Genomic DNA, 56,064 nt, shown 5'->3' on the forward strand with positions numbered 1-56,064 from the left:
ATCGACCGGGCTGATGCAGTCAAACGTCTCGCCGGAGGAGGCTGCGGTGTATTCACCTTGAATGAAGGCACGGCCTTCGATCTTCAAATTCTGGGCGCGTTGCTCCCAGTCAGCACGAGTCAGGGTGGTCATTTGCATGTCCTCCTCTTGTTGAATGTGGGTGTGTCATGGTTGATTAAAGACACAATCTGAAATTTTTCAGGACGGCCGTTACCCTAAACCAGCGGCCCGACAAAACCAATATATTTGACATAAATAGCCGCTACGGTGCCTTTATGTTGATTTTATTAAACAGCTCAGTACGCGCGCCGAGGCACTAACGCACTGCACGCACGTCAAACCTTCAACGCATTCAGGACAAGGGGCCCCTCATGAGCATCGAAAGCATCGTCGACTTCAGTGAAGCCAGCACCGCCGCCGAGCACTATCGCCCTGCACCGGAAAAGGTCTTCAAGGGCGATCCGGCACAAACCCTCTACAACCACTACAACAGCCCCTGCGGACAGATGAGCGCGGGCGTCTGGAATGGCGAGCCCGGGCAGTGGCAGGTGAATTATTCGGAACACGAGTATTGCGAGATTGTGCAGGGTGTTTCAGTCCTGCGCGACGAGCAGGGCAACGCGAAAACCCTGCGCGCAGGCGACCGCTTTGTGATTCCGGCCGGTTTCAAAGGCACCTGGGAGGTGCTGGAAACATGCCGCAAGATTTATGTGGTGTTTGAGGCGGCTCCAGATAAATAAGTACCGCATCACATCGGGTTTTCTGGAGGATTCTGAGCGCGTCCAGTGAGGACATTCACTCAAAAAGGATTTTGAAAATGACCAACGAAGTTATCGCCCAAGCGCTTCAGTACCTTGTAGGCAGCCGCTATGTGCCTACCGTCAAAGCCTATATCAGCGAAATTACCGGTCTTCAGAAGGTGATCGGCCCTGGCGACATCACGACCAACGACCTCAACCCGAACCGTCTGTACGTCAATGTCGACAAGGACGGTCTGGTGGCCGGCTTCAGCTTCGGCTGATCAGGCGACCGTACCTTCGTCGCCCGACAGCAGCTTCACATGCTTGAAACGCCCGGCGCATCGCGTCGGGCGTTTTGCTGCCTGGATACTGCTGGCAGCTACGCCAGGAACGCAGGCACAAAAAAACCCGCCAAGGCGGGTTTTTTTGTAGCCGACAGAATCAATTACTTGATTTTGCCTTCTTTGTAGATCACGTGCTTGCGTACAACCGGATCGAATTTTTTGATTTCGATTTTATCCGGGGTAGTACGTTTGTTCTTGTCGGTGGTGTAGAAATGGCCTGTACCAGCGCTCGACACCAAACGGATCAATTCACGCATGATTTTCTCCCTTAAATTTTGCCGTCGCGACGCAGTTCAGCGAGCACAACTTCAATGCCACGCTTGTCGATGATACGCATGCCTTTAGCAGATACGCGCAGACGAACAAAACGCTTCTCGCCTTCAACCCAGAAGCGGTGATGCTGCAGGTTTGGCAGGAAACGACGACGGGTTTTGTTGTTTGCGTGGGAAATGTTATTCCCAGTCACCGGACCCTTACCGGTAACTTGACATACTCTCGACATGCCTCAGCCCTCTAAAACCACATGCCCAACCCGGCATGGGTTGGCCGCTTAATCTCTCAGTCATTTGGCGCCAGGCGCCGCGTTTCTTTAAGGGTCTTACCGGCTACACCTACAGTGAAGGAACCGGGCCCCTAGAAAAGAGCGCTGCTTTATACCAGAAAGCCTTTGGCACAACAACAGGCAAAGCACTTTGACCCGAATGATCACGCCTCGCGCAGCGGTATGCTCAAGCACTGCGGGGGCACAGGCAAATCGACCGCTCGTCGCGCCGAGACGATTGTTCTGCGCCAGTACATGGTCTAGGGTTAGTCCCTCACCAGACTGCGCCGGCAGATGGGGCCCTTTCTGAACAGGAAATAACGCCATGCGCCTAGCTGCACTCCCATTTCTACTCGTTCCACTCCTGCTTCCCGTCGCTGCCCAGGCATCGAACCTTGTGGTCTGCACCGAAGCCAGCCCCGAGGGCTTCGACGTTGTACAGTACAACTCGCTGACCACCACCAACGCATCGGCCGACGTGCTGATGAACCGCCTTGTGGACTTCGATGCCAAGAGCGGCAAGCTGGTGCCGAGTCTGGCAGAAAGCTGGACCGTGTCCAAAGACGGCCTGACTTACGACTTCAAGCTGCGCGCCGGAGTGAAATTCCACACCACTGACTATTTCAAGCCGACTCGCGAGCTGAGCGCGGATGACGTGCTGTTCAGCTTCCAGCGCATGCTCGACCCGCAGAACCCGTGGCACAAGATCGCCCAGAGCGGTTTTCCGCATGCGCAATCCATGCAGTTGCCCGCGCTGATCAAGAGTATCGAAGCGCCCGATGCACACACCGTGCGCTTTACGCTCAACCATGCGGACTCGACCTTCCTGGCCACGCTGAGCATGGGTTTCGCCTCGATCTATTCAGCCGAATATACCGCGCAGCTGTTGAAGGCGGGCACGCCGGAGAAACTCAACAGCCAGCCGATCGGCACCGGGCCGTTCGTGTTCAAGCGCTTCCAGAAAGACGCCGCGGTGCGCTATGAGGCGTTCGACGATTACTTCGCCGGCAAGTCTGATATCGACACGCTGGTGTATGCCATCACGCCGGACGCCAATGTGCGCCTGCAGAAAATCCGTCAGGACGAATGCCAGATAGCGCTTTCGCCCAAGCCTCTGGATATTCAGGCAGCCAGCAAGGACGACTCGCTCAAGGTCGAGAAGACTGAAGCGTTCATGACCGCGTTTGTTGCGATCAACAGCCAGCACCCGCCGTTCGACAAGCCGGAAGTTCGCCAGGCCATCAACCTGGCGTTCGACAAGGACAATTACCTGAAAGCCGTGTTCGAAGGCACCGCTGAAAAAGCCAATGGTCCTTATCCGCCCAATACCTGGAGTTACGCCAAGGACCTGCCTGGCTATCAGCACGATGTTGCCAAGGCCAAGGCGCTGTTGGCCAAGGCCGGTGTAAAGGAAGGCTTCAAGACCACTATCTGGACGCGACCTTCCGGGAGCCTGCTGAACCCAAACCCGAGCCTGGGCGCTCAATTGTTGCAGGCTGACTTGAAGCAGGTCGGCATTGATGCCGAGATCAAGATCATTGAGTGGGGCGAACTGATTCGCCGCGCCAAGGCTGGCGAGCATGACCTGCTGTTCATGGGCTGGGCAGGCGACAATGGCGACCCGGATAACTTCCTGACCCCGCAGTTCTCGTGTGCAGCCGTGCAGTCGGGCACCAATTTCGCCCGTTATTGCGACAAGACACTGGACAAGCTGATCGCAGACGGTAAATCAGTCAGTGACCAGGCCGAACGCAGCAAGCTGTATCACCAGGCCCAGCAGCAGATTCAACAGCAGGCACTGTGGATCCCCCTCGCCCACCCGACGGCTGCAGCCCTGGTACGCAAGGACGTCACTGGCTATCAGGTCAGCCCGTTCGGCAGGCAGGATTTCTATAAAGTGCAGGTCAAGTAAGTCCCCAGGCTGACCTGAGGCTCTCTGGGTGACGTCGTGCCAATGCCTGCATTGGCACGACCCTCTGAAGATCGGACGCAGAGCGTCCAGAACGGCATTACCACGCAGAGCGTGGGGGCGATAATCCGGGTGCCCGCCCCATCGCGCACATTGCTCTGCGTCAGCTCTTTACATCAACCCGCGTTCCACCATCGACAGTGGCTCACCGTCTCCCACGATCACGTGGTCAAGCACATGAACATCCACCAGCATCAGCGCTTCCTTGAGGCGCTTGGTCAGGTCGATGTCGGAACGGCTGGGCGTGGTGATACCGGAAGGATGGTTGTGGCAGAGGATCAGACTCGCAGCGTTATGCGCCATCGCTCGTTTTACCACCTGGCGCGGGTGCACGTAGGACGCGTTGATCGTCCCGCGAAACAATATCTCGAAGGTCATGACCCGGTGTTTGTTATCGAGAAACAGGCAGCCGAAGACTTCGTGCGGCTCATGCCGCAGGAGGGCCTTGAGATAGCTGCGAACCTGGGTCGGATTTTCCAGCGCTGACTCACGGCGCAAGGACTCGGCCATATGCCGACGCGCCATTTCCATGACCGCCTGCAACTGAGCGAACTTGGCGGGCCCAAGCCCCAGTTGCGAGGTGAATGCCGACAGATCCGCATCCAGTAACGGTCTGAGCCCGTCAAATTGATTCAGCAGATGACGCGCAAGGTCTACGGCGCTTTTTCCAGCCACGCCGGTGCGTAAAAAGATAGCCAGCAACTCGGCGTCGGAAAGGCTTGCCGCCCCCAACTCCAACAAGCGTTCCCGGGGGCGTTCAGCCGCGGGCCAACTGCGAATACTCATAGCACCTCCATGTGATTGGGCACCGCTGTTCCGGTGCGGTCGCTGTGCTATCTTAGCCCATCTTTTTTGCACGACGATCTGGCCTGGGGAGGCGTCATGGCCGTTGTGTGTTCACTTGACCAAAAAGGCAGGTCTATGCAGCGGCTGTATCGAAAACGCATCGTTCTTGGCGTCGGCGGCGGCATCGCGGCCTACAAGGGCGCTGAGCTGGTCCGCCGCCTGCGCGATCAGGGCGCTGAAGTGCGTGTAGTCATGACCCGGGGCGGTGCAGAGTTCATCACCCCGCTGACCATGCAGGCCCTGTCCGGGCACCCGGTGCACCTGGACCTTCTCGACCCGGCCGCCGAGGCCGCGATGGGCCATATCGAACTGGCCAAGTGGGCCGATCTGATCCTCATCGCACCGGCCACCGCCGACCTCATCGCGCGCCTGGCGCAAGGCATCGCCAACGACCTGCTGACCACTATCGTGCTGGCCACCGACGCGACCGTCGCCATTGCCCCGGCGATGAACCAGGCAATGTGGCGTGACGCCTCGGTGCAGGCCAATACCCGTCTGCTCGAAGAGCGCGATTTTCGTGTGTTCGGGCCGGCGTCCGGCAGTCAGGCGTGTGGCGATGTCGGTTTCGGGCGCATGCTGGAGGCCGACGATCTGGCCCAGTGCGCGGCCGACTGCTTCCAGCGCCTGACGCTGACCGGCAAGCATGTGCTGATTACCGCAGGCCCGACCCAGGAAAACATCGACCCGGTGCGCTACATCACCAACCACAGCTCGGGAAAAATGGGCTTTGCTCTGGCCGAAGCGGCTGTGGAGGCCGGCGCTCGCGTCACGTTGATCACCGGGCCGGTCAACCTGCCTACGCCTGATCGCGTCTCGCGCATCGATGTGGTCAGCGCCCGCGACATGCTGGCAGCGTGCGAGGCGGCCATCCCCTGCGACCTGTTCATCGCTTCTGCAGCCGTGGCTGACTACCGTCCGGAAGTCGTTGCCCCGCACAAATTGAAGAAAGATCCTTCGAACGGTGACGGCTTGCTGCTGCAGATGGTGCGCAATCCGGATATTCTGGCGACCATCGCAACCCGCCCTGATCGCCCCTTCAGTGTCGGCTTTGCCGCCGAGACCGAACACCTGCTCGACTACGCTGCCCGCAAGCTCAAGGACAAGAACCTCGACCTGATTGTCGCCAACGATGTCGCCAACCCCAGCATCGGCTTCAACAGCGAGGAAAACGCCTGCAGCGTGATTGACCGGGCGTTGCACGCAACGCTTTTTGCCCAGACCAGCAAGGCCAAGATTGCCCGCCAGCTGGTCACTTTTATCGCCGACCGCATGAATCAGGTTTAACTACGAATGCACGCTCTACAAGCCAAGATCCTCGACCCTCGCATTGGCAACGAATTCCCGCTGCCGGCCTACGCCACTGTCGGCTCGGCTGGCCTGGACCTGCGCGCCATGCTCAAGGAGGACACGGTCCTCGAACCGGGGCAGACCCTGCTGATCCCTACCGGCCTGTCGATTTACATTGGCGATCCGGGCCTTGCTGCGCTGATCCTGCCGCGCTCCGGCCTGGGCCACAAACACGGCATCGTGCTGGGCAATCTGGTGGGCCTGATCGACTCCGATTATCAGGGCGAACTGATGGTCTCCTGCTGGAACCGCGGCCAGGCTGCCTTCAACATCGCCGTCGGCGAGCGCATCGCCCAATTGGTCCTGGTGCCGGTCGTACAGGCGCATTTCGAGCTGGTTGAAGCGTTCGACGAAAGTCAGCGTGGCGCTGGCGGCTTCGGTCATTCCGGCAGTCATTGATCGCCATTCGGCACATAATCCGGGTTCGGGACAAGACTCAGGGAGAGGTCGGTGAAAGGTAGTCAGCACAGCGCTTCACAGCACGCCATACCCGCCGATAACTCGCCTCCGGCTGCGAGTCTCAAAGGGCTCGCGCCTGGCCTGGTGCCTGCCGCCATCGGCCTGCTGATTGCTGCGGCACTGGTCTGGACAGCTCTGGCCACCGGTCCGCAGCAACAGGACCAGCTTGTTCAGGCCTGGGGCGGCAGTCAGGCAGCAGCGGTGGGTCTGGCGCTGCATCAGATCAACGCGGACACCCAGTCGGCGGCCTCCGGCGCAGCACTTGTGCAGACGCTTCAGAGCAATGACGCCGCTGCCCTGCTGGCCGCTCAGGAGCGATTTACCCGTTGGGACGGCCTTGCAGGTGCTCGGCTGTACTCCAAGGGGCTGGCCGATGTGGACACGCAAGGCGCACTGCCCGTCAGTTTCGCCACCCTGGACATGCTCAACAAGGCCGCACAAGGTGAGACTGTCGCCCCGGAGGCGCGCAAGGTCGGCGAGCGCTGGTTGATCTACAGCGCCGCACCGGTGCGTGCCACTGCCACTCAGCCGGTGATGGGTACGTTGCTGCTGGCCTTTGACCTGCAGCGCTTGCTCAATGCCTTGCCGACGCTGCCTGCCGATGCCGGGCAAGTGGTGCTCAGCCAGCAATTCGGCAGCGGGCCTGCTCAGGTTTTCCTGCAGCGCGGTCAGGCCGATGACGGCAAAGCCCAGGCCTTCGATACCGGTTATCCAGGCTGGAAACTCGAGTTCACGCCCGGTCCCGGGCTGAAAACCTCTCCATCCGTGATGCTTCTGCTGCTGGCATTGATTATCGCTGCAGCGGGCGTGCTGCTTGGCTTGCACCGTAATGAACGGGCCCTGCAGAAGCGTATTTGCGCCGACGCACGGCAACTGGATCAGCTGCTCCAAGAACTCTCACGCGGAAAAGCCGTCAAACCCTTCGGTTTGAGCCTCCCGGCCCTTAGTGGTCTGGCTCAGGCACTTGCTCGTGTCTCGCTTCGTAGTCAGCCTCAGGCAGCGCCTGTCCTGGCGGCGGGCGAGCAGCGCGATGCAGATATTGCCAAAGGCAGTGCTTCGTCCACCGTGGCTGCATCACGCACCGACTGGACCGATCCGCTGTTTCAAGATACCGATATCCTTGATATCGACCTTCTCGACGAAAACCAGGACTTCCTGAGATCGGAGCATAACCTCGCTATGAATAGCCCAGCATCCGTGGCACCCAACCTTCCCGAGACTATTTTCCGTGCCTACGACATTCGTGGCGTGGTCGGGGACACCCTCAACGCTGAAACGGCTTACTGGATCGGCCGCGCCATTGGCTCTGAAAGCCTGGCGCAGAACGAACCCAACGTCAGCGTTGGCCGCGACGGTCGCCTTTCCGGCCCTGAACTGGTAGAGCAACTGATTCAAGGTCTGCACGACAGCGGCTGCCACGTCAGCGATGTGGGCCTGGTGCCAACGCCTGCGCTGTATTACGCAGCCAACGTGCTGGCCGGCAAGACCGGCGTCATGCTGACCGGCAGCCACAACCCCAAGGACTACAACGGCTTCAAGATCGTCATCGCCGGCGACACCCTCGCCAACGAGCAGATCCAGGCACTGCACGAGCGCATCAAGACCAACAACCTGACGTCGCAGAAAGGCAGCATCACCAAAGTCGACATCCTTGATCGCTACTTCCAGCAGATCAAGAATGACATCGTCATGGCGCGCAAGCTGAAGGTCGTGGTCGACTGCGGCAATGGCGCGGCAGGCGTGATCGCTCCGCAACTGATCGAAGCGCTGGGCTGTGAAGTGATCTCGCTGTTTGCGGAAGTGGACGGCAACTTCCCCAACCACCACCCGGATCCGGGCAAGCTGGAAAACCTGCAGGACCTGATTGCCAAGGTCAAGGAAACCGGTGCCGACCTGGGCCTGGCCTTCGACGGTGACGGCGACCGTGTCGGTGTCGTGACCAACGCGGGCAACGTGGTGTACCCGGACCGCCTGTTGATGCTGTTCGCGCTGGACGTGCTCAAGCGCAATCCGGGTGCCGACATCATTTTCGACGTGAAATGCACACGCCGCCTGACTCCGCTGATCAGCGAACATGGCGGTCGTCCGGTGATGTGGAAAACCGGTCACTCGCTGATCAAAAAAGAAATGAAGAAAAGCGGTGCGCTGCTGGCAGGCGAAATGAGCGGTCACATCTTCTTCAAGGAACGCTGGTTCGGTTTCGATGATGGCATCTACAGCGCAGCACGCCTGCTGGAGATCCTCAGTCAGGAAAAGGCCAATGCCGAAGACCTGTTCGAGACCTTCCCGAACGATATTTCGACGCCTGAAATCAACATCAAGGTGACGGATGTCACCAAGTTCAGCATCATCAAGGCCCTTGAAACGGATGCGCAGTGGGGCGATGCCAAACTGACCACCATCGACGGTGTCCGTGTGGACTATCCGAAGGGCTGGGGTCTGGTTCGTGCCTCCAATACCACGCCGGTACTGGTGCTGCGTTTTGAAGCCGAAACCGAGGCCGAATTGCAGCGTATCAAGGACGTGTTCCACGCAGAACTCAAGAAAGTTGCGCCGGACCTCGACCTGCCATTTTGATTGTTTTTCCTTTTGACTGGAGCCCTGAATGACCCTCGAACGCGATGCCGCCTCTAATGTAGCCAAGGTCCTTTCCGAAGCGCTGCCTTACATTCGCCGCTTTGTCGGCAAGACGCTGGTTATCAAGTACGGCGGCAACGCCATGGAGAGCGAAGAGCTGAAAACCGGCTTTGCGCGCGACATCGTGTTGATGAAGGCGGTGGGCATCAACCCGGTGGTGGTTCACGGCGGCGGGCCGCAGATCGGTGATCTGCTCAAGCGTCTGTCCATCGAGAGCCACTTCATCGACGGCATGCGGGTTACCGATGCGCAAACCATGGATGTCGTGGAGATGGTACTGGGCGGCCAGGTCAACAAGGACATCGTCAACCTGATCAACCGTCACGGCGGCAGCGCGATCGGCCTGACCGGCAAGGACGCTGAGCTGATTCGTGCGAAGAAGCTCACCGTCACGCGCCAGACGCCGGAAATGACCAAGCCCGAAATCATCGACATCGGTCAGGTCGGTGAAGTGGTCGGGGTCAACACCGGGCTGCTCAACATGCTGGTCAAAGGGGATTTCATTCCGGTCATCGCGCCTATCGGCGTGGGCCCGGACGGCGAGTCGTACAACATCAACGCCGACCTGGTCGCAGGCAAGGTTGCCGAAGCCCTCAAGGCCGAGAAGCTGATTCTGCTGACCAACATCGCCGGCCTGATGAACAAGCAGGGCGAAGTCCTGACCGGCCTGACCACCGAGCAGGTCGACGGCCTGATCGCCGACGGCACCATCTACGGCGGCATGCTGCCGAAGATTCGTTGCGCGCTGGAAGCGGTTCAGGGCGGCGTCAACAGCTCGCACATCATCGACGGTCGAGTGCCCAACGCGGTCTTGCTGGAGATCTTCACCGACAGCGGTGTAGGCACTCAGATCACCAACCGCAAGCGGCACTGATTCAGACGCAACACCCAAAGGCCCCGTGAGCTAACCCTCACGGGGCCTTTTTGTTGGCTGATGATCGAGAACACTATTGTGTCCATGCTCCGCGCTCAACGTTATACACAAGTCTGCTCTTGATTCTCGCAGCAGGCCGTGGGAGCGAGCTTGCTCGCGAAGAGGCCAGTAGACCCCCTGAAAATGGGGCGTCTGAACCCTGCTATTCGTGAGCCATGCGGATCGCCGCCCGGTCACTCTCACGCACTTAGGTCAGAAGCCCGAAAGTCACGTTTCCCGGGCTCTTCAAGACTTATGTATAACGTTGAGTGCTCCGCGCGGGCACGCCGCTCTGGACGCTCTGCGTCCTGTCATTGAGTCAGGCGCTGGACGCGGGCGCGGTCGACGGCGAAGTCTGCTTCGGCCTTTACGCGTGCGGCCTGATACCCGGCGATGTCGGCTTGCAGTTTCTGCTGCTGATCGCGCAAATCGTTCAGTTGATCGACAAGTGCCTGCTGAACCGGTCGTCCTGCGCGCTCAAGGTCGGCGGCCTGGCCTTGCAGACTGCGCTGCTGCGCCGCCAGCCCCTGAATGTTGCCCTGGGCAACGCCAACCAGCGCGTCCAGCTCGGCGAGTTTGCGGGCCTTCATGCGATCCACTTCAGCGACGCTGCTGTACAGGCTCAGCAGTTGTGCATCGGCGGCGGCCTGGCGTTTGTCTGCCTCGGACTGGCGAATCTGCTCGGCCGTTGGCGCAGGCGGTACGACCTGAACCACCCGACCACGACTGTTGAGCACTTCATAGCCTTTGGCAACGTAGTCGGGCGGCACGCCTTGCGTGTCGATCACCGTCACCCCGCGGCTGTCGACGTAGCGATAAAGCCGTGGCTCAGGTGCGTCGGCCGCTTGGGCGAGCATGGGCGCAAGCATGACCACAGCCAGCAAGGCCCGAAAACCGCTCAGCGCGCCTGAAACCGATCGCCAAGACCTGCCGCCGACTGCCATAGGCACGTCCTCAGATTCCGAATTGCGCGCGATAGGCTTCGACAGCAGGCAGATGCTGCTTGAGTTGCGGATCGTCGGCCAGGAACTCGAGCACCTGATTCAGCGACACGATACTCACCACCGGAATCCCGAAGTCACGTTCGACTTCCTGAATTGCCGACAGCTCGCCATTGCCACGCTCCTGGCGATTGAGCGCGATCAGCACGCCCGCAGCTGTCGCGTCCTGGTCCTTGATGATCTGCATGACCTCACGGATCGCAGTGCCCGCAGTGATCACGTCGTCGATGATCAGCACGTTACCGGTCAGCGGGGAACCCACCAGACTGCCGCCTTCGCCGTGCGCCTTGGCTTCCTTGCGGTTGAAACACCACGGCAGATCACGGTCATGATGCTCGGCCAGCGCCACAGCAGTGGCCGATGCGAGCGGAATGCCCTTGTAGGCCGGACCGAAAAGAACGTCGAAGGCAATACCGCTTTCAACCACGGCTGCCGCGTAGAAACGCCCCAGCTGTGCCAGTGCGGAACCGGTGTTGAACAGCCCCGCATTGAAGAAGTAGGGGCTGGTGCGCCCGGACTTGAGAGTGAACTCACCGAAGCGCAGAACACCGCGATCGATGGCAAAACGAATGAAATCGCGTTGATACGCTTGCATGAAAAAAGCTCCGAATACCACGGATTTAGCTAATTAGGTAGAGCTCGGGTATCATACACGCACGTGATTTTTGGGGCCATTTATGCGGATCATCAGTGTGAACGTAAATGGCATTCAGGCTGCGGTCGAGCGTGGTTTGCTCAGCTGGCTGCAAGCTCAGAATGCCGACGTCATCTGCTTACAGGACACCCGCGCCTCCACCTTTGAACTGGACGATCCAGCCTTTCAGCTGGATGGTTACTTCCTCTATGCCTGCGAAGCCGAGGTTCCCGCTCAAGGTGGTGTGGCGCTGTATTCGCGGTTGCAGCCGAAGGCGGTAATCAGCGGCCTCGGCTTCGAGACAGCCGACCGCTACGGGCGCTACCTGCAAGCAGATTTCGACAAGGTCAGTATCGCTACCCTGCTCTTTCCGTCGGGGATGAATGGCGATGAAGACCTGAATCAGAAATTCAAGCTCATGGACGATTTCGGCAAGTACATGGACAAGCAGCGCCGCAAGCGTCGCGAATACATCTACTGCGGATCGCTCTATGTGGCGCAGCAGAAGCTCGATATCAAGAACTGGCGCGACAGCCAGCAGTCGCCGGGCTTTCTCGCGCCCGAGCGCGCCTGGATGGACGAGATCGTCGGCACCATGGGCTACGTCGATGCCCTGCGTGAAGTCAGCCGTGAAGGTGACCAGTACAGCTGGTGGCCGGACAACGAGCAGGCCGAGATGCTGAATCTGGGTTGGCGCTTCGATTATCAGATCCTGACCCCAGGCCTGCGCCGCTTCGTGCGCAGCGCCCGTCTGCCACGCCAGCCGCGCTTCTCGCAACACGCGCCGCTGATCGTGGATTACGACTGGACCCTGACTATCTGATAGCCAAGCGAACAGCGCACACGAAAAAGCCGACTTCAAGTCGGCTTTTTGCGTTGCCTGAAGTGATGCTACTTGATCAGGCGCAAGGTGAACGGATAGCGATAATCGACGCCGTCATTGGCTTTTATCCCGGCAATGATCGCAAGCACTGCGGCTCCGATCCCCACCAGCGTCAGTAACGCAAAGCCGATGATCAGCAGCACCAGCAACATGCTGACGGTGGCCGCAATGGCGACCGTGATCTGAAAGTTCAGCGCTTCCTTGCCTTGCGCGTCGATAAACGGATCGGCATCTTTCTTCAACTGCCAGATAATCAGCGGGCCCAGCAGATTGCCGAACGGAAACATCAGCCCGGCAAACGCCGACAAGTGACAGAACATCGCCCACTGGCGAGCGCTTTGCGGCGGTTTGCTGAACGGTTGCAAGCTGTCACTCATTATCGGACCCCTTCTGGCTATCAGTCGGCCAACGCGGCGCGCTGCAATTCAAACAGCTCGGTCATGCCTTTTTGCGCCAGCGCAAGCATCGCGTTCAGCTCTTCAGGCTGGAATGGCGCGCCTTCGGCAGTGCCCTGTACTTCAATGAAGCCGCCTGCACTGGTCATGACCACGTTCAGGTCGGTTTCGGCAGCCGAGTCTTCGAGGTAGTCCAGGTCGAGCACTGGCTCACCCTGATACATGCCGACCGAAACGGCCGCGATCATCTGCTTGAGCGGGTCGCCGCCTTTCAGGCCGCCGCGCTTCTTGATCACCTTCAGCGCATCCGCCAGAGCAACCATCGCGCCGGTAATAGAAGCCGTACGAGTGCCACCGTCAGCCTGAATGACATCGCAATCGACGTATAGGGTAACGTCGCCCAACTTGGACATGTCCAGCGCAGCGCGCAGCGAACGACCGATCAGGCGCTGGATTTCGAGTGTGCGACCACCCTGCTTGCCGCGGCTGGCTTCGCGCTGATTACGCTCGCCGGTAGCGCGTGGCAGCATGCCGTATTCGGCGGTCAGCCAACCCTGGCCCTGCCCTTTGAGAAAGCGTGGTACGCCGTTTTCGACGCTGACGGTGCAAATCACCTTGGTATCACCAAACTCGACCAGTACAGAACCCTCGGCGTGTTTGGTGTAGTTGCGGGTGATGCGGATCGAGCGGAGCTGATCGGCGGCGCGACCACTTGGACGTTTCATCTGGGATACCTGTACTGAGACGGAAAACTGCTGGGCATTATAGAGGTCACAGCTGCCGCTGGGCATCTCTAAAAGCCGCCAATGCCGATCCAGCGACAATTGAAGGCCCTGGACCAAGGCTTTCGACGCGCAGATGTCGGTTAAAACAACGCCTTGCGTCACTTGTCACACTGTCGGATTGGGAGCCTGCGCCGCACTGCGCTACAATCCTGCGCCTCTACAGCCAGCTGGCTTTCACGACGCCCATGACCGCCACTTCTGCGCGCTCATGAACCGAACCACGCTTTTGAAAGCGAACCAAGAGGTATTTCCCATGGTGCACAGTATGACTGCCTTTGCCCGAGTAGAGCGGGCCGGTGCCCAGGGCACACTGAGCTGGGAACTGCGCTCGGTCAACCACCGCTATCTTGAGCCGCACCTGCGCCTGCCGGAGTCGTTCCGCGATCTGGAAGGCGCGATTCGCGAAGCATTGCGTCAGGGCCTGTCGCGCGGCAAGGTCGAGTGCACACTGCGCTTTGTCGAGGAAACCGCCGGCAAGCCGCTGCAGGTGGATCTTGAACGCGCAGGCCAATTGATCGCCGCAGCCGAGTCGGTTGCCGGCTTGATCAAACAGCCTGCTGCATTGAACCCGCTCGAGGTGTTGGCATGGCCGGGCGTGCTGGTCGCCGATGCCAACGATCCGCAGGTGTTGAACACCGAGGCCCTGAAGCTGTTCAATGATGCGCTGACCGAATTGAAACGCGGCCGCGGGCGCGAAGGTGCAGACCTGGCGCGGCTGCTCGACGAGCGCTTGTCTTCCATCGTCGAAGAAGTCGCCACCTTGCGCACGCTGGTGCCACAGATGCTCGCAACCCAGCGTCAGAAGGTGCTGGATCGCTTTGCCGACATGAAAGCCGAACTCGACCCTCAGCGTCTGGAGCAGGAAATGGTCCTGCTGGCACAGAAAAGCGACGTCGCCGAAGAACTGGACCGCCTCAGCACACACGTCACCGAAGTGCGTCGCGTACTCAAGGCTGGCGGCCAGGCAGGACGCCGCCTTGATTTCCTGATGCAAGAGCTTAACCGCGAAGCGAATACACTGGGCTCCAAGGCCTTTGACCCACGCAGCACGCAGGCCGCCGTCAACCTTAAAGTGTTGATCGAGCAGATGCGTGAGCAAGTGCAGAATATTGAGTAAGGCTGAACCTGACATGACCCATATCACTGGCACCCTGTACATCATTTCCGCTCCGTCCGGTGCGGGCAAGACCAGTCTGGTCAAGGCGCTGATGGACGCTCAGCAAGAGCCTCAGCACGGCGCGCAGGCAAAGATTCGCGTCTCTGTCTCGCACACCACACGCGCCATGCGCCCCGGTGAAGTGGACGGCGTGAACTACAACTTCGTCGATCGTGCCACGTTCCTGAGCATGATCGAGCACGGCGACTTTCTCGAGCAGGCCGAGGTCTTCGGCAACCTGTACGGCACGTCGCAGAGCCACCTGCAGCAGACGCTGGACGAAGGCCACGACCTGATTCTGGAAATCGACTGGCAGGGTGCGCGTCAGGTTCGTGCGCAGATGCCCCAGGCCCGCTCCATCTTCATTTTGCCGCCGACTCAGCAGGCCTTGCGCCAGCGCCTGACCAATCGCGGCCAGGACAGCGACGAGATCATCGAAGCCCGGATGCGTGAAGCGGTCAGCGAAATGAGCCACTACAACGAGTATGAGTACGTCGTGGTCAATGATGACTTCGCCGGCGCACTGGAAGACCTCAAGGCGATTTTCCGCGCCAATCGCCTCACTCAACAGCATCAGCAAGAGCAATACAGCGAGCTTTTTCAGGAGTTGCTGGCTTGATCGAAACGTTTCCAGCCATCAGGCAACAGGTTAAAAGCATGCCGTTGGTGGCATGCCGCTTGATGACTGGTGCTGTCCGCTTGTAAACTACCGAGTCCGCTCGCCCATCCGGGCATCGCGCATCCGCATTTGCTACGAGGAATACCCATGGCCCGCGTAACCGTTGAAGACTGCCTAGAACACGTGGATAACCGCTTTGAGCTGGTCATGCTCTCTACCAAGCGTGCCCGTCAACTGGCAACCGGCGGCAAAGAACCAAAGCTGGCCTGGGAAAACGACAAGCCTACCGTTATGGCCCTGCGTGAAATCGCCGCTGGCGTAATGGATTACTCTGTAATCGCAGAAGCTGAAATCGTTGAAGATGAGCCATTGTTCGCAGCGTTCGAGGACGAGTCCAACGAGGCCGTCTAAGCCTATGCCAGGTCGACGTAGTACGGCGCAGGGTAAAAGCCATTGGCAAGGGGTAGCGCCTTGCCGAGCATAGACGCCCTCGCCGACAGACTGTCGGCCTACCTCGGCAAGGACCAGGTCAATCTGGTCCGCCGAGCGTATTTCTACGCCGAACAAGCCCACGATGGCCAACGCCGTCGCAGCGGTGAAGCCTACGTCACCCATCCCCTTGCGGTGGCGAACATTCTTGCCGACATGCACATGGACCATCAGAGCCTGATGGCTGCGATGCTGCATGACGTCATCGAAGACACCGGGATTGCCAAGGAAGCGCTCAGCGCCCAATTTGGCGAGACCGTCGCGGAACTGGTCGATGGGGTCAGCAAACTGACCCAGATGAATTTCGAGACCAAGGCCGAAGCCCAGGCGGAAAACTTCCAGAAAATGGCCATGGCCATGGCGCGCGACATTCGCGTCATTCTGGTCAAGCTCGCCGACCGCCTGCACAACATGCGCACGCTGGAAGTCCTGTCTGGCGAAAAGCGTCGGCGCATCGCCAAGGAAACCCTCGAAATCTATGCGCCCATCGCCAATCGGCTGGGCATGCACAGTGTGCGTATCGAATTCGAAGACCTGGGTTTCAAGGCGATGTACCCGATGCGCTCCTCGCGAATCAACCAGGCGGTCAAGCGCGCCAGGGGCAATCGCAAGGAACTGGTCAACAAGATCGAAGAGTCCCTGAGTCATTGTCTGGCCGTCGATGGCATCGAAGGCGACGTCAGTGGGCGGCAGAAACATTTGTATGGCATCTACAAGAAGATGCGCGGCAAGCGTCGCGCCTTCAACGAGATCATGGATGTCTACGCGTTCCGCATCATCGTCGACAAGGTCGACACCTGCTATCGCGTGCTTGGCGCTGTACATAATTTGTACAAGCCGCTGCCCGGCCGATTCAAGGATTACATCGCGATCCCCAAGGCCAACGGCTATCAGTCCCTGCACACGACGTTGTTCGGGATGCATGGCGTGCCTATCGAGATCCAGATTCGCACCCGCGAAATGGAAGAAATGGCCAACAACGGTATCGCGGCGCACTGGCTGTACAAGTCCAGTGACGATGAGCAGCCCAAGGGCACTCACGCTCGTGCCCGACAGTGGGTCAAGGGCGTACTGGAAATGCAGCAGCGCGCCGGCAACTCTCTGGAATTCATCGAAAGCGTCAAGATCGACCTGTTCCCGGACGAAGTCTACGTTTTCACCCCCAAAGGCCGGATCATGGAGCTGCCCAAAGGCTCTACGGCAGTGGATTTCGCCTACGCGGTACACACCGATGTCGGGAACAGCTGCATTGCCTGCCGGATCAACCGCCGCTTGGCACCGCTTTCCGAACCGCTGCAAAGCGGCTCGACGGTCGAGATTGTCAGCGCACCCGGCGCACGTCCGAATCCGGCCTGGCTGAACTTCGTCGTCACCGGCAAGGCGCGCACCCATATTCGTCACGCACTCAAGCTGCAACGCCGCTCCGAGTCGATCAATCTGGGCGAGCGACTGCTGAACAAGGTCCTCAACGGCTTTGAATGCAGCCTCGACAAGATCAGCCAGGAACGCATTCAACTGGTGCTCAACGAATACCGTGTCGAAGTGCTGGAAGACCTGCTCGAAGACATTGGCCTGGGTAACCGCATGGCTTATGTCGTTGCCCGCCGCCTGCTGGGCGAAGGCGATCAGTTGCCGAGCCCTGAAGGTCCGCTGGCGATTCGTGGCACCGAAGGCCTGGTGCTCAGCTACGCCAAGTGCTGCACACCGATCCCGGGCGACCCGATTGTCGGCCACCTGTCTGCAGGCAAGGGCATGGTTGTGCACCTGGACAACTGCCGCAACATCAGCGAAATCCGCCACAACCCGGAAAAATGCATCCAGTTATCCTGGGCCAAGGACGTGACTGGCGAATTCAACGTCGAGCTGCGTGTCGAACTTGAGCATCAGCGCGGCCTGATCGCGCTGCTGGCCAGCAGCGTCAACGCGGCGGACGGCAATATCGAAAAAATCAGCATGGACGAACGCGATGGTCGCATCAGCGTGGTCCAACTGGTGGTCAGCGTGCACGACCGCGTGCACCTGGCTCGTGTGATCAAGAAACTGCGCGCCCTGACCGGTGTCACACGCATCACCCGGATGCGCGCGTAGGCCATCCCACTATCAGGAGTTCTCATGACCAAGACTGTCATCACCAGCGATAAAGCCCCTGCGGCCATCGGCCCTTACTCACAGGCCATCAAAGCTGGCAATACCGTCTACATGTCTGGACAGATCCCGTTGGACCCGAGCACCATGGAACTGGTTGAAGGCATCGAAGCCCAGATCACTCAGGTTTTCGAAAACCTCAAGTCGGTTGCCGAAGCGGCGGGCGGATCGTTCAAGGACATCGTCAAATTGAACATCTTTCTGACCGACCTGGGCCACTTCGCCAAGGTCAACGAGCTCATGAGCACCTATTTCACTCAGCCTTACCCGGCCCGTGCGGCCATCGGCGTTGCGGCATTGCCGCGTGGCGCCCAGGTTGAAATGGACGCGATTCTCGTCATCGAATAAATCCCCGACGGAGCGTGCCTTGCGCTCCGTTCTCCCTGAAGGAAGGAATCCGTTATGCGCTCCGCGCTCGCCATCTCGCTGCTCGCCGTCATTATGGGCGGCTGCGCCAGCCACGCCGACCGCAATCCGGACGGCACCTGGATCAACCAGACCGCCATCGACGCCGCCGTCAAGCAAGGCAACTTGCGCCAGGCCCTGCTCGCCAATGGCCCCAACCTGGAGTGGAAAATCAACTCCAAGGCCAATCAGGCCATTTACTCCAATGGCTTCGAGCTCGGCGAAGGCAAGATCGTCAGCGCTGCCGAAGGCAAGCTGCATGTCGATTTCTACGGCAACTTCTTCGAAGACCTGAGCGTCAAGGGTGACGAACTGGTCCAGGCGGCCAGCGAGTCAGGCCCTGAACAGCACTTCCAGAAACCCGAAGATCCGGCTCCGGACGGCGCTCAGCCAGGCAGCAGCTTCGAGAAAGCGCTGTATGGCGCCTACATGGGCGGCAAATGGACGGTCGTAGAGGGCGATGGCCAGGGCGGCACCGTGCAATTCATGCCTGACGGCAGTGTGCAGGGGCTTCCGGAAAACGATCGTTACGCGCTCTGCCTGGCAGGCGATTGTGCAGCCATGAGCGGCGAATACGACAGCATGTGGCTGGAGAAAGCCGAGAAAGGCAACCCGTGGATTTTCGCCCGCAAAGGCAAGCAGCTGGAGATATTCCAGGCGGTGAACAACGCTGGCGCCGACCAGATGCCCGAGCTGCGTCCCGGCCCACGTCGCTGGTTGCTCGAACAGCAGTAAGCGATTCAGGTATCAGGAGCGCTCTTCACGGCGCTCCTGATCAACCACCGTTCTAGCCCAGCAACGCCGCATAGCCCGCCCGATAATCCGGGTACATCGGCGCCCATCCCAATGCTCGCGCCCTGGCATTACTGCAACGCTTGCTGCCCACGCGCTGCACGCTGACCTCCTCCGACCACTCGGTCACCCCCAGATACTCACGTATCCACGCCACCACATCGGCCAGCGCGGCCGGATCGTCGTCGACGCCCAGATAACAACTCTCCAGCGCAACGCCGCGTTGATCCGCCAGCAGCAGGTGCCCGACCAGACCGGCCGCATCGTCGGCATGAATGCGATTGGCGTAGACCGGCGGATCGATCCTCACGCTGTGCCCCTGACGAACGCGGTTCGACAGGTCACTGCGGCCTGGGCCGTAAATACCGGTCAATCTCACCGCCGTGGCCGGCAGTCCGCTGTTCAGCGCGACCTGCTCGGCTTCCAGCATCACCGTGCCGGTGTAGTTGCCGGGCTCGGTGGCGGAGGTTTCATCCACCCACTCACCATTCTGCTGACCATAAACACCGCTGCTTGAAACAAAGATCAAGCGCTTTGGCCGCTGCCCGGTCTGCTCGAGCCAGCTCAATACGTTACGCAGCCCCTCGACGTAAGCCATCCGGTAACCCGCTTCGTCACGCTGCGAGGGGGTCGCGCAATACACCACATAATCCAGTGCCGCAGCTGGCCAGTGCGCAGGTTTTGGCGTCTCGAACAGATCGCCCGCCACACCGTGAACACCGGCAGGAAGCTCGGAAACAGTGCGCCGCAGCCCATGCACGGTCCAGCCGTGAGGCAGCAGGCGGTTAGCGAGTCGCGAACCAATGTCGCCACAGCCGGCGATCAGAAGTGAGGGAGCAGTCATTCGGTATCTCCAGAAAAGGCAGTGTCAGTATCGTTAAAAACGCTCATCGACAGGCAAGCGTTCGGGCGAATATGTAAAAAAAGATACTGTATTACTTTTGTTAACAAGAACGATTTGCAATAATGGCGGCCCATTCGTTCCCCGTAAGCGCCGACAGCACCAAGCGACGCACTGGAACCATCCCCTTTTTCCTCTCAGGTCCGGCCAGCATGAAACGCATTCAATCAATCGCTTCGCCTACCCAGATGCCTCGCCTGCCTCGTGCATGGCGCGGTATCGCAGCCCTTGTCTTGAGCCTGATGTTCGTCCCCATGGCACTTGCGGATCAGTCGGCTCCGACCGCGGCCCCTGCGACCTCAAGCGCACCTGCGGCAACGGCACCTGCTGCACCTGACGCAGCAGCCCCGGTGCAGGCCATGGAGCCTGTCGCCGAAGACAACAGCCTGGGCATGGCGCATGACCTGTCGCCGTGGGGCATGTATCAGAATGCCGACGTCGTGGTCAAAGCGGTCATGATCGGTCTGGCCATTGCCTCGATCATTACGTGGACCATCTGGATCTCCAAGGGTTTCGAGCTGCTGGGTGCCAAGCGCCGGTTGCGCGGCGAAATCGTTAATCTGAAAAAAGCCCGCTCCCTGACTGAAGCGAGCGCCACCGCCAGCAAGGAAGGCACCCTCGCCCACCTGCTGGTGCATGACGCCCTCGAGGAGATGCGCCTTTCGGCCAACAGCCGTGAGCGTGAAGGGATCAAGGAGCGTGTCAGCTTCCGTCTCGAGCGCCTGGTCGCCGCCTGTGGCCGCAACATGAGCATGGGCACCGGCGTGCTGGCGACCATCGGTTCGACTGCGCCGTTCGTGGGCCTGTTCGGTACGGTATGGGGCATCATGAACAGCTTCATCGGCATCGCCAAGACCCAGACCACCAACCTCGCCGTGGTCGCCCCCGGCATCGCCGAAGCCCTTCTGGCCACTGCCCTGGGCCTGGTCGCTGCGATCCCTGCAGTGGTGATCTACAACGTCTTCGCCCGCTCCATCGCCGGTTACAAGGCTCAGGTGTCCGATGCCTCGGCACACGTTCTGCTGCTGGTCAGCCGCGATCTGGATCATCTGCCTGAGCCGTCCGAGCGCAATCAACAACAACCGCACATGGTCAAGGTGGGCTAACACGTGGGCCTGCATCTTAATGAAGGCGGCGACGATCTCGCCGAGAACCATGAAATCAACGTGACGCCGTTCATCGACGTCATGCTGGTGCTGTTGATCATCTTCATGGTGGCTGCGCCGCTGGCGACCGTAGACATCAAGGTTGATCTACCGGCGTCTACCGCCACACCGCAGCCCAGACCCGAGAAGCCGATCTTTCTCAGCGTGAAAACCGACAAGAGCCTGTACCTGGGCGAAGAGAAGGTTGCCCGCGAGCAGATCGGTCAGGTGCTGGACGCCCGCACCAAGGGCAAGAAAGACACCACGATCTTCTTCCAGGCCGACAAGGGCGTGGATTACGGCGATCTGATGGAGGTCATGAACACGCTTCGGGGTGCGGGTTACCTGAAGGTCGGTCTGGTAGGTCTCGAGACGGCTGGTAAGAAATGATCAGTACGCGCCAAAAACTGACGCGCTATAGCGGTAGTCTGTTGTTGGTGCTGGCCGTGCACGCCATCGCAATCATCATTGCCGTTCGCTGGCCCGCCTCTCAGGCGATCGAGCTGCCACCGGCAGCCATGATGGTCGAGCTTGCGCCTCTGCCAGAGCCCGCACCGCCGCCACCACCGAAGGTCGTTCAGCCACCCCCGCCGCCAGCACCGGAGGAGCCGACACCGGTGCCGGAAGTCGTGCAGGCACCGAAGCCGGAAATCGTGGTGCCCAAGAAGGTTGAGAAGCCCAAGCCCAAACCGCAGCCGCCAAAGCCGCAGAAGAAGCCTGAGCCGCCCAAGGAGAAGCCTGCTGACGAAAAGCCGGTCGATACACCGCCGACCACGGCGCAACCGGAAAAGCCGGCGGCTCCCAAGCCTGCTCCTGCACCTTCGCCACCCAGCAACGCATTGCCAAACTGGCAGGGCGATTTGCTCGGTCATCTGAGCAAGTACAAGAAGTACCCTGAGGATGCACGCCGTCGTGGCATGCAGGGTGTCGCTCGCTTGCGCTTTGTGGTGGACGCTGACGGCAACGTGCTTTCCTACTCGATTGCCAACAGTTCAGGCAGCCCTTCGCTGGATCGAGCGACCATGGAAATGATCCGTCGCGCTCAGCCTTTGCCCAAGCCGCCGAAGGAAATTCTCAACAACGGCACCATTGAAATCCTCGCACCGTTCGTTTATTCGCTGGATAAACGCTGAATTGTACTTTTGTTACCCATAAGTACTTCTGATAACGTGCGTCTATCGATCGCACCCGCTATGCTGGGGTCGCAACTTCATGGACGCACGTTATGACTCTTACAGAATTGCGCTACATCGTTACGCTCGCCCAGGAGCAGCACTTTGGCCATGCGGCGGAACGCTGCCATGTCAGCCAGCCAACGCTGTCGGTGGGTGTCAAAAAACTCGAAGACGAACTCGGCGTGCTCATTTTCGAGCGCAGCAAGAGCGCTGTGCGCCTGACACCGGTCGGTGAAGGCATCGTTGCGCAGGCGCAGAAAGTGCTGGAGCAGGCCCAGGGTATTCGCGAGCTGGCCCAGGCCGGCAAGAACCAGCTGACCGCCCCGCTGAAAGTCGGCGCGATCTACACCGTCGGTCCCTACCTGTTTCCTCACCTGATCCCGCAACTGCACCGGGTCGCCCCGCAGATGCCGTTGTACATCGAGGAAAACTTCACGCATGTGCTGCGCGACAAGCTGCGTAACGGTGAGCTGGATGCCGTCATCATTGCCTTGCCGTTCAACGAAGCCGACGTACTGACCCTGCCGCTTTACGACGAACCGTTCTCTGTCCTGATGCCGGCCGACCATCCCTGGACTCAGAAAGAGACCATCGATGCCTCGGCGCTCAACGACAAGAGCCTGCTATTGCTGGGCGAAGGTCACTGCTTCCGTGATCAGGTTCTGGAGGCCTGCCCGACGCTGGGCAAAGGCAACGAAGGTGCCAAGCACACGACAGTAGAGTCCAGCTCGCTGGAAACCATTCGACACATGGTCGCCTCCGGGCTGGGCATTTCGATCCTGCCGCTGTCGGCAGTCGACAGCCATCACTACGCGCCCGGCGTGATCGAAGTGCGCCCGCTGACGCCGCCCGTGCCTTTCCGCACGGTCGCCATCGCCTGGCGTGCAAGCTTCCCGAGACCCAAAGCCATCGAAATCCTCGCTGACTCTGCACGCCTGTGCTCGGTCGCACGTCCGAAAACAGTCGCTAGCTAGGCAGAACAGAAATGAGCGAGCTTTCCAGGGTCTCGGTCACGGCGCTCAAGGGTGTCGGCGAAGCGATGGCAGAAAAGCTGGCCAAGGTCGGGCTGGAAACCCTGCAGGACGTGCTGTTCCATCTGCCGCTGCGTTATCAGGACCGCACGCGCATCGTACCGATCGGTGCGTTGCGTCCTGGTCAGGATGCCGTCATCGAAGGCGTGGTCAGCGGTGCCGATGTGGTGATGGGCAAGCGTCGCAGTCTGCTGGTACGGCTGGGCGACGGCACCGGGGTCGTCAGCCTGCGCTTCTACCACTTCAGCAACGCCCAGAAAGAAAGCATGAAGCGTGGCACGCACCTGCGTTGCTTCGGCGAAGCGCGTCCCGGTGCTTCCGGACTGGAAATCTATCACCCGGAATATCGGGCGATTACCGGTGATGAGCCCGCGCCTGTCGAACAGACCCTCACGCCGATCTACCCGACGACCGAAGGCCTGACCCAACAGCGTCTGCGCCAGTTGTGCCAGCAGAGCCTGGCGATGCTCGGCCCCAAAAGTCTGCCGGACTGGCTGCCTGACGAGCTGGCCCGCGATTATCAGCTGGCGCCGCTGGACGATGCGATCCGTTACCTGCATCACCCACCCGCCGATGCCGACGTGGAGGAGCTCGCCCTCGGGCATCACTGGGCGCAGCACCGGCTGGCGTTCGAAGAACTGCTGACTCACCAGCTTTCCCAGCAGCGCCTGCGTGAAAGCCTGCGTTCACAGCGCGCACCGGCATTGCCCGTTGCGAAAAAGCTGCCGAAACAGTTTCTCGCCAACCTCGGCTTTGCCCCCACCGGCGCGCAGCAGCGTGTCGGCAAGGAAGTGGCCTATGACCTGAGTCAGCCCGAGCCGATGCTGCGGCTTATTCAGGGCGATGTGGGGTCGGGCAAGACCGTGGTCGCCGCGCTGGCAGCCTTGCAAGCACTGGAAGCAGGTTATCAAGTGGCGCTGATGGCGCCCACCGAGATTCTCGCCGAGCAGCACTACATCAACTTCCAGCGCTGGCTCGAGCCCTTGGGCGTGGGCGTGGCATGGCTGGCGGGCAAGCTCAAGGGCAAGGCGCGCGTCGCGTCTCTGGAGCAGATCGCCGGTGGCACACCCATGGTGGTCGGCACCCATGCGCTGTTTCAGGACGAAGTGCAGTTCAAGAACCTGGCGCTGGTGATCATCGACGAGCAACACCGGTTCGGCGTGCAGCAACGCCTGGCGCTGCGCAAAAAAGGGGTTGGCGGTCTGATGTGCCCGCATCAGCTGATCATGACTGCCACACCGATCCCGCGCACGCTGGCCATGAGCGCCTACGCCGATCTGGACACGTCGATCCTCGACGAACTGCCGCCGGGCCGGACGCCAGTCAATACCGTGCTGGTTGCCGATAGCCGCCGCCTGGAAGTCGTTGAGCGGGTGCGCGCCGCGTGCGCAGAAGGTCGCCAGGCCTATTGGGTGTGCACGCTGATCGAAGAATCCGAAGAGCTGACCTGCAAGGCCGCTGAAACCACGTACGAAGAATTGAGCAGTGCGTTGGGTGACGTGCGCGTCGGACTGATTCACGGGCGTATGAAGCCCGCAGAAAAAGCCGCGATCATGGCCGAGTTCAAGCAGGGTGCACTGCAATTGCTGGTAGCCACGACGGTCATCGAAGTCGGTGTCGACGTGCCGAACTCCAGCCTGATGATCATCGAGAACCCCGAGCGCCTCGGCTTGGCGCAACTGCACCAGCTACGCGGCCGCGTCGGGCGCGGCAGCGCGGTGAGTCATTGTGTGCTGCTCTACCATCCGCCGCTTTCACAGATCGGACGGCAACGACTGGGCATCATGCGCGAAACCAACGATGGTTTCGTCATCGCCGAAAAAGACCTCGAACTGCGTGGCCCCGGTGAGATGCTCGGCACCCGACAAACGGGCCTTCTGCAATTCAAGGTCGCCGACCTGATGCGTGACGCGGATCTGCTGCCGGCCGTACGCGACGCGGCTCAGGCCCTGTTGGAGCGCTGGCCCCAACATGTCAGCCCCCTGCTCGACAGATGGCTGCGTCATGGCCAGCAGTATGGCCAGGTGTGATGCAGGCTACGCTTTATAAACCGCGTGCGACCCAAATCGAATAACGTGGTTATACTTCAGAAAATGTAGGAATTTGGACATAGCTCATGACAGAAGTCGCCCACGTCAATGATCCGCACCATGCGCCGCCGGTAATCCGACAGCTGCTTGAAAAATTGGCTATCAGCTACAACGAAGTCGTGGACGAAAAGACCCTCCCTCCAGCGCGCAAGGTGCAGGCCGTGCTGGTCGAGGATGCTGTCGGTGCGTTGCTTATCCTGTTTCCGCAAAGCCAGTTGCTCGACCTCTCCCGCATCACCGAGCTGACCGGCCGCCAACTGACCGCTGTGCCGCATGATCGTTTGCAGCGCATGCTCACCAAGCACAACCTGCAAGTGCTGCCGGGGGTCCCGGCACTGACTAGCTCACCGTGCCTTTACGACAAACATCTGCTGGACGAGCCCATGCTGCTGGTGGGCTCGGGCGAGCCAGGCGTGCTGCTGGAAATCAGCAATGATGCGTTCAAAGTCATGGTGAACAAGGCCAGTGCGGCGAACTTCGGCGAGCCGCTGGCGAAGATTCACCCCAATCTTGATCGTCCTCACGACGATCCGGCAGAAATCACCCAGGCCATGCATGTCTTCACGGCGCGCCGCATCCAGCAGCGCCTGGAAGCGACTCTGGAGATTCCACCGCTGGCCGGCACTGCGCAGAAAATCATCAAACTGCGTGTCGACCCTGACGCAACCATCGATGACATCACCGGCGTCGTCGAAACCGATCCTGCGCTGGCCGCTCAGGTCGTCAGCTGGGCCGCTTCGCCGTATTACGCGTCGACCGGCAAGATTCGCTCTGTCGAAGACGCAATCGTCCGTGTACTGGGCTTCGATCTGGTGATCAATCTGGCGCTGGGCCTTGCATTGGGTAAAACCCTGAGCCTGCCCAAGGATCAGCCGCAACAGACCACGCCGTACTGGCAGCAATCCATTTACACCGCTGCCGTCATCGAAGGCCTGACCCGCGCCATTCCGCGCGCCAGCCGTCCGGAGGGTGGCCTGAGCTACCTCGCCGGTTTGCTGCACAACTTCGGTTACCTGCTGCTGGCGCACGTGTTTCCACCGCACTTCACCCTGATTTGCCGCCAACTGGAAGTGAACCCGCATTTGCACCATAGCTTTATCGAGCAGCACCTGCTGGGCATCAGCCGCGAGCAGATCGGGGCGTGGCTGATGCGCTACTGGGACATGCCGGATGAGCTCGCCATCGCGCTGCGCTTCCAGCACGACCCGCACTACAAGGGTGAGCATCACGTCTATGCCAACCTGGTCTATCTGGCGGTGCGCCTGCTGCGAGCCAACGGTATCGGCTCCGGTCCCGAACAGGATATCCCGGACGAACTGTTCGAACGCCTGGGCCTGACCCGCGACAAGGCCAACGAATCGGTGAAAAAGGTGCTCGAGGCCGAGGTGCTTCTGCGCGAACTGGCGTCACAGTTCAGCAAGTAACCTGCGGATGTAACGTACGAATAGTGCCGAAGGCTCCGGCCTTGGCACTCTCCCCTCGAACCTTAGAAAGGCTCGCCTTCAACCCCCGGCAGGTGCTCATCCAGGCGTAGCCATGGAAGCCGGTTGGTAACACAGCCCGCTGCAATGGCAGCCACCCGAGTGTATCTCGCTCATCCGTGCTTCTCCCGTTCATGCCCATAATCCCTGTGACAATAAAATTCCGGCAACTGCCGAATGAAAGCTCGGTGAAAGCTTGGCCAATTAGCATCAGCTCACTTCCGGCAAAAAGACCGGTTAGCCAGGAACGGACTCCAAGGTGTTTCAGGCCCAATTAACAACAATAATGGTGATTCCGATGCTTGCTGACTTCTCGCTCCACACTCTCCTTGCGCCCCCACTCCACGTACCGATCTGCTGAGCTGACTCGTTCATTTCACGTTCTGTAGCCGTATGACGTCTGGAGTATTCCCATGCTGACTTTCCTTGGCTTTGCCATGGTTATTGCGTTCATGTACCTGATCATGAGCAAGCGCCTGACTGCGCTGATCGCCCTGATCCTGGTTCCGATCATCTTCGCCCTGTTCGGTGGCTTCGCGTCGCAGATCGGTCCGATGATGCTGGCAGGTATCACCAAGCTGGCGCCGACCGGCGTGATGCTGATGTTCGCCATTCTGTACTTTGCGCTGATGATCGACTCAGGCCTGTTCGACCCGGCCGTGCGCAAGATCCTGAAAATGGTCAAGGGCGACCCGATGCGCATTTCGGTCGGCACCGCCGTGCTGGCGCTGGTGGTGTCCCTCGACGGTGACGGCGCGACCACCTACATGATCTGCGTTGCCGCCATGCTTCCGCTGTACAGCCGCGTGGGCATGAGCCCGCGCATCATGGCCGGCCTGATCATTCTGGCCGGCGGCGTGATGAACATGACCCCTTGGGGCGGCCCGACCGCTCGTGCGGCCAGCGCCCTGCACGTCGATGCCTCCGACATCTTTGTACCGATGATCCCGGCCATGCTGGCAGGTGTGATCGCGATCCTGGCGATTGCCTACTTCTACGGCAAACGCGAACGTGCCCGACTGGGTGAACTGCACCTGCAGGGTGATGAAGTCGACCACAGCGAAATCAGCGTCTCGCAATTCCCTGACGCGCGCCGTCCAAAGCTGATCTGGTTCAACGCCGCCCTGACCCTGGCACTGATGGTCGCCCTGATCATGGGCCTGCTGCCGCTGCCGGTCCTGTTCATGATCGCGTTCAGTATCGCGATGATCATCAACTACCCGAACCTGCAGGACCAGAAGGACCGCGTATCGGCCCACGCCGGTAGCGTACTGGCGGTGGTCGGCCTGATCTTCGCCGCGGGGATCTTCACCGGCATCCTGTCCGGCACCGGCATGGTCGACGCGATGTCGAAAAGCCTGCTGGCCGTGATCCCGGATGCGCTGGGCCCGTACCTCGCCGTGATCACCGCGCTGGTGAGCATGCCGTTCACCTTCTTCATGTCCAACGACGCGTTCTACTACGGCGTACTGCCAGTGCTGTCCGAAGCTGCTGCCCACTACGGCATCAGCCCGGTGGAAATGGCCCGCGCCTCGATCGTCGGTCAGCCGGTCCACCTGCTCAGCCCGCTGGTGCCTTCGACCTACCTGCTGGTGGCTCTGGCCGGTATCGAGTTCGGCGACCACCAGCGCTTCACCCTGAAATGGGCGATTCTGGTGTGCATGTGCATTCTGGTTGCCGCGCTGCTGATGGGGATCTTCCCGTTTTATAGCAGCATGTAAGCTTCTTTGGCTGACCCAAGGCTCGCCGTCGACTTGATCGTTGACGGCGAGTTTTTGCGTTTGGACGGTCAATTGGTTGAGGGCCGATACTGCAACGCCTCGGCCAGATGGCTGCGGTTGATCGCATCCACCTGCTCCAGGTCCGCCAAAGTCCGCGCCACCTTCAGCAATCGATGCGCCGAACGTAATGAGAGGGTCAGACGCTCGCACGCCGTCTCCAGCCAGCTTTCATCGACACTGGACAGTGCGCAGTAATCACGCAGCCCCGGCAGATCGAGAAACGCATTCGCACAGCCCTGACGAAGTTGCTGACGGTGCCTCGCCTCAGCGACCACAGCTGCGGCACTCGCGGTGTTTTCACTGGTGGTCGGGTCAGGGTTGAGGGCGGTGGCTTCGCGGGCGACGGTCAGGTGCAGGTCGATCCGGTCCAGCAGCGGGCCGGACAACTTGTTGCGATAGCGCTGCACCTGCTCAGTGGAACAGCGGCAGCGCCCGGTCGGCTCACCGAGATAGCCACAGGGACACGGGTTCATCGCCGCCACCAACTGGAACCTCGCCGGAAAGCGCACGCGATCCCGCGCCCGGGAGATCACGATATGCCCGGACTCCAGCGGCTCACGCAAAACCTCCAGCACGCGGCGATCGAACTCCGGCAGTTCATCAAGAAATAAAACGCCGTGATGCGCCAACGTGATCTCGCCAGGTTGCGGACGACTGCCACCGCCCACCAATGCCGGCCCGGACGCCGAGTGATGTGGCTGGCGAAACGGCCGCTGTGGCCAACTGGTCAGCGGCACTTGGCTGGCAACCGACTGAATCGCCGCCACCTCCAGCGCTTCGTGCTCGTCCAGCGGTGGCAACAAACCCGGCAGGCGACTGGCGAGCAGTGTCTTGCCGGTGCCAGGCGGCCCGCTGAACAGCAGGTTATGCGCCCCCGCCGCGGCGATTACCAGCGCACGCTTGGCCGCCGTCTGGCCCTGCACTTCGCTTAAATCCGGATACGGCTTGGGCTGATGCAGCAGGCCGCTGGACTGATACGGCGCAATCACCGTGCGCCCATTGAAATGCGCGACCAACTCCAGCAAGTGACTCACCGCAATCACCCGCAGCCCCGAGGCCAGACACGCTTCCTCGGCGTTCACCGCCGGAATGATCAGCGTCCGCTCCGCCGCACGTGCCGCCAGCGCAGCAGGCAGCACACCCTGAATCGGCCGAATCGCCCCCGATAACGCCAACTCGCCCAGACACTCGACATCCTGCAACGCAACCAACGGCACCTGCCCGCTGGCGGCCAGCAAACCCAGCGCAATCGCCAGATCGAACCGCCCGCCATCCTTGGGCAAATCAGCCGGCGCAAGGTTGAGCGTGATCCGCCGCGCCGGAAAATCCAGCCCGGAATTGAGAATGGCACTGCGCACCCGGTCCTTGCTCTCCTTGACCGCCCCCTCCGGCAACCCCACCAGCGTCAGGGCCGGCAGGCCATTGGCCAGATGCGCTTCAACAGTAACCGCCGGGGCTTCCACCCCGACCTGGGCACGACTATGGACGATAGCCAGCGACATAGATCATTCCTTGATATGAGCGATGGGCGGGTATCGTGCTTTATTTGTGGGGTGGGGGTGAGGGGGGAATGGATACAGGGTGTGAGTAGGGTTCGACAGGCACGACACTTAGTCGGCTAAAGGCTGCATGCAAAACATAGATGCGCAAATTTTTGCGCATCCGATGGCCGGGGCTTAACCAGCAAAGCTCTATATTCAAAGCGATGCAGCGAGCATGCGCGAGTCAGCGCACGTGTGCAGATACTTGCGCACTATTTCACGCTTTTCTTGCTCGATGTCTTTGCTTTAAATTCCTATCTATTTGTTTTTTATAGATAAGTAGACAGTCGGCACATATCTTGGAATGCACCTCTGCATACAGCGGGCGATATCGACCGTTTCTGCGCAGAGATTCCATGCATGACCGACAAATCCGGCACCCATACTCAACGACGTGCTGCAACGTTCGCCAAAACTCCCGCCACGGCCACCAGCCTGTGTCCCTTCCGGGGACCTGACGTCGCCATCGTGCCAGTGCGCTATGCGCTGGATCGCTCCCGCTACGATACCGCGCCCCAGAAGCTGAAACCGCTACTCAAGGGCAGCCGCTGGGCAGCGATGCCGAAACTGAAAACACGCAGCTATACCCTTCGCCAGCTGTATGACGGCTACGTGTATGTCTATGACGAGACTGCCGAAACGTTGCACGAGTACGCGGTGTCAGCCGCCACCGGCAACCTGAGCCGTATTGTCTGGACCGATACGCAGCTTGGCAGTGACCGGCGAAGCGGTGCCGACGATGGCAAACCCTTCCTGCTCTATCCGCGAAACAACCTGCTGCGCATCGCCTTTTCAGCGCAGCAGTGGACTTGGCGAATTTGCGAACACCTGCGCTCGAATCCGGCAAGCCGCGCTTCATGGATGAAAGCGCTGGATCTGAAACGCTACTGCATGACCATGGCCGAGCCGGATACCTCGCCGTTGAACCGCATTGCCGAAGCGGTGGCGGACATCGATAAGGAGCATGTGGTTGACGATGGCCGCTTTGCAGACTCGGCGATTCCTACATCCAAGGCCTCCAGCGAAGAAACCCAGCCGTTGTTTTCGCCAATCGGCGCTGACGTTTTCTGGCAGGGCAGCGTTGAAGACCAGCACAGCTCACTGCTCATCGCCCTTGATGACCCGCTGGCCATTTTCAATGATCTGGGCATGCAACTGGCCGCCGATCAGGCCGCTTACCGCAACTGGCAAGCCGAGCACGAACACAGGATCCAGATCGCCCAGACGGTCACCGCACTGTGCGGCGCTGAAAGTGAACCAGAGAAATTGCCGACATCGGTGCGCGACAATGCGGCGCTCACCCATCAGTACCTGGGCGAGCTCGAAGCTTACTTCGAGCAGTGCATCCTTGAGGAAGCGCAGATCAGCAGCAGTAACGTTCCCGGCGATTTTCTGCTGATGCCGGACATGTTCAAGAGCCTGGAAATGCGCAAATCGATTGAAATGCGTTACGGCAGCGCGCCCTCCGACGAGGCCCTGCAAGCCTGGAAAGATCGCCACAAATGGCGGCGCGAGGTCGATCTGAGCGGTGCGCGCCAATACCTTCAGCAGCACCTGCCAACCGGCGACACACTGCTGCAACAGGTGCGTGACACGCAAAGCGACTTTAGGCAATGGTCGACCCATCTGGGCACCGAACCGCTCAAGCTGTTTGTCGACACCACCCACCCTGAAAGCCTGCTTTATCTGCAAACGCTCATGCTTAACCTGCAGATCATTTACGCTCAGGACAACGCCGCCAGCGCCTGGCTCGCCGAGCAGGAGGCCAACGACAGCAGCCTGTTTGGCACCTTGCGCTATGGCTTCTCGCCGGCGCTCAAACACGCGCTGCATCAGGAGGCCAACGCGCTGCTGAACGGCCTTGGCGACGTCACCAACCTGGCCACCCGCATCGGCGAACTCAACGGCACGCTCAATCACCAGGGCTTTGCCGACAAGCCGTGGATGAAGGCGCTGAAACACCCCGCTCAGGACACCTTCAAAGCCCTGAGCCAACTGGCCAGCAGCGCAGGCAAGGCAACGTTCGAAAGTATCCTGCTGGCCTGGGTGCCCATCGACAGCCGCCTGGCGGTGGGCAAGCAGCAGAACATCGTCGCACTGATACGCACGCTGTTGATAGGCCAGATCCTGCTCGATTCGAAGGCGCGTATCGCGATCGATCACAAGATGCTCGCGAAGCTGAAAAACTGGATCAGTGAGTGGCAGGTGCTCAACAAACAGATCAGCGATACCCGTCGCAGTTGGCTCTACCCCACCGCTTACAACCCCCGCAAAAGCATCGCCAGCCAACTGCGCGCGCTTGAGCAAAAGCTTCGCCTGCACGAACTGAGCATGCCCGCCCTGCTCGACTTTCAGAACAACCAGTACGCCAGGCAGTTGCAGGATGAGATTCGCCTGCACTTCCAGTCCGGCAAAGCCATCGCCAAAAACTGGCTGAGCACCGCCAGGCGCTGGCTCGATGGACTGGGAGGGATTGCCGGCTCGATCACCTGGAGCGTGATCATGCTCAACTTCATCAACACCGCCTTCACTTATCGCGACCTTACTCGGGATGGAGACTTCAGTGCCAAGGACATCGGCAAGGTGACGTATGGGTTGGGGTATAGCTTTAACTTGTTGATGGCGGTGTTTGTTGAAGCGCCGTGGCGCGTGATCAAGGAGGCCACGCCGGTGCTGATTGATGGCAGGAATGTCGGGATTCTTGACAGGTCGGCAGGGTACTGGAAAGCAAGGGGTAATGTTGCGTGGGGTGAGGCGATAAGTGGGTTCCGGGTTTCGATGGTGGCGATAGGGGCGTTTGGAGTAGCGGCGGCTACGTTAGAAATTTTTGATATACAGGATGATCTCACCAAGCTCAAAACAAACGAAGAGCAAATAGCGACTCAGATAAAAATCGCGTCAGTAGGCGTGATGGGGTTAGGCAGCGCGGCTCAACTTATTAGCGGTTTTTACCCATCGAGTTCTCTCACTGCATTCGCAATGGGCTCATGGTTTAGTGTTGTGCTGATACTGACCGGCGCGGTATATCTGTTATCCACAATGGCCTTGAATTATTTTAAGCAAGACAGTATAGGGTGGTGGTTGCGAAAATGTTCCTGGTCAAATTCGATAGCCTATAAATACCCGACGAACGCAGAAGGCCAATTTGAAGAAAAACGCGCTCTATTCACGATACAGCTTAGCCCTCAAATTTATGTAAAGAGCACCACGCGCGACAAAGATCATTATTTCGGCCGAGACAGCCCATACAGCGCTCCAGCGCAAGACGGCGCTGGCGTGCAGATTCTTTTCCCTGGTGCTCTGCGCGGGCAGTCAGTGCATTTCAACGTAATCAGCAGCAAACGTCCATGGGGCGTGCTTCCAGTAGAAGAAATAAAATCCCCCATACACGAGCCATTTCTGGACAGAGGACAGTTCAAGAGTGTTGATCAGTTTAAAACGCTTGCTAATAAACCCTTAGGCAACGCACACGAGGACTTTACATTTCCGCTTATGCCTCCTGCCGGTGAAGACGTGGTCTGGGAAACCTGGGTACCCCTTGAGGAAGGAGCAACGTATCTGGAGCTGCAAATATGGTACTCCGATGAACTGATAAATCCGGGCCCTGAGGATATCGGCTACCTATTTCAAGTCAAACTAAACAGCGAGGGCGAGACTAAAATGGATGGGCTTAGCACCACAGATCTGGAAGTAAAAGCGGCAAGTCGACTGGGCTCACTGACCCTTGAAATTGCGGAATGAAAAAATGATCGAAAAAAACTACTCAGCCGGGCATGCAAAAAAAAGCACAAAAATAGACGACGAGCAGAAGACCAACAAAGATGATAACCCGCATCTTACAGACATAGATCTATTAACATGGTCAATAAAAACCATCTCAAGATCACCAAAAGAAACATTAGTCGCTGAACTTGGCGTGATTTTCGTATGCGCCATCATGCTGAGTTTTATTTTATGGGCAGGCGGGGACTATTATTTACAAAATCCAGTGCATTCGATCTACCAAATAGTTGCGTTAACCGGCGCCGCCATCTACATCATAGCGTTAGGCGTCCGCCAAAAAACCATCTACAACTACACCATCAAAACCGACAGAGCCCACCTCGAGTACTACCTCCACTACCCCGACTTTGCCTCTTCCTTTTTCAAAGGCATCGCCATCACCGTGATCATGCTGTTCGTATTCGTAGCCATACTCACCGGCTCGCTGCTGTTCCTGATCGGCCCCGTGGCCATTTCCTTTATCGCAGCCATCAAGCTGCTCAACTGGGAAAACCCCGTCCACCATGAACAAAGCCTGCCATGGGCCGAGTACAACTTCGTCACCGTCGACCGAAAGCGCCTCATGATCATCACCCACCGCACCGACGTTACACTTGGCTTCGAGGCCCGCTTCCAGCACGAGGTACTGTTCAATAAATACCTCACGTTTCTCCGAGCCGCGCTCCCCCCAACGGCCGACTTCACTGAAAGGGCCTGGAAGTGGTAGCCCTTACCTGTATCAATAAGCACTCCCCGTAGGCCGCACCACAATCTCGCTCACATCCACCCCGTCCGGCTGCTCGACCGCATAAACAAGCGCCCGTGCAATGGCGTCGGGCTCCAGCGCAACCTTTCGAAATGCTTTCATCGCCTCCCGCGCTGTCTCATCTGAAATCGAGTCGGCCAGTTCTGATTCGACCACTCCGGGGCAGACTACGGTGACGCGGATTTTGTCGGTTTCCTGCCGAAGGCCGTCGGAGATGGCGCGAACAGCGAATTTGGTGGCGCAGTAAACTGCGGCGGTCGGGGAAACGGCGAGGCCGCCGATGGACGAGATGTTGATGATCTGGCCGTGCCCTTGCGCTTGCATGCTCGGCAGCACGGCGGCGATGCCGTGCAGTACGCCGCGCACGTTGACGTCGAGCATCAGGTTCCACTCTGCGATGTTCAGCGCGGCGAGCGGCGACAGGGGCATGACGCCGGCGTTGTTGATGATCACGTCGATCTTGCCGAACGCGTGTGTGGCGAAGTCGGCAAAGGCTTGCATGTCGAGCACATCGGTAACGTCCAGCGCGCGGAAGCGTGCCGAGCCGCCCTGCACCTCGATGTCTGCCGCCAGCGTCTGCAGACGCTCGATGCGCCGAGCGCCCAGCACCACGTGTGCGCCCTTGGCGGCGATGAGTCGGGCGGCAGCTTCGCCAATGCCGCTGCTGGCACCTGTGATCAGTACAACCTTGCCTTGAATGTTCGACATGACTGGCTTTCCTCATGAGTCATCGTTGGCTCAGTTTCAGCACGCGGCTCAAACTGATTGCGATGGCCATGCTACGAGTCGCTCATCACTGCGCGCATGCCGATACCTGCGCGACACTTGCCTATTCCTGTCTGTGGGTCTGCCTTACGCTGAATCGCCGCGCAATGGCCGCTATGATGGCGTTCGATGCAAAGGAAAGGCGTGCAGCAACACTGACTTTGGGACGGGGTTCTTCATGGATACACACAATGCCGCGAGCGCTCCGGGCACCGATGTTTGCCGGGCTGAAATCATCCAGTTGCTGACGCAGCGCTTTGCGGCTCCCGGTGTTTATGAAACCGCTATTGCACCGCTGCACGTTATCCGCTGCGACGCGCCGTCCGAGCTGATTCATGCGCTGCATCGGCCAGCCCTTTGCGTGATCGTTCAAGGTCGCAAGGAGGTTGCGCTGGGCGATGAGCAGTATGTGTACGACCCGCTCAGCTATCTGGTCGTCGCGGTGACTGTGCCGGTCGCCGGGCGCGTGCTTGAAGCGAGTGGCGAAGCTCCCTATCTGTGTATTCGTGTGGATTTCGAGCCTGCGCACATCGCCCAACTCATTGCGGAGGCCCCCCTGAACGGCGTTCCGGACGAGCCGCAGCGGGGCCTGTTTCTTGAGCCGATGGATCAGCCATTGCTGGAGACGGTGTTGAGGCTGGTGCGCCTGCTCGACACCCCTCGCGACATCGGCATGCTCGCGCCCCTTGCACTTAGGGAGCTCTACTACCGGCTGCTACGCGGCAACAATGGGCGGCGACTCTACGAAATCGCGGTCGGGGATTCGCAGACGCATCGCGTTACGCGGGCGGTCGACTGGCTGAACAGTCATTACACCGAGCCGCTGCGCATCGACGAGCTGGCGCGCATGGCCAACCTGGGGAATTCGACGCTGCACCACCGATTCAAGGCGTTGACGGCCATGAGCCCGTTGCAGTATCAGAAAAAGCTGCGCCTGCAAGAAGCTCGACGGCTGATCATCAATGAAGGCCTGGACGCCTCCAGCGCCTGCTATCGCGTCGGCTATGAAAGCCCTTCGCAATTCAGCAGGGAGTACAGCCGCCAGTTTGGCTGCCCGCCCTCAACAGATCTCAGTAGAGTGCGGCAGATCGGCTGACCTCCCCGTCCGGCATCAGCGACCGGGCGCGGCCAACCGCGCATATTGGTCCTGACTGATCCACCCGGTAAACGAGCGATCATTGGCACTGATGAACTCGACCTGAGCCGCGCCATCCTTGAATGCCAGAACCCCGACTACGTCATCCTTGACGATATAAGCGCCTCGGGTGGCCTTGGCATTCGGCGTTTTCTGCAGCCAGGCCTTGTCCGCGGTGACGGTCACCAGACCGACCCACTGTTTGCTGGCGGTCCGGGTCAGATCCATGCCGGTGACGATGTCCGGTACCAACACGTTCATACAGCCAGGATGCTGCTGGCCTTGCTCTATCGTCAGAACCACGCCATCAGCCGAGGCCTTTAGTGTTCCTGGGTAGACGTCATCAAGCCAGGACGACACCGCTGCGCCCTTCCCGGCCTCGACCTTGCCTTGCAGATAGAACGCACAGCTGAATGCCTCGCCGCGCGTCTCCGAGTAATAACCCTCGACTTGATGATCAGGCGTCACGGCCAGCATCAACTGCTCGTATTTGCCGGAATGCAGTGCCGAGTCCTGAGCGAAAACCGACGTGCCAACACACAGCAATAGAGTTGCGGCCAGAGACCAGCGAGTAAGGGGACGTTTGTCAGTCATGCTTCCATCCATAGAACGTTCGAGTAGCCGGGAAGAGTGGCCAGTCCATGACTGGCGCGCCGAGTCGTTAGCGTATTTCGGCGCGCAACTGTATCACTGAAATCAGGGGCGATTCATGGCTGCGACGCGAAGGCCAGTACACGTTTGAGCATCTCGTCACAGGCGTCAAGTTGCGCGACGCTGATGAACTCGTCCGGCTTGTGTCCCTGCTCCATGCTGCCCGGCCCGCAGACCACAGCCGGAATGCCTGACTGGTCGAACAACCCGCCTTCGGTTCCGAACGCCACTGTGCCAAACGCTCGGGAGCCACAGAATCCGGCAATCAATTCTGCCGCATGGCTGTGCTGGGGAATATCCAGTCCCGGATAGCTCGACAATTCAGTGAAGCGAATCTCGCTCCGGGCACTGACCGCCTGCATGGCCGGCAACAGTTTTTGCGCGGCGTAGGCGTGCATGGCAGTGACGATCTGCTGCGGGTCCAGGGTGGGGAGCGCACGCACTTCGAAATCGAAACGGCACTGCTCGGGCACGATGTTCAAGGCCGTGCCGCCGCTGATTACGCCGGTCTGAATGGTCGAAAACGGCGGATCAAAGCGCTCGTCAAGGGCATCAGTTGCCCGTAATGCTTCGCCCAGGCGACCCAGTTCACCGATCAACTGCGCCGCATACTCAATGGCGTTGACGCCACTGGGCGCGTGGGCCGAGTGGCAGGCAGCACCCTGTACATCGCAGCGCACCGCGACCTTGCCTTTGTGGCCGAGTACCGGCTTCAGCTCCGTGGGTTCGCCAATCACGCATAGCATCGGCTTCACCGGCCGCGACCGCAGCGATGCCAGTAACGAGCGTACGCCCAGGCAACCCACTTCCTCGTCGTAGGACAGCGCGATATGCACCGGCATGTGCAGCGATGCCTGGGTCAGCGCCGGAACCAGCGCCAGCACGCAGGCAATGTAGCCTTTCATGTCCGCAGTGCCACGGCCGTAGAGTTTGCCATCCGCTTCGCTCAGTTCGAACGGCGGGAACGTCCATGGCTGGCCGTCGACCGGCACCACATCAGTGTGGCCGGACAATACGATGCCTGGCACGTCAGCCGGGCCGATGGTGGCGAACAGATTGGCCTTGGTTTTCTGCGCGTTGTAGATCAACTCGCAGGAGACGCCGAAGCGCTCGAGGTATTCACCCACAAAGTCGATCAGGGCCAGATTCGATTCGCGACTGGTGGTGTCGAAGGCCACCAGCCGCGCCAACAGCTCGCGGCTGGAGCTCATCGCTCGTCTCCCGGTACGCCGTAGCCTGGTGCGCCAGCCGGGTTCAGCGCGCGGTCGAGGTAATCCTGCATTTGCGGCTGGTAGGCCTGCCAAAGACTTTTCAGCTCGCCTAGCGGGTCGTGCTCGGCCCAGTCGACGCGCAGATCGACGATGGGCCAGGACTGCTCGCCCACGACTTTCAGCGCCGCCGAATGGACCGGCCCTGCTTCGCCGCCTGCTGCCAGACCGGCCTGCATCGCCTGTAACAAACGCTCGGCCAGGTGCCCGGTTGCCTGCTCGAAGCACTGAATCATCGCGTCGATGACGGCTTGGCTCGCCAGCATGTTGCCAGCCACCACGCACTGATCGCCGCTGCCCGCGTTGTTGATGCCCAGTGTTTCGCTGCCGCTGAAATGCGAGACTCGCCCCTGATGATCAATCGCCGTGATCTGCCGATACTCGCTGAACGGGCTGGCGTTCATGACTTGGTCCAGCGCTTGAGAGGCAGACATGCCCTGCTCCATCAGGTCCAGCGTTTGCGGTCCCAGGGCCGGCAGTGTGATGTTCTGCGACGACACCGCGCCGACACCCGCACGCAGCCAGGGGCAACGCGCGCCTACGGCAATGCTCGACGAGCTGATGGCAATGCCCAGCTGGCCGGTTTTGGCACAGCGGGCGGCAATGGAAAAAGTCATGGGCAACAGTCCTTATTCAGGGATCACGGCGATCACGTCGATTTCCATCAGCCATTGCGGCTGCCCCAGCGCCGACACCACCAGCCCGGTGGAGATCGGGAACACGCCTTTCAGCCACTTGCCCACTTCGTGATAGACCGGCTCGCGGTAGCGCGGGTCGGTGATGTAAGTGGTGGTCTTGACGATGTGCGACAGGTCACTGCCCGCCTCTTCGAGCAATTGTTTGACGTTTTTCATCGCCTGCTGCGCCTGTGCAGCCGGATCACCGAGGCCGACCAGATTGCCATCGAAATCGGTGCCGACCTGGCCCCTGACGTACACGGTATTGCCCGCGCGCACCGCCTGACACAGGTCGTTGTTCAGGCTTTGATTGGGGTAGGTGTCCTTGGTGTTGAACATGCGGATACGAGTATGAGTCGGCGTAGTCATGGGTAACTCCTGTGGGCATTGAGCGCGATGATCAACCGTTGACGTTGCGCAACGGCACGACGGGGGCCGCACGTTTGCCGGCGTCATAGGAACGGTATTTGTGCTGCGTGGCGATCTGATCGGCGACGTGTTTGGCGTCGTGCCATACGCCCCAGATAAACGCGGAGCCGCGGCGTGACAGCCATGGCAGGCCGACGAAGTACAGGCCTTGCTCGCAGGACACGCCACGCTGGTGACGAGGTTTGCCTTTGCTGTCGAAGGCATCGACCTGCAGCCAGCTGTAATCCAGGGCATAGCCGGTGGCCCAGATGATCGACGTAACGCCTGACTCGATCAGGTCCAGCTCGCTGAGCGGATGGGTGATGCATGGCGCATCCGCCACCCGTTCACGGGCCGACGGCTCCAGCGGCAGGTCCAGGCCGTTGCGTGCGGCGTAGGCATCAGCGGCATCGAGCAGCGACAGGTAGTTCGCGTCGCCACTGTCGAGGTTGCTCACCAGATCGTTCTGGAAGTGCACCTTGTTGCCGACGAAGCTTTCGGTCAGGCCCACGAGGTTCATTCCGGCCTGAGCCAGCCGGCGGAAATCGACCGTGTAGCCGCCCCTTGCACCACTGACCGCGATGGTCACGTGTTCCTTGCCGGGCTGCATGGTTTCGCTGTCCCACAACCCCAGCACACCCATCCACCAGCAGAAATCCCGGCCGCGATAGGCGCGCGGCGGACGGTCGTGAGGGCCGACCGACAAGTACACTTTGCGCCCCGAGAGCAGCAGCTCCTCGGCGATTTGCACACCCGAGGAACCAGCGCCGACCACCAGTACGCCGCCCTCGGGCAGTTGTTGCGGATTGAAATAGTGCGCCGAGTGGATCTGATGAAGCGCCTCGTTAACCGGCGCAATCGGCGGGATGACCGGTTTCTGGAACGGCCCTGTCGCCGAGACCAGATGATTGACCACATAGGTGCCGGCACTGGTTTCGACGGTAAAGCCTGCACGCCCGGTATTGCGGGTAACGCGCTTGACCTCGACGCCGGTCTTGATCGGCGCATTGAATTTGCGGGCATAGCGCTCGAAGTACTCGGCCACTTGCTCCTTGCCCGCGAACCCGTCCTGATCCATGGCGAATTCAAGGCCGGGAAACCGGTCATGCCAGGCCGGACCGTTGGCTACCAGCGAGTCCCAGCGGCCACTGCGCCACGCCTCGGCAACGCGGTGTTTTTCAAGCACCAGGTGCTCGATGCCAAGACGGCTCAGGTGTTCGCTGTTGGCCACTCCGGCCTGTCCTGCACCTACGACGAGCGTATCGATTTCTATGATTTTTTCTGTCATCTCGGCATCCCTCGACAGGTGGCTTACGACCTGTTGGACGTAATGAAAAGTGTTGAAACGTCGATGCGCGGGCGCAAAAAGCCCTACGCCATCCGCAGACGCGCATCCAGTCAGTAGCAGGGGCGATCAGTCGACCAAAGAGGGGTCAGCCTGAATCATCAGCAGTTTCATTTCCTCGAAGTGCTGATGAGAGAAATCCGTAATCTTCTGCCAGTCACGGGCGGTCTTCTCGGCGACATCGTCCGCCAGCACCTTGAGCGGCTGGCCGGTGGACCAGGCCGTCACCAGAATCTGGCAAGCGCGCTCCAGGGTCCAGATGTCATCGAAGGCTTCGCCAACGGTGGGCGCGGTGACGATCACGCCGTGGTTGCCCATCAACAAGCGGCTCTTTTCCTCCAGCAAACCGGCCAGTCGAGCGCCCTCGGCGGTCGTGTCGGCCATGCCGCCGTAAAGCTCGTCTACCGCGATGCGGTTGAAGTAGCGCGCAGTGTTCTGATCGATGGGCGGAATATGCGGCTTGGCCAGGCACGCCACGGCTGTGGTGTAGACCGGGTGCAAGTGCAGCACCACGCGCGCATCGGGCAGACGCTGGTGGACCTGGCCGTGAATGGACCATGCCGTCGCATCGACATCGGGGCGATGCGCCGCGTCGGCATCATCGGCGTCGAGCAGCAACAGATTGCTGGCACGTATGCGTGAAAAATGTTTCCACTTCGGGTTGAGCAAAAACTGTTTGCCATCCGCCGAAATGGCCGCGCTGAAGTGGTTGGCGACCGCTTCATGCATACCCAGATGGGCGATGATGCGGAACGTCGCGGCCAGGTCTATGCGCGTCTGCTCTTCGAAATTAAGGGCCATGCTAATTGCTCTCCGGTCGAGCGTGCCTGCCGAACCTGCCAGGCACGTCCTTTGGTTGTCAGGGCTTGGGCATCAGGGCGGCGATGTCATCGGCTGTCGGTGCCTGGAACTTGTATTTCTCCAGCAACGCGGCGTATTCCGGGGTCTTGCTGTACTTCTCAAGGCCGTCTTCCAGGGCCTTGCGGACCTCGTCGTTGCCCTTCTTCACGCCAAAGCCGTTGAGCACCGGGTAAATCAGGGTTTCGGAAGAAATCACCACCCGGCTACCCAGTTTTTCGACCACGCCGCGTGCGACGGCTGCGTCAGTGATCTGCGCTTCGACGGCATGGGCCAGCATGGCCTGGGTGGTCTGTGGGTCGGTGCCGTACTCGCTGATGGCGATTGGTTGCAGGCCGTTCTTCACGCAGTAGTCGGTCGAAAGTTTCTGCAGTTGTTGCAGCCAGGAAGTGGCCGCCATGGAGCCGATCTTGTGGCCACAGAAGTCCTCTGGCGTCTTGGGCTGATAGTCGCTGCCCTTGACCGACAGAATCGCCTCGCCGCTTTTCAGGTAAGGAATCATGTCGATGACTTTCAGGCGGTCGGCGGTGATGTACATCGACGAGTTGGTGATGTCGAAACGTCCGCCCTGCAGCCCGCCGATCAGATTGGGAAAGCGCGTGTCGATGTTCTCGGCCTTGAGCCCCATGACCTTTGCCAGGCCGTCGAGAAACTCGATGTCGAAACCGGCGGGACGGTTCTTGTCCATGTATTCATAGGGGAAGAACGTCATGTCCGAGCCGGCGATGATCTTGCCGGGCTGCTGGAAAGCCGAAGCGGCAGACGAGGACATGGCAACCACCGCGCCCAGCAAAGCCAGGGCTACGGGACGAACAATCAGAGCTGACAGCTTCATAGGTATTCCTCGTGGAGTCATGGAGATCAGGCAACGGCGGCGTCTTTTCCGGCTTGCTGCACGAAAAATGAAGCACCCTTGGGTTTCTGCGGCAGGCGGATATGGTTCTCGGTGCTGCGTACCAGACCGCTCTCCTGGCCAGCGACCATCAACCCGGCATGCTCGCTGGGCAAGGGGTTCTCACCGAACGGCAATGCGTCTTCAGCCGCATAGACGCTGATGAACAGCGTGCGCGGGAACTCGGTTTCGTTGGGGCTTGAAGCATGCAGCAGGCGTGTGTGCATGAAGCACACCGAGCCCGACGGGCCATAGCAGGCGACCGGTTGCTGGCAATGCTGTTCAACCACCGCATCTTCCACGGCACCGGTGAAACGCTCGTTCTGCCAATGCGACCAAAGCGCCTGCTTATGGCTGCCAGGCGCCACGTTCAGCGGGCCGTTTTCGGGGGTCACATCGCTGATCATCAGCAACGCGGTAACCAGGTCATCATTGCTGTGCGGTGTGAAGAGGAAGTCCTGATGCCACTTAACCTGAGTCGCGGTGTGCGGCAGCTTGGAGTTGATCTTGCTGTGATGAAAACGGGTGCCATTGCCGCCGATCAGCTGCGCCGCGATGGCTGCCATCCGTGACTGGAATGCCGCGTGCTGGTAGGCCGGCGAGATCTCCGTGGGCGAAGCCACGCGGCGCAGCGACGGGTGATCCGGCCGATGATCGCTTTCGATGTCGAAGCGCGGACGCCCGTCCTGAGTCTGCCCCCAGGCCTGACTCTGACTGCGGCTGTCGTCGACCCAATGGTCGAAGTCCTGCTGAAGCGCTGCCACTTCATCGGCTGCCAGCACGCCCTCCACTACCAGAAAACCCTGCTCGTGAAACTGGTCAATCTGCCATTGCTCGATCATGTTCTTCTCCTCTTCAACAAGGCCTCAGGCCAGTGAGACATCTTTAAGAAAGGCTTCAACGCGGGGGTGCTGGCCGTCGCGTAGCGTCTGGGGTTTGTCATCGCAGATCACGCGTCCCTTCTCCATAAAGACGATGCGGTCAGAGACCTTGAAGGCGAAGTTCATTTCATGGGTCACGATGACCATCGTGATGCCTTCCTGGGCCAGGGTTTCAATGACCTGCAACACCTCGTTGACCTTCTCCGGGTCAAGCGCCGAGGTGGGCTCGTCGAACAGCATGATTTGCGGGCGCATCATCAGGGCGCGAGCGATGGCGACACGTTGCTGCTGGCCACCCGACAACTGATGCGGGTATTTCCAGGCGTGCTCCAGCATCCCGACCTTGTTCAGCAATTCGTAGGCCTGCTGCTTGAGCTCGGGGACCGGCGCCAGGCGGTGATAACGCGGGGCCAGCAGCAGGTTGTTCAACACCGTCAGGTGCGGAAACAGGTTGAAGCTCTGAAACACCATGCCGATGTTCAGGCGGTAGGCGGCGTTCTCCACGTAACGCGGCTTTTGCGCGCCCTGGCGAACCAGGTGAATGAATGGCTGGCCGTTGATCTTGATGTCGCCGTTGTCGATCTGCTCAAGGCCATTGAGCAGCCGGATCAGCGTGGTTTTGCCCGAGCCTGATGGGCCGATCACCGACACCACCTCGCCGGAATTGATCTGCAGGCTGACCGCACCGAGTACTTCGATGTCGTTGTACGCCTTGTGCAGTCGCGTCGCTTGCAGTGCCGGCCCTTCGAAGTCGATGACAGGACGAGCGACAACCGCCGATTTGCGGCTGGCCAGCTCAAGCATTTCGGCGTCCGGCGTGCGGGTCACCTTGTGCTGCGTGACGTCCAGATAGCGCTCCAGGCGTTTGAGCAGGAAGTCGAATACGGTCACGATCAGCACGTAATAGAACGCCACGGCCGCCATGGTTTCCATCACCAGAAAGTTCTGCGAATACAGGCGCTGACCGACCATCAGGATCTCGGTCAGCGAGATCACTGAAACCAGTGAACTGAGTTTGACGATGGAGATGTATTCGTTGGTCAGCGACGGCAGCGCCACACGCAGCGCCTGCGGGATCACGATCCGCCATTGCGTGCCCACGAAACGCAGGCCCAGTGCCCGGGCAGCTTCGGTCTGGCCCTTGGCGATGGACAGCAGGCCGCCGCGATGAATTTCCGCGACGTAGGCCGTTTCGCACATCACCATGGCAATCAGGCCGGCCCAGAACGGATTGGCCAGCACCGCCGAGGTAGCGGGTACTGCCTGTGGCAAGTTGTAGACAAAGATCAGCAGTACCAGTAACGGTAAACTGCGAAATAACCAGATATAGGCTTTGGCCGGCAAGTTGATCAGCGGCAAAGATGATTGTTTGGCCAGCGCGAGAACAAAACCCAGAACAATACTGATGACCCAGGTCAGTACACTGAGTTGAATGACCGTCCAGGTGGCCATCCAGAATTCCGTATCGCTGAACAGGCCAAACATGTATTTCCAATCAAACGTCATTGTCGGCTCGCTCGGCAAATTGAATAGTGATGGGCGACGTCCTGTTGAAGTTGAAACGGGACGCTGTCCGTTTGCCCTTCTGAAGCCATCATGATTGATGCCAGGTCCGGCAGCCAAATAGTAAGTTTTAGCCCGCAGCATAGGAAAATCCTAAGCAGAGATGCCTGTATTCATCTTCAGGGTGGCAGCGCGTTAAAAAGGCTTAGTGATGCTTTAGTGTCACACCGAGTGGATTGCACACTTTTAGGGCGATTGAATAAAGACGCCGCGATAATCGCTCGTAATAGGTGCGCCGCCCGCATTTGCGGGCTTGTCTGGCAAGCGCCTATTATTTAGGGATGCTGCTGAATGACCATGGCCAGCGGCGGGCTCGACTAATACCGCAAGACGCGAGCGGCTGGCACGCTCCTCGCTAAGCATAGGTAAAAGCTATTCAAGTGCAGCCGTCCAGGGTCTGCTCAGCACGAGGTAACACGTGGCTCACTTCACCTTGAAACAGCTCAAGTATTTCGTGACAGCGGTCGAAATGGACAGCATTGCCGAGGCCTCGCGACAGCTGCATATTTCGCAGCCGTCTATTTCCGTCGCCATCAAAAACCTCGAAGAAGCCTTCAATCAGCCGCTGTTTGTCCGTCACCACGCTCAAGGTGTTTCGCTAACTTCCGGTGGCGGGAAAGTGTATGAGAAAGCCAAAGAGTTGCTGCGACTTTCCGAAGAGCTCGAACAAAACTCCCGGGCTGAAAACAAACATGTTTCCGGCACTATCGCCATTGGCTGTTTTGAATCGGCCGCCCCGCTTTACATGCCCAGACTGGTGGCCGGTTTCAAGCGCTTATACCCGGACGTCACCATTCAGCTCTATGACGGCGAGCAACATGAACTGATGCACGGGCTGCACCGTGGGCGCTTCGATCTGGCGTTTCTGTACGACCTGGAACTGGGAACCACGATCAACAAGGAGGAATTGAATGCACCGCACAAGCCCTATGCGCTGCTGCCGGCAGCCCACCCTCTGGCGAAGAAAAAAACCGTGACCTTGCTGGAGCTGAGCCACGAACCGATGATCCTGCTCGACGCCGTACCCAGCAGGACCTACTTCATCGATATCTTCACGGAAAAGGGCTACGCGCCGGTGGTCGCGTACAGTTCACCATCGATCGAAATGGTGCGCTGTATGGTCGGCCAGGGGCTGGGGTTTTCGGTGCTGGTCACTCGCCCCAGAACCAACATGACCTACGACGGTGAGCTGCTGGTGCAGCTCGATATCGAAGACGACATGCCCGCCTCCACCCTGGTCATGGCCTACCTGCGCAACAACCAGCCAACCCGTGCGACACGCCTGTTCATGGATTATTGCCGGACCATCGAGCTGGCACCGCCTGCAGCCTGAAGGCGCTTGCGAAGCGTGCAACGAATGCTGGCTGAGCCTGCAACTTACTCACCACTTGGGCAAGACAGAAATGGAAAAGGCCGTTCAGATTCGCGAGCAGGTCAGGTGCCTGGCTCGCTATGCATGACAATGTTCAGCGCTGCAGCGCACTGACAGCAAAACAAGGAAAGCTTATTCGGCTTTTTCAGTCCCTGCCGCCCCGCCAGCCTTCTCTTCCAGCTCGGCCATCTTGGTCTCCAGCGCTTCCAGACGGGCGCGGGTGCGGGCGAGGACGGCCATCTGGCTGTCGAACTCTTCACGGCTGACCAGATCCAGTTTGCTGAAGCCGCTTTGCAGCAGGGCCTTGAACTGGGTTTCGAATTCGCTGCGCGGCACAGGCGTTTCGCCATTGAACAGGCGAGAGGCGTGGCCGCTGAGAGCGTCAAGAAAGGCTTTGGGCGCGAGCATGGTGATTTTCCTGAATCAGAGGGCGGCAGTGTAACACGCAGTGTCTATAGTCACTTCCAGGTGCGCGATGCACGCTTATGGAGCGCTATGACGGGCACATGAGCACCATTGCTGTGCATTCGCTCCTTGATGGACCCTGCAAGGTCGTGCAAAACCAGCCCAAGAGCCTGTATTCAATGAATATTCGCGAGATGGCAAGCTTTCTGCTTAGTGGCTTATGACCCATGCACTGATGCAGTCGCTGTGACGAATGCAGTGCGGCAGGCGGAGCGGGGAAGTGTTTCGTCAGAAGCGGTTTTCTGGAGTTGGTCTGGCCTGATCAGGCGGCCAGCACGTTACAAAGCCAGACACTGCGCTTAGACTTGAGTCGGGTTTGTTTTCCTGGGGCAAGTCCACCAAATTCGGGAGAAAGTTTTCATGAAGCTAGTCACTGCCATCATCAAGCCGTTCAAACTGGATGACGTGCGCGAGTCGTTGTCTGAAATCGGCGTGCAGGGCATCACCGTCACTGAAGTCAAAGGCTTCGGGCGTCAGAAGGGTCACACTGAGCTTTATCGCGGTGCTGAATACGTCGTCGACTTCCTTCCCAAAGTGAAGATCGATGTCGCCATCGATGACAAGGATCTGGATCGTGTCATCGAAGCCATAACCAAGGCTGCCAACACTGGCAAGATCGGTGACGGCAAGATTTTCGTGGTCAATCTGGAACAGGCCATCCGCATCCGTACCGGCGAGACCGATACAGACGCTATTTAAGCCGCCAAACCCAACGCCCCAGGAGAAAACAATATGACTCTGCGTCAATTCGCAGGGCTCGGTGCCCTGTTGTCCCTCGCATTACCTGGTCTTGCCCTGGCGGCTGACCCAGTGGCCGAGCCGGTGCTGAACTCTGGCGACACTGCATGGATGCTGACCTCGACCGCTCTGGTCCTGTTCATGACCATCCCCGGTCTCGCGCTGTTCTACGGCGGCATGGTTCGTTCCAAGAACATTCTGTCGGTGATGATGCAGTGCTTCGCCATCACCGGCCTGATCAGCATCCTGTGGGTCGTCTACGGCTACAGCATCGCGTTTGACACAACCGGCATGGAAGCGGGCGTCGTCAACTTCAATTCCTTCTTTGGCGGTATGGGTAAAGCGTTCCTGGCAGGCATCACGCCGGCAAGCATTACCGGTCCTGCTGCGTTGTTCCCTGAGGCGGTGTTCGTCACCTTCCAGATGACCTTCGCAATCATCACCCCTGCCCTGATTGTCGGCGCTTTCGCAGAACGCATGAAGTTCTCCGCGATGCTGGTGTTCATGGGTATCTGGTTCACTCTGGTCTACGCGCCAATCGCCCACATGGTCTGGGGCGGCGTCGGTGGTTTGCTGTGGGACTGGGGCGTTCTGGACTTCGCTGGCGGCACCGTCGTACACATCAACGCCGGTATAGCCGGTCTGGTGGCCTGCCTGGTACTGGGCAAGCGCAAAGGCTTCCCGACCACGCCGATGGCACCGCACAACCTGGGTTACACCCTGATCGGCGCAGCGATGCTCTGGGTCGGCTGGTTCGGCTTCAACGCCGGCTCCGCGGCTGCAGCCAACGGCACTGCCGGTATGGCCATGCTGGTTACTCAAATCGCTACCGCGGCTGCCGCACTGGGCTGGATGTTCGCCGAGTGGCTGACTCACGGTAAGCCAAGTGCTCTGGGTATCGCTTCGGGCGTGGTTGCCGGTCTGGTTGCCATTACCCCTGCCGCCGGTACCGTTGGCCCGATGGGCGCTTTGATCATCGGTCTGGCAGCGGGCGTGATCTGCTTCTTCTGCGCAACCAGCCTCAAGCGCAAGCTGGGCTACGACGACTCCCTGGATGCGTTCGGCGTTCACGGCATCGGCGGTATCGTCGGCGCGATCCTGACCGGCGTGTTCGCAGCACCTGCACTGGGCGGTTTCGGCACCGTGACTGACATCGGTGCTCAGGTCTGGATTCAGTTCAAGGGCGTTGCGTTCACCGTTGTCTACACCGCAATCGTGACCTTCATCATCCTCAAGGTGCTGGATGCGGTCATGGGGCTGCGCGTCACCGACGAGGAAGAGTCTGTCGGTCTGGACCTTGCGCAACACAACGAGCGTGGCTACAACTTGTAAGCTTCGGCCTACGCAAAAAAGAATGCCCGGTCTCCGGGCATTTTTTTGTCTGACGTTTGTGGATATACCGCCGCTTTTTGCTGTCATTGATCTTGCCCGTGTCAATGATTTCGGCACCGTGACGCAGCGCAGGTAACGAGGTTGCGACAGTCTTCGTCAACTTGCAGGGAAGCCGGTTTATTGCGCGCTTTGCTTTTTTCTCAGTCGAGTTAGAATGCGCGCCGAAGGTGCGGAGAACGGTATGTGGCATCAATCCAGGATTGCCTTGCGGGCCAGGCCCCGCGGGTTCCATCTGGTGACTGACGAGATAGTCGCGGGTTTGCCCGCATTACGCGATTGTCGTGTCGGTCTACTGCATGTATGGCTGCAACATACCTCGGCTTCGTTGACCGTCAACGAAAATGCCGATCCGGCGGTACGTCGCGACTTTGAGCGTTTTTTCAACCGTCTGGTGCCCCAGGGCGTGGACGGCTACGAACATGACGACGAAGGCCCTGATGACTTGCCAGCGCATTTCAAGGCCAGTCTGCTGGGCTGCCAGTTGCTGTTGCCGGTTACGGCTGGGCGACTGGCGCTGGGCACCTGGCAAGGTATTTACTTGGGCGAACATCGAGACGCTGGTGGATCTCGTAACGTCCTGGCCACCCTTCAGGGTGAGTAGACATCACCGCTGAGATCAGCGGTTGTTGAATTTTTCCGATCGCCTTAGCATTTCCGGGCGGTTGGGCTATAACTAATCAGCTTTCGCAAGTCATGAGGTACAACATGAGCGACGACGACGATATTAAGGATGATCTGGAAGACGATCTGGACGGCGAAGAAGACGATGGTCTCGCAGCTGCCTCACCGGAAGACGAAGCAGCCGAACCAGACGATTCCGACGTTCCGGCGGCACCCGCAAAAGGCAAGGCCAAGGCTGCTGTCTCGGTCGATGAACTGCCCAGCGTAGAAGCCAAGAACAAGGAACGTGATGCGCTGGCACGTGCCATGGAAGAATTCCTGGCGCGTGGCGGCAAGGTGCAGGAAGTGGAGGCCAACGTGGTCGCCGATCCGCCCAAGAAGCCTGACAACAAATACGGTAGCCGCCCTATCTGAGGCTGCATGGCTGTATGAGGAAAGCCCGCCGTCGCTGCGGGCTTTTCTATGCGCGCCTGTCAGTGCGCTTTCAGGCCCAGCGCGCCAGCACCTCGGGCAGTTGCGACAGGTTGTGGATCTCGGCATCCGGCAGTCGATCCGCATCCCAGGCCTTGCCCTGCGGGTTGTACCAGATGGCGCGCATGCCAGCCTGCTGGGCGCCTGCGATATCGTCCCTGGGGTGGTCGCCGACATGCACCGCCGAGCCGGCATCGACCCTTGCGCGGCGTAGCGCCTCCACGAACGGCGCCGGGTCAGGCTTGCCGATGCCCAGGTCCTCGGCGCACAGCGCGAAGGCAAAGTAGTCTGCCAGTCCCAAACGACGCACATCGGCATTGCCATTGGTAATCACGCCCAGCGTGAAGGTCTTGGCAAGAATTTCCAGCATCGGTTGCACCTCAGGGAAAATCTGCACCTGATGGCGGCCATGCAGGAAGACCTCAAAGCCCCGGTCGGCCAGGTCCTGTGCCACGTCAGGGTCGTAACCGGCATCTTCGAGTGCATGGAACAGCACGCGGCGGCGCAAGGCGCTGATGCGGTGCTTGAAGGACGGGTCTTCAGCCACGAGACGCGAGCGGATTTCCCACAGGTGCTCGACAGGAACCGCCCCCAGCCTGGGCGCGTGTTCGCCCAGCCAGTCACGCAATGTGACCTCGGCACCGGCAATGGCAGGAGCGGTGTCCCAGAGCGTGTCGTCAAGATCAAACGTCACCAGCTTAATCATCTGCAGCTCCTTTACGTTTGGCTCGGGGGTGGGCGCTGTCATAAACAGTAGCCAAATGCTGGAAATCCAGGTGCGTGTATATCTGCGTGGTCTTGATATCCGCATGACCCAGCAATTCCTGCACGGCGCGCAAGTCCTGTGACGATTCGAGCAGATGGCTGGCGAAGGAGTGACGCAGCATGTGCGGGTGCAGATTCTGCCCCAGCTCTCGCTTACCGGCCGCCTTGAGTCGCACCTGAATCGCGCGCGGGCCCAGGCGCCTGCCTTGCAGGCTGACAAATACCGCATCGTCCTGCGGATGGGTCAGGGCGCGTAACGGCAACCAGACTTCCAGTGCCTGACGCGCCTTGCTGCCCACAGGCAATACGCGGGTCTTGCTGCCCTTCCCCAGCACCTGCACCAGACCGTCGCGCAGGTCCAGTTGATCGAGGTTCAAGCCGGTCAGTTCGGACAATCGCAACCCTGATGAGTAAAGCAGCTCCAGAATGGCCTGATCACGGTGCGCCAGAAAATCATCTTCAACGCCGCCGTCCAGCAATTGTGCGGTGCGGTCGGTGTCCAGGGTCTTGGGCAGACGCCGCTCGCCCTTGGGCGGTGACAGGCCGTTTGCCGGGTCGTGCTGGCAGATGCCTTCGCGATTGAGGTACTTGTAGAAGCCGCGCACCGCCGACAGCATCCGCGCCAGGCTGCGCGAGGACTGGCCCTGCTGGTGCTGGCGGGCAGTGAAGCTGCGCAGGTGCTGGATATCGAGGTCACTCCAGCTCGACAACCGGGCCTTCTGGCAATACGCCAGAACCTTGCCCAGATCGCGCCGGTAGGCTTCCAGCGTGTGAGGTGACACCTGGCGCTCACTGCGCAGGTGCATGCAGTAGGCGTCCAGATGCTGTTCCATGGCTAGCGAACCGAGCGTAATGAGTGGGCGAAGCGCGGCAGCAGGCGGCTCAGCACGTCGGCGATATAGCTGAGAAACAGGGTGCCAACCGAGCTTTTGTAATGCTGCGGATCACGGCTGCCGATGGCCAGCACGCCATGCAGGCCCAGATGATTGAGGCTGGCGATGGCGGTCGAACCGACTTCCTTGCCCTGCTCTGCACCAAACAGAAACGCCAGTTCATGCTCACGCAGGGCGCCGCAGATGATCTTCTCGCCAATCAGGCCGCCGATGGCTTTCTGTGCTTCGGCACCGCTGACCCAGCGCCCCACGGGCATCGGGCTGTCGCTGAACAGGATCAGGCTGACGAAGGGCACCTGAAAGTCCTGACGCAGGCTGTCTTCGACGGCGATGACCAGCTCGTCCAGGCTGGTCGCATCCATCAGCGCGAGGTTCAGGCGTCGGGTCTTCTCGAACAGGCGGTCGTTGTCCCGTGCGACGTCCATCAATTGCGACAGGCGATGGCGCATTTCGATATTGCGCTCGCGCAGCAGCTTGAGCTGACGTTCGACCAGCGAAACGGTGTCGCCACGCTGGTGCGGGATGCGCATCGACACCAGCAGCTCGTCGTGCTCGGCGAAGAAGTCCGGGTGCTCGAGCAGGAAGGCGATGACCGCCTCTGCTTCAAGGTCTGGCGCTGCGCTATCGACAGGCGATTCGCAGGGGGTGCCTGTTGAAGCGGGAGGTTGATCGGTCATGGTACTTACTCACTCAAAGACGAACTTGGCCTTCATAAACCCTGACTGCGGGGCCGGTCATCATGACAGAATGTCCCGGCCCAGCCCATTCGATGGACAGGCGCCCTCCGGGCAGGTCGATCAGCAGTGGCGAATCCATCCAGCCCTGACTGATAGCAGCGACAGCCGCCGCACAGGCACCGGTTCCACACGCCTGGGTTTCCCCGGCGCCGCGTTCCCAGACACGCAACTGCGCCCGCTGACGGTCCACAACGTGGAGAAAGCCGACATTGACCCGGGCCGGAAAGCGCGGGTGATGCTCGATCTTCGGCCCCAGCTCATGCACCGGTGCGTTATTGATGTCATCGACCCGCAGCACGGCATGCGGATTGCCCATGGACACAGCCGCCATTTCGATACTCTGTCCGTCGACGTCAACGGTGTAACAGGTGGCCTGCTCCGCTGCTTCGAAAGGTATCTCTTCGGGGACAAACCTTGGCGGTCCCATGTCGACGCTGATCTGCCCGTCGCTGCGGATATCCAGTTCGATGATGCCGCTCTTGGTCTCGACGCGGATCTGCTTCTTGGCCGTCAGACGCTTGTCGAGTACAAAACGGGCAAAGCAGCGCGCGCCGTTGCCGCATTGTTCGACTTCGGAGCCGTCGGAATTGAAGATTCGATAGCGAAAGTCCACATCCGGGTTGTTCGGCGCCTCGACCAGCAAAAGCTGATCGAAACCGATACCGGTGTGGCGGTCGCCCCATTGTTTGGCGTGCTTGGGCAAGATATGCGCGTGCTGACTCACAAGGTCAAGGACCATGAAGTCGTTACCCAGCCCGTGCATCTTGGTAAAACGCAGCAGCATGGGGATTACTCCGGCAGCAGGCTTTCGCCAGCGAACAGCTCGGCCACGGTTTCGCGACGACGCACTTCAAAAGCCTGGGAACCGTCGACCAGCACCTCAGCGGCACGGCCACGGGTGTTGTAGTTTGAGCTCATGACGAAGCCATAGGCGCCGGCTGAATGAACGGCCAGCAGATCGCCCTCGGCCAGCGCCAGCTCGCGACCCTTGGCGAGGAAATCGCCGGTCTCGCAGATCGGCCCGACGATGTCGTACGCACGAGGTTCGCTGTCACGCGGACGCACCGCCGTGACATCCATCCAAGCCTGATACAGGGCAGGCCGGATCAGATCGTTCATCGCCGCATCGACGATGGCAAAATCCTTGTGCTCGGTGTGCTTGAGGTATTCGACACGGGTCAGCAGCGCGCCCGCGTTGGCGACGATGAAGCGTCCCGGCTCGAACAGCAGCCCCAGGTCGCGACCGGCCAGTCGCTCACGCACGGCCTTGATGTAGTCGGCCGCCAGCGGAGGTTCTTCGTCGCGATAACGTACGCCAAGGCCGCCACCCAGATCGATGTGGTGCAGATGAATGCCGCAGTCGCCCAGACGATCAACCAGGTCCAGCAGACGATCCAGTGCATCGATGAACGGTTCGAGCGTGGTCAGTTGCGAGCCGATATGGCAGTCGACCCCGATCACTTCGAGGTTCGGCAGTTGCGAAGCGCGAATGTACACGTCTTCAGCCGCTGCAATGGCGATGCCGAACTTGTTTTCCTTGAGGCCCGTGGAGATGTAAGGGTGAGTGCCCGCATCCACGTCCGGATTGACCCGCAGCGATATCGGCGCACGAACGTTGAATTCAGCGGCCACTTCCTGCAGGCGCTCCAGCTCGTCGGTGGATTCGACGTTGAAGCAATGCACGCCGACTTCAAGGGCGCGACGCATGTCTTCGCGGGTCTTGCCGACACCGGAAAAGACGATCTTTTCGGCTTTGCCACCTGCCGCCAGCACACGCTCCAGCTCGCCACGCGAGACGATGTCGAAACCGGCGCCGAGGCGCGCCAGGACATTGAGCACGCCCAGGTTGGAGTTGGCTTTGACGGCGAAGCAGACCATGTGCGGCATGCCGCTCAGCGCGTCGGCGTAGGCACGGTATTGCGCTTCGATGTGAGCGCGCGAGTAGACATAGGTCGGCGTGCCGAAGCGCTCGGCAATGGCAGACAATGCTACCCCTTCCGCGAACAGCTCACCGTCGCGGTAGTTGAAGGCGTCCATTGGAGTCCCTTAAAGGTGCTTGTGCGATTGCGATTTGGCTTGTTCGTCCGGGGTCTTGGTGTCATCCGGCAGATACAGCGGGCCTTTCTGGCCACAGGCTGTAACAAGACAAGCGACCGCGACAAGCGCAGCAAGCGAAGAGATCAGGCGCTTCATGGCGAAATCCTTTGTAAAAGCATTAATTGCGCCCGAGTATACCGACCACCCGGCACCTTGCCTATGCGAGCGGCGTCCCGTCTGGCGGGCCTTTGGCGTGAAAGCCGCAGCAGAGCGGTGGTTGATCGGATTAATACGATCGTGTGTTGCCAATGATGAGTAAGCTTTGCATTTGCCTGCCTGCGTCCGTATCTTGCCCCTCTGCGCTATTTGCAGACACTTATCGAGGTTCCCGCAATGAGTTTGACCGAAGCCCGTTTTCACGACCTCGTCGATGCGACGCAGCAGGTGCTGGAAGATGTTTTCGACGAGAGCGGCCTGGATGTCGATCTGGAAAACTCGGCCGGCGTCCTCACCGTCAAGTTCGAAAACGGCTCGCAACTGATCTTCAGTCGTCAGGAGCCGCTTCGTCAGCTGTGGCTGGCAGCCCGCTCCGGCGGCTTTCATTTCGATTATGACGAAGAGAACAGCCGTTGGGCATGCGACACCAGTGATGAGCTGCTCAGCGAAATGCTTGCGCGCATCACCCTTGAGCAAGCCGGCGTCGAACTGGATTTCGACGAGATCTGATCGTGAGCCAGTCCCCCGTTCGACCGCCCAAGCCGCTTTTCAGCAACGTCAGCCCGGCAGTAGCCTCTCCGTGTATCAGCCTGTGTCGGCTCGATGAGCAGAAGGTTTGCCTGGGGTGCTTCCGTCATGTCGAAGACATCCGCGAATGGCGCTCGGCCGATGACGACCGCCGCCGCCAGATTCGCCATGAGGCCGATCAGCGTCGAGCCCGCGCCGAGGTTGATCAGGCCGCAGGCTGAAACCGCGTCGGGTTGTGTATTTATTGCGCTGTGTTAGTGTCAGGCCATGCCTCTGCAGATCAGGAGGCTCGTCAAACCCCGCCAATTGGTGGGGTTTTGTTTTATCAGGGAGAATAAAGGAGTCTGCCCAGACCATGACCACAGCACCTTCGATCATCCTCACCCGACTCGATGTACAGCGTCTTGAGAGCTTTATCGCCAGCCAGGACGAAGACACGCCGGGTATCCAGGCGTTGCAGGCCGAACTGGACCGCGCCGACCAGGTGGTTGGCCACGATGAAGTGCCTGCGGGCGTTGTGACCATGAATTCGCGTGTGCATTGCCGCGAAGAAGTCAGCGGCAAGGACTACCACCTCACGCTGGTTTATCCACAGGATGCGGGCGCGGACGGC

Annotated in this window: 59 protein-coding genes (2 of these 59 running past the window's edge); 32 read left to right on the forward strand and 27 right to left on the reverse strand. The window is 59.8% G+C overall.

Annotation, left to right across the window (positions count from 1 at the left end):
• Window positions 1-132: the 5' end (the start) of an aldehyde dehydrogenase gene (locus LCH65_RS15465; protein WP_226439595.1), read on the reverse strand. It extends 1,362 nt beyond the left edge of the window; the window shows 132 of its 1,494 coding nt (coding positions 1-132); it begins with the start codon at window positions 130-132; its stop codon lies off the left edge, out of view.
• Window positions 133-371: 239 nt separating this feature from the next.
• Here LCH65_RS15465 and LCH65_RS15470 point away from each other — a divergent pair, with 239 nt between their 5' ends.
• Entirely contained in the window at window positions 372-740 is a 369-nt protein-coding gene (locus LCH65_RS15470) for a cupin domain-containing protein (protein ID WP_003367469.1), read from the forward strand.
• A gap of 77 nt (window positions 741-817) precedes the next feature.
• Window positions 818-1,021, forward strand: coding sequence for an I78 family peptidase inhibitor (locus LCH65_RS15475; RefSeq protein ID WP_057432204.1), 204 nt, complete (start codon window positions 818-820; stop codon window positions 1,019-1,021).
• 164 nt (window positions 1,022-1,185) lie between these two features.
• On the opposite strand, the gene rpmG is transcribed toward LCH65_RS15475, so the two are convergent.
• Window positions 1,186-1,341: a 50S ribosomal protein L33 gene (gene rpmG / locus LCH65_RS15480; RefSeq protein ID WP_002551515.1), complete on the reverse strand. Its 156-nt coding sequence runs from the start codon at window positions 1,339-1,341 to the stop codon at window positions 1,186-1,188.
• A gap of 11 nt (window positions 1,342-1,352) precedes the next feature.
• Window positions 1,353-1,586 (reverse strand): 50S ribosomal protein L28, encoded by a 234-nt coding sequence (gene rpmB / locus LCH65_RS15485; protein ID WP_002551514.1) that lies wholly within the window; start codon window positions 1,584-1,586, stop codon window positions 1,353-1,355.
• A gap of 364 nt (window positions 1,587-1,950) precedes the next feature.
• On the opposite strand from rpmB, the gene LCH65_RS15490 reads away from it, so the two are divergent.
• Complete coding sequence (locus tag LCH65_RS15490; protein ID WP_044309681.1) at window positions 1,951-3,537, forward strand: ABC transporter substrate-binding protein; 1,587 nt, start codon at window positions 1,951-1,953, stop codon at window positions 3,535-3,537.
• A gap of 168 nt (window positions 3,538-3,705) precedes the next feature.
• On the opposite strand, the gene radC is transcribed toward LCH65_RS15490, so the two are convergent.
• Window positions 3,706-4,380, reverse strand: coding sequence for a DNA repair protein RadC (radC, locus tag LCH65_RS15495; RefSeq protein ID WP_003432182.1), 675 nt, complete (start codon window positions 4,378-4,380; stop codon window positions 3,706-3,708).
• Window positions 4,381-4,515: 135 nt separating this feature from the next.
• Between radC and coaBC the strand changes: the two genes are divergently transcribed.
• The 4 genes from coaBC to argB are packed head-to-tail and all read left to right on the forward strand — an operon-like array spanning window position 4,516 to window position 9,757.
• Window positions 4,516-5,724, forward strand: coding sequence for a bifunctional phosphopantothenoylcysteine decarboxylase/phosphopantothenate--cysteine ligase CoaBC (gene coaBC, locus LCH65_RS15500; protein WP_003367473.1), 1,209 nt, complete (start codon window positions 4,516-4,518; stop codon window positions 5,722-5,724).
• A 6-nt stretch (window positions 5,725-5,730) separates the two neighbouring features.
• Window positions 5,731-6,186: a dUTP diphosphatase gene (dut, locus tag LCH65_RS15505; RefSeq protein ID WP_003367474.1), complete on the forward strand. Its 456-nt coding sequence runs from the start codon at window positions 5,731-5,733 to the stop codon at window positions 6,184-6,186.
• A 51-nt stretch (window positions 6,187-6,237) separates the two neighbouring features.
• Window positions 6,238-8,823 (forward strand): phosphomannomutase/phosphoglucomutase, encoded by a 2,586-nt coding sequence (locus tag LCH65_RS26330; RefSeq protein ID WP_054081213.1) that lies wholly within the window; start codon window positions 6,238-6,240, stop codon window positions 8,821-8,823.
• Between the two features lie 28 nt (window positions 8,824-8,851).
• Complete coding sequence (gene argB / locus LCH65_RS15515; RefSeq protein ID WP_002551508.1) at window positions 8,852-9,757, forward strand: acetylglutamate kinase; 906 nt, start codon at window positions 8,852-8,854, stop codon at window positions 9,755-9,757.
• Window positions 9,758-10,107: 350 nt separating this feature from the next.
• On the opposite strand, the gene LCH65_RS15520 is transcribed toward argB, so the two are convergent.
• Window positions 10,108-10,740: a hypothetical protein gene (locus tag LCH65_RS15520; protein ID WP_003367476.1), complete on the reverse strand. Its 633-nt coding sequence runs from the start codon at window positions 10,738-10,740 to the stop codon at window positions 10,108-10,110.
• A 10-nt stretch (window positions 10,741-10,750) separates the two neighbouring features.
• Window positions 10,751-11,392: an orotate phosphoribosyltransferase gene (gene pyrE / locus LCH65_RS15525; protein ID WP_002551506.1), complete on the reverse strand. Its 642-nt coding sequence runs from the start codon at window positions 11,390-11,392 to the stop codon at window positions 10,751-10,753.
• Between the two features lie 82 nt (window positions 11,393-11,474).
• Here pyrE and LCH65_RS15530 point away from each other — a divergent pair, with 82 nt between their 5' ends.
• A complete protein-coding gene (locus LCH65_RS15530) occupies window positions 11,475-12,254 on the forward strand; it encodes an exodeoxyribonuclease III (protein ID WP_002551505.1) in 780 nt (259 codons plus the stop codon).
• Window positions 12,255-12,322: 68 nt separating this feature from the next.
• On the opposite strand, the gene LCH65_RS15535 is transcribed toward LCH65_RS15530, so the two are convergent.
• A complete protein-coding gene (locus LCH65_RS15535; RefSeq protein ID WP_003367477.1) occupies window positions 12,323-12,691 on the reverse strand; it encodes a DUF4870 domain-containing protein in 369 nt (122 codons plus the stop codon).
• 20 nt (window positions 12,692-12,711) lie between these two features.
• Entirely contained in the window at window positions 12,712-13,434 is a 723-nt protein-coding gene (gene rph / locus LCH65_RS15540; protein ID WP_003313989.1) for a ribonuclease PH, read from the reverse strand.
• 313 nt (window positions 13,435-13,747) lie between these two features.
• Here rph and LCH65_RS15545 point away from each other — a divergent pair, with 313 nt between their 5' ends.
• From LCH65_RS15545 to LCH65_RS15570, 6 genes are all read left to right on the forward strand, one after another.
• Window positions 13,748-14,611 carry a YicC/YloC family endoribonuclease gene (locus tag LCH65_RS15545; RefSeq protein ID WP_003432173.1) on the forward strand — a complete coding sequence of 288 codons (864 nt, stop codon included), beginning with the start codon at window positions 13,748-13,750 and terminating at the stop codon, window positions 14,609-14,611.
• Window positions 14,612-14,624: 13 nt separating this feature from the next.
• Window positions 14,625-15,269 carry a guanylate kinase gene (gmk, locus tag LCH65_RS15550; RefSeq protein ID WP_003344442.1) on the forward strand — a complete coding sequence of 215 codons (645 nt, stop codon included), beginning with the start codon at window positions 14,625-14,627 and terminating at the stop codon, window positions 15,267-15,269.
• A gap of 147 nt (window positions 15,270-15,416) precedes the next feature.
• Window positions 15,417-15,680 (forward strand): DNA-directed RNA polymerase subunit omega, encoded by a 264-nt coding sequence (rpoZ, locus tag LCH65_RS15555; protein ID WP_003320174.1) that lies wholly within the window; start codon window positions 15,417-15,419, stop codon window positions 15,678-15,680.
• Between the two features lie 60 nt (window positions 15,681-15,740).
• Window positions 15,741-17,846, forward strand: a complete 2,106-nt coding sequence (spoT, locus tag LCH65_RS15560) for a bifunctional GTP diphosphokinase/guanosine-3',5'-bis pyrophosphate 3'-pyrophosphohydrolase (RefSeq protein WP_003367484.1) — start codon at window positions 15,741-15,743, stop codon at window positions 17,844-17,846.
• Between the two features lie 24 nt (window positions 17,847-17,870).
• Complete coding sequence (locus tag LCH65_RS15565; protein ID WP_003367486.1) at window positions 17,871-18,251, forward strand: RidA family protein; 381 nt, start codon at window positions 17,871-17,873, stop codon at window positions 18,249-18,251.
• Between the two features lie 54 nt (window positions 18,252-18,305).
• Complete coding sequence (locus LCH65_RS15570) at window positions 18,306-19,043, forward strand: hypothetical protein (RefSeq protein WP_054081211.1); 738 nt, start codon at window positions 18,306-18,308, stop codon at window positions 19,041-19,043.
• Window positions 19,044-19,095: 52 nt separating this feature from the next.
• Here LCH65_RS15570 and LCH65_RS15575 read toward each other — a convergent pair whose 3' ends face one another.
• Window positions 19,096-19,944, reverse strand: a complete 849-nt coding sequence (locus LCH65_RS15575) for an SDR family oxidoreductase (protein WP_226439596.1) — start codon at window positions 19,942-19,944, stop codon at window positions 19,096-19,098.
• Between the two features lie 209 nt (window positions 19,945-20,153).
• On the opposite strand from LCH65_RS15575, the gene exbB reads away from it, so the two are divergent.
• The 7 genes from exbB to LCH65_RS15610 all read left to right on the forward strand — a co-directional run bounded on the left by exbB (window position 20,154) and on the right by LCH65_RS15610 (window position 28,644).
• Entirely contained in the window at window positions 20,154-21,107 is a 954-nt protein-coding gene (exbB, locus tag LCH65_RS15580) for a tonB-system energizer ExbB (protein WP_003367491.1), read from the forward strand.
• A 3-nt stretch (window positions 21,108-21,110) separates the two neighbouring features.
• Window positions 21,111-21,536: a TonB system transport protein ExbD gene (exbD, locus tag LCH65_RS15585; RefSeq protein WP_002551495.1), complete on the forward strand. Its 426-nt coding sequence runs from the start codon at window positions 21,111-21,113 to the stop codon at window positions 21,534-21,536.
• Window positions 21,533-22,279 carry an energy transducer TonB gene (locus tag LCH65_RS15590; protein WP_226439597.1) on the forward strand — a complete coding sequence of 249 codons (747 nt, stop codon included), beginning with the start codon at window positions 21,533-21,535 and terminating at the stop codon, window positions 22,277-22,279. The genes exbD and LCH65_RS15590 overlap by 4 nt, the downstream gene beginning before the upstream one ends.
• Window positions 22,280-22,371: 92 nt before the next feature.
• Entirely contained in the window at window positions 22,372-23,295 is a 924-nt protein-coding gene (locus LCH65_RS15595; RefSeq protein ID WP_002551493.1) for a hydrogen peroxide-inducible genes activator, read from the forward strand.
• Between the two features lie 11 nt (window positions 23,296-23,306).
• Window positions 23,307-25,382, forward strand: coding sequence for an ATP-dependent DNA helicase RecG (recG, locus tag LCH65_RS15600; RefSeq protein WP_003367498.1), 2,076 nt, complete (start codon window positions 23,307-23,309; stop codon window positions 25,380-25,382).
• Window positions 25,383-25,468: 86 nt separating this feature from the next.
• On the forward strand, window positions 25,469-26,866 hold the full coding sequence (locus tag LCH65_RS15605) for an aminoacyl-tRNA deacylase and HDOD domain-containing protein (RefSeq protein ID WP_003432160.1): 1,398 nt from the start codon (window positions 25,469-25,471) through the stop codon (window positions 26,864-26,866).
• A gap of 470 nt (window positions 26,867-27,336) precedes the next feature.
• Window positions 27,337-28,644, forward strand: a complete 1,308-nt coding sequence (locus tag LCH65_RS15610; protein ID WP_103736006.1) for a CitMHS family transporter — start codon at window positions 27,337-27,339, stop codon at window positions 28,642-28,644.
• Between the two features lie 68 nt (window positions 28,645-28,712).
• Here the strand turns inward: LCH65_RS15610 and LCH65_RS15615 are convergent, their stop codons facing one another.
• Entirely contained in the window at window positions 28,713-30,206 is a 1,494-nt protein-coding gene (locus tag LCH65_RS15615; RefSeq protein ID WP_024662658.1) for a YifB family Mg chelatase-like AAA ATPase, read from the reverse strand.
• 399 nt (window positions 30,207-30,605) lie between these two features.
• Here LCH65_RS15615 and LCH65_RS15620 point away from each other — a divergent pair, with 399 nt between their 5' ends.
• Window positions 30,606-33,986 carry a toxin VasX gene (locus LCH65_RS15620; protein ID WP_226439598.1) on the forward strand — a complete coding sequence of 1,127 codons (3,381 nt, stop codon included), beginning with the start codon at window positions 30,606-30,608 and terminating at the stop codon, window positions 33,984-33,986.
• Between the two features lie 4 nt (window positions 33,987-33,990).
• Window positions 33,991-34,734, forward strand: coding sequence for a hypothetical protein (locus tag LCH65_RS15625; protein WP_003434974.1), 744 nt, complete (start codon window positions 33,991-33,993; stop codon window positions 34,732-34,734).
• Window positions 34,735-34,746: 12 nt separating this feature from the next.
• Here LCH65_RS15625 and LCH65_RS15630 read toward each other — a convergent pair whose 3' ends face one another.
• Complete coding sequence (locus tag LCH65_RS15630) at window positions 34,747-35,481, reverse strand: SDR family oxidoreductase (RefSeq protein ID WP_226439599.1); 735 nt, start codon at window positions 35,479-35,481, stop codon at window positions 34,747-34,749.
• Between the two features lie 235 nt (window positions 35,482-35,716).
• Here LCH65_RS15630 and LCH65_RS15635 point away from each other — a divergent pair, with 235 nt between their 5' ends.
• On the forward strand, window positions 35,717-36,634 hold the full coding sequence (locus LCH65_RS15635; RefSeq protein WP_226439600.1) for an AraC family transcriptional regulator: 918 nt from the start codon (window positions 35,717-35,719) through the stop codon (window positions 36,632-36,634).
• Between the two features lie 15 nt (window positions 36,635-36,649).
• Here the strand turns inward: LCH65_RS15635 and LCH65_RS15640 are convergent, their stop codons facing one another.
• The 9 genes from LCH65_RS15640 to LCH65_RS15680 all read right to left on the reverse strand — a co-directional run bounded on the left by LCH65_RS15640 (window position 36,650) and on the right by LCH65_RS15680 (window position 45,159).
• Window positions 36,650-37,267, reverse strand: a complete 618-nt coding sequence (locus LCH65_RS15640) for a hypothetical protein (RefSeq protein WP_058416112.1) — start codon at window positions 37,265-37,267, stop codon at window positions 36,650-36,652.
• Window positions 37,268-37,380: 113 nt separating this feature from the next.
• Window positions 37,381-38,535 (reverse strand): acetylornithine deacetylase, encoded by a 1,155-nt coding sequence (argE, locus tag LCH65_RS15645; protein WP_226439601.1) that lies wholly within the window; start codon window positions 38,533-38,535, stop codon window positions 37,381-37,383.
• Window positions 38,532-39,209 (reverse strand): DUF1028 domain-containing protein, encoded by a 678-nt coding sequence (locus LCH65_RS15650; protein ID WP_226439602.1) that lies wholly within the window; start codon window positions 39,207-39,209, stop codon window positions 38,532-38,534. Before LCH65_RS15650 ends, argE begins: the two co-directional genes overlap by 4 nt.
• Window positions 39,210-39,221: 12 nt before the next feature.
• Complete coding sequence (locus LCH65_RS15655) at window positions 39,222-39,638, reverse strand: RidA family protein (protein WP_003408344.1); 417 nt, start codon at window positions 39,636-39,638, stop codon at window positions 39,222-39,224.
• A gap of 31 nt (window positions 39,639-39,669) precedes the next feature.
• Window positions 39,670-40,965, reverse strand: coding sequence for an NAD(P)/FAD-dependent oxidoreductase (locus LCH65_RS15660; protein WP_226439603.1), 1,296 nt, complete (start codon window positions 40,963-40,965; stop codon window positions 39,670-39,672).
• Window positions 40,966-41,091: 126 nt separating this feature from the next.
• Entirely contained in the window at window positions 41,092-41,823 is a 732-nt protein-coding gene (locus LCH65_RS15665) for a class II aldolase and adducin N-terminal domain-containing protein (protein ID WP_226439604.1), read from the reverse strand.
• 58 nt (window positions 41,824-41,881) lie between these two features.
• Entirely contained in the window at window positions 41,882-42,715 is an 834-nt protein-coding gene (locus LCH65_RS15670) for a transporter substrate-binding domain-containing protein (protein WP_003367532.1), read from the reverse strand.
• Between the two features lie 26 nt (window positions 42,716-42,741).
• On the reverse strand, window positions 42,742-43,614 hold the full coding sequence (locus LCH65_RS15675; protein ID WP_072365203.1) for a phytanoyl-CoA dioxygenase family protein: 873 nt from the start codon (window positions 43,612-43,614) through the stop codon (window positions 42,742-42,744).
• Between the two features lie 24 nt (window positions 43,615-43,638).
• Window positions 43,639-45,159 (reverse strand): amino acid ABC transporter permease/ATP-binding protein, encoded by a 1,521-nt coding sequence (locus tag LCH65_RS15680; protein ID WP_072365205.1) that lies wholly within the window; start codon window positions 45,157-45,159, stop codon window positions 43,639-43,641.
• Between the two features lie 526 nt (window positions 45,160-45,685).
• Between LCH65_RS15680 and LCH65_RS15685 the strand changes: the two genes are divergently transcribed.
• Entirely contained in the window at window positions 45,686-46,549 is an 864-nt protein-coding gene (locus tag LCH65_RS15685) for a LysR family transcriptional regulator (RefSeq protein ID WP_044310527.1), read from the forward strand.
• Between the two features lie 171 nt (window positions 46,550-46,720).
• Here the strand turns inward: LCH65_RS15685 and LCH65_RS15690 are convergent, their stop codons facing one another.
• Window positions 46,721-46,996, reverse strand: a complete 276-nt coding sequence (locus LCH65_RS15690; protein WP_226439605.1) for an accessory factor UbiK family protein — start codon at window positions 46,994-46,996, stop codon at window positions 46,721-46,723.
• Between the two features lie 417 nt (window positions 46,997-47,413).
• Between LCH65_RS15690 and glnK the strand changes: the two genes are divergently transcribed.
• From glnK to sutA, 4 genes are all read left to right on the forward strand, one after another.
• On the forward strand, window positions 47,414-47,752 hold the full coding sequence (glnK, locus tag LCH65_RS15695; RefSeq protein WP_002555808.1) for a P-II family nitrogen regulator: 339 nt from the start codon (window positions 47,414-47,416) through the stop codon (window positions 47,750-47,752).
• 33 nt (window positions 47,753-47,785) lie between these two features.
• On the forward strand, window positions 47,786-49,123 hold the full coding sequence (locus tag LCH65_RS15700; RefSeq protein WP_003435008.1) for an ammonium transporter: 1,338 nt from the start codon (window positions 47,786-47,788) through the stop codon (window positions 49,121-49,123).
• A gap of 241 nt (window positions 49,124-49,364) precedes the next feature.
• Complete coding sequence (locus LCH65_RS15705) at window positions 49,365-49,784, forward strand: secondary thiamine-phosphate synthase enzyme YjbQ (RefSeq protein ID WP_003367544.1); 420 nt, start codon at window positions 49,365-49,367, stop codon at window positions 49,782-49,784.
• A 104-nt stretch (window positions 49,785-49,888) separates the two neighbouring features.
• Entirely contained in the window at window positions 49,889-50,218 is a 330-nt protein-coding gene (gene sutA / locus LCH65_RS15710) for a transcriptional regulator SutA (RefSeq protein ID WP_003367546.1), read from the forward strand.
• A 70-nt stretch (window positions 50,219-50,288) separates the two neighbouring features.
• Here the strand turns inward: sutA and LCH65_RS15715 are convergent, their stop codons facing one another.
• The 6 genes from LCH65_RS15715 to LCH65_RS15740 are packed head-to-tail and all read right to left on the reverse strand — an operon-like array spanning window position 50,289 to window position 54,863.
• Window positions 50,289-50,981, reverse strand: coding sequence for an HAD family hydrolase (locus LCH65_RS15715; RefSeq protein ID WP_151342441.1), 693 nt, complete (start codon window positions 50,979-50,981; stop codon window positions 50,289-50,291).
• The gene (gene xerC / locus LCH65_RS15720; RefSeq protein ID WP_226439606.1) at window positions 50,974-51,873 is read right to left on the reverse strand and encodes a tyrosine recombinase XerC; all 900 of its coding nucleotides are present in this window, start codon (window positions 51,871-51,873) and stop codon (window positions 50,974-50,976) included. Before xerC ends, LCH65_RS15715 begins: the two co-directional genes overlap by 8 nt.
• A gap of 2 nt (window positions 51,874-51,875) precedes the next feature.
• A complete protein-coding gene (locus LCH65_RS15725; protein ID WP_003367552.1) occupies window positions 51,876-52,610 on the reverse strand; it encodes a DUF484 family protein in 735 nt (244 codons plus the stop codon).
• A gap of 13 nt (window positions 52,611-52,623) precedes the next feature.
• Window positions 52,624-53,454, reverse strand: coding sequence for a diaminopimelate epimerase (gene dapF, locus LCH65_RS15730; RefSeq protein WP_044310515.1), 831 nt, complete (start codon window positions 53,452-53,454; stop codon window positions 52,624-52,626).
• 5 nt (window positions 53,455-53,459) lie between these two features.
• Window positions 53,460-54,707: a diaminopimelate decarboxylase gene (gene lysA / locus LCH65_RS15735; RefSeq protein WP_226439607.1), complete on the reverse strand. Its 1,248-nt coding sequence runs from the start codon at window positions 54,705-54,707 to the stop codon at window positions 53,460-53,462.
• 9 nt (window positions 54,708-54,716) lie between these two features.
• Window positions 54,717-54,863 carry a lipoprotein gene (locus LCH65_RS15740; protein ID WP_002555817.1) on the reverse strand — a complete coding sequence of 49 codons (147 nt, stop codon included), beginning with the start codon at window positions 54,861-54,863 and terminating at the stop codon, window positions 54,717-54,719.
• 237 nt (window positions 54,864-55,100) lie between these two features.
• Between LCH65_RS15740 and cyaY the strand changes: the two genes are divergently transcribed.
• The 3 genes from cyaY to rnk all read left to right on the forward strand — a co-directional run.
• Window positions 55,101-55,433 carry an iron donor protein CyaY gene (gene cyaY / locus LCH65_RS15745; RefSeq protein WP_002555818.1) on the forward strand — a complete coding sequence of 111 codons (333 nt, stop codon included), beginning with the start codon at window positions 55,101-55,103 and terminating at the stop codon, window positions 55,431-55,433.
• 2 nt (window positions 55,434-55,435) lie between these two features.
• Window positions 55,436-55,672 (forward strand): DUF1289 domain-containing protein, encoded by a 237-nt coding sequence (locus LCH65_RS15750; protein WP_003318094.1) that lies wholly within the window; start codon window positions 55,436-55,438, stop codon window positions 55,670-55,672.
• Window positions 55,673-55,806: 134 nt separating this feature from the next.
• Window positions 55,807-56,064 carry the 5' portion of a nucleoside diphosphate kinase regulator gene (rnk, locus tag LCH65_RS15755; protein ID WP_044310514.1) on the forward strand. Its footprint extends 150 nt past the window's final position, so 258 of the gene's 408 nt are visible here — the first part of the coding sequence; its start codon is at window positions 55,807-55,809; its stop codon lies off the right edge, out of view.

The sequence above is a fragment of the Pseudomonas sp. MWU16-30316 genome (assembly GCF_020515645.1).
GTDB classification, from domain to species: domain Bacteria; phylum Pseudomonadota; class Gammaproteobacteria; order Pseudomonadales; family Pseudomonadaceae; genus Aquipseudomonas; species Aquipseudomonas cerasi.

Coding starts and splice junctions, on each gene's coding strand:
- LCH65_RS15470 (WP_003367469.1), top strand. CDS start 372: ATGAGCATCGAAAGCATCGTCGACTTCAGTGAAGCCAGCACCGCCGCC.
- LCH65_RS15475 (WP_057432204.1), top strand. CDS start 818: ATGACCAACGAAGTTATCGCCCAAGCGCTTCAGTACCTTGTAGGCAGC.
- rpmG (WP_002551515.1), bottom strand. CDS start 1,341: ATGCGTGAATTGATCCGTTTGGTGTCGAGCGCTGGTACAGGCCATTTC.
- rpmB (WP_002551514.1), bottom strand. CDS start 1,586: ATGTCGAGAGTATGTCAAGTTACCGGTAAGGGTCCGGTGACTGGGAAT.
- LCH65_RS15490 (WP_044309681.1), top strand. CDS start 1,951: ATGCGCCTAGCTGCACTCCCATTTCTACTCGTTCCACTCCTGCTTCCC.
- radC (WP_003432182.1), bottom strand. CDS start 4,380: ATGAGTATTCGCAGTTGGCCCGCGGCTGAACGCCCCCGGGAACGCTTG.
- coaBC (WP_003367473.1), top strand. CDS start 4,516: ATGCAGCGGCTGTATCGAAAACGCATCGTTCTTGGCGTCGGCGGCGGC.
- dut (WP_003367474.1), top strand. CDS start 5,731: ATGCACGCTCTACAAGCCAAGATCCTCGACCCTCGCATTGGCAACGAA.
- argB (WP_002551508.1), top strand. CDS start 8,852: ATGACCCTCGAACGCGATGCCGCCTCTAATGTAGCCAAGGTCCTTTCC.
- LCH65_RS15520 (WP_003367476.1), bottom strand. CDS start 10,740: ATGGCAGTCGGCGGCAGGTCTTGGCGATCGGTTTCAGGCGCGCTGAGC.
- pyrE (WP_002551506.1), bottom strand. CDS start 11,392: ATGCAAGCGTATCAACGCGATTTCATTCGTTTTGCCATCGATCGCGGT.
- LCH65_RS15530 (WP_002551505.1), top strand. CDS start 11,475: ATGCGGATCATCAGTGTGAACGTAAATGGCATTCAGGCTGCGGTCGAG.
- LCH65_RS15535 (WP_003367477.1), bottom strand. CDS start 12,691: ATGAGTGACAGCTTGCAACCGTTCAGCAAACCGCCGCAAAGCGCTCGC.
- rph (WP_003313989.1), bottom strand. CDS start 13,434: ATGAAACGTCCAAGTGGTCGCGCCGCCGATCAGCTCCGCTCGATCCGC.
- LCH65_RS15545 (WP_003432173.1), top strand. CDS start 13,748: ATGGTGCACAGTATGACTGCCTTTGCCCGAGTAGAGCGGGCCGGTGCC.
- gmk (WP_003344442.1), top strand. CDS start 14,625: ATGACCCATATCACTGGCACCCTGTACATCATTTCCGCTCCGTCCGGT.
- rpoZ (WP_003320174.1), top strand. CDS start 15,417: ATGGCCCGCGTAACCGTTGAAGACTGCCTAGAACACGTGGATAACCGC.
- LCH65_RS15565 (WP_003367486.1), top strand. CDS start 17,871: ATGACCAAGACTGTCATCACCAGCGATAAAGCCCCTGCGGCCATCGGC.
- LCH65_RS15570 (WP_054081211.1), top strand. CDS start 18,306: ATGCGCTCCGCGCTCGCCATCTCGCTGCTCGCCGTCATTATGGGCGGC.
- LCH65_RS15575 (WP_226439596.1), bottom strand. CDS start 19,944: ATGACTGCTCCCTCACTTCTGATCGCCGGCTGTGGCGACATTGGTTCG.
- exbB (WP_003367491.1), top strand. CDS start 20,154: ATGAAACGCATTCAATCAATCGCTTCGCCTACCCAGATGCCTCGCCTG.
- LCH65_RS15590 (WP_226439597.1), top strand. CDS start 21,533: ATGATCAGTACGCGCCAAAAACTGACGCGCTATAGCGGTAGTCTGTTG.
- LCH65_RS15595 (WP_002551493.1), top strand. CDS start 22,372: ATGACTCTTACAGAATTGCGCTACATCGTTACGCTCGCCCAGGAGCAG.
- recG (WP_003367498.1), top strand. CDS start 23,307: ATGAGCGAGCTTTCCAGGGTCTCGGTCACGGCGCTCAAGGGTGTCGGC.
- LCH65_RS15605 (WP_003432160.1), top strand. CDS start 25,469: ATGACAGAAGTCGCCCACGTCAATGATCCGCACCATGCGCCGCCGGTA.
- LCH65_RS15610 (WP_103736006.1), top strand. CDS start 27,337: ATGCTGACTTTCCTTGGCTTTGCCATGGTTATTGCGTTCATGTACCTG.
- LCH65_RS15615 (WP_024662658.1), bottom strand. CDS start 30,206: ATGTCGCTGGCTATCGTCCATAGTCGTGCCCAGGTCGGGGTGGAAGCC.
- LCH65_RS15620 (WP_226439598.1), top strand. CDS start 30,606: ATGACCGACAAATCCGGCACCCATACTCAACGACGTGCTGCAACGTTC.
- LCH65_RS15625 (WP_003434974.1), top strand. CDS start 33,991: ATGATCGAAAAAAACTACTCAGCCGGGCATGCAAAAAAAAGCACAAAA.
- LCH65_RS15630 (WP_226439599.1), bottom strand. CDS start 35,481: ATGTCGAACATTCAAGGCAAGGTTGTACTGATCACAGGTGCCAGCAGC.
- LCH65_RS15635 (WP_226439600.1), top strand. CDS start 35,717: ATGGATACACACAATGCCGCGAGCGCTCCGGGCACCGATGTTTGCCGG.
- LCH65_RS15640 (WP_058416112.1), bottom strand. CDS start 37,267: ATGACTGACAAACGTCCCCTTACTCGCTGGTCTCTGGCCGCAACTCTA.
- argE (WP_226439601.1), bottom strand. CDS start 38,535: ATGAGCTCCAGCCGCGAGCTGTTGGCGCGGCTGGTGGCCTTCGACACC.
- LCH65_RS15650 (WP_226439602.1), bottom strand. CDS start 39,209: ATGACTTTTTCCATTGCCGCCCGCTGTGCCAAAACCGGCCAGCTGGGC.
- LCH65_RS15655 (WP_003408344.1), bottom strand. CDS start 39,638: ATGACTACGCCGACTCATACTCGTATCCGCATGTTCAACACCAAGGAC.
- LCH65_RS15660 (WP_226439603.1), bottom strand. CDS start 40,965: ATGACAGAAAAAATCATAGAAATCGATACGCTCGTCGTAGGTGCAGGA.
- LCH65_RS15665 (WP_226439604.1), bottom strand. CDS start 41,823: ATGGCCCTTAATTTCGAAGAGCAGACGCGCATAGACCTGGCCGCGACG.
- LCH65_RS15670 (WP_003367532.1), bottom strand. CDS start 42,715: ATGAAGCTGTCAGCTCTGATTGTTCGTCCCGTAGCCCTGGCTTTGCTG.
- LCH65_RS15675 (WP_072365203.1), bottom strand. CDS start 43,614: ATGATCGAGCAATGGCAGATTGACCAGTTTCACGAGCAGGGTTTTCTG.
- LCH65_RS15680 (WP_072365205.1), bottom strand. CDS start 45,159: ATGACGTTTGATTGGAAATACATGTTTGGCCTGTTCAGCGATACGGAA.
- LCH65_RS15685 (WP_044310527.1), top strand. CDS start 45,686: ATGGACAGCATTGCCGAGGCCTCGCGACAGCTGCATATTTCGCAGCCG.
- LCH65_RS15690 (WP_226439605.1), bottom strand. CDS start 46,996: ATGCTCGCGCCCAAAGCCTTTCTTGACGCTCTCAGCGGCCACGCCTCT.
- glnK (WP_002555808.1), top strand. CDS start 47,414: ATGAAGCTAGTCACTGCCATCATCAAGCCGTTCAAACTGGATGACGTG.
- LCH65_RS15700 (WP_003435008.1), top strand. CDS start 47,786: ATGACTCTGCGTCAATTCGCAGGGCTCGGTGCCCTGTTGTCCCTCGCA.
- LCH65_RS15705 (WP_003367544.1), top strand. CDS start 49,365: ATGTGGCATCAATCCAGGATTGCCTTGCGGGCCAGGCCCCGCGGGTTC.
- sutA (WP_003367546.1), top strand. CDS start 49,889: ATGAGCGACGACGACGATATTAAGGATGATCTGGAAGACGATCTGGAC.
- LCH65_RS15715 (WP_151342441.1), bottom strand. CDS start 50,981: ATGATTAAGCTGGTGACGTTTGATCTTGACGACACGCTCTGGGACACC.
- xerC (WP_226439606.1), bottom strand. CDS start 51,873: ATGGAACAGCATCTGGACGCCTACTGCATGCACCTGCGCAGTGAGCGC.
- LCH65_RS15725 (WP_003367552.1), bottom strand. CDS start 52,610: ATGACCGATCAACCTCCCGCTTCAACAGGCACCCCCTGCGAATCGCCT.
- dapF (WP_044310515.1), bottom strand. CDS start 53,454: ATGCTGCTGCGTTTTACCAAGATGCACGGGCTGGGTAACGACTTCATG.
- lysA (WP_226439607.1), bottom strand. CDS start 54,707: ATGGACGCCTTCAACTACCGCGACGGTGAGCTGTTCGCGGAAGGGGTA.
- LCH65_RS15740 (WP_002555817.1), bottom strand. CDS start 54,863: ATGAAGCGCCTGATCTCTTCGCTTGCTGCGCTTGTCGCGGTCGCTTGT.
- cyaY (WP_002555818.1), top strand. CDS start 55,101: ATGAGTTTGACCGAAGCCCGTTTTCACGACCTCGTCGATGCGACGCAG.